We start from the raw sequence: 55,552 nt of genomic DNA, 5'->3' as shown, positions 1-55,552 counted from the left end.
GGCGTGAGCGGGTCCGAGTTGCCTGCCATCAGTTCTCGATCCTCCTTGCGTACGCGCCGCGCCTGACGGCAACGTGGTGGTGGTCAGCCTATCGAGATCCCTACGCAGTCCCGAATCGCCGTACCCTTGCGGCCATGCGAAACGGCTCCATTCCGGGCACCCGAGGGCGTGTCCGGCCCCTCACGCTGTTCGGTGACCCCGTCCTGCACGCGCCGTGCCGGGACGTCACGGATTTCGGCCCGGAACTGGCGACGCTCGTGGAGGACTTGTTCGCGACGATGTACGCGGCCGAGGGAGTGGGCCTGGCGGCCAACCAGGTCGGCGAGTCGCTGCGGGTGTTCGTCTACGACTGTCCGGACGACGAGGACGTGCGGCACGTGGGCCATGTGGTGAACCCACGGCTGGTGGAGGCGGACGGACTGGTCCTGAGGGGCCCGGAGGGCTGCCTGTCGTTGCCGGGCCTGGAGGCGGGAACGGAACGCTACGACCACGCGGTGGTGGAGGGCTTCACGGTGACGGGGGAGCCGGTCACGGTGCACGGCACGGGCTGGTTCGCGAGGTGCTTGCAGCACGAGTGCGACCACTTGGCGGGTCGGGTGTACGCGGACCGCGTCACGGGCTGGCGCCACCGCAGACTGATGCGCCAGGTGACCCGAGCTTCATGGCACCGGGGGAGTGGCCCCACCTGAGGTGCGCGGGGCTGTGTCACTGTGCGGCTCCGCCGCGTGGGCGCGATCAACCCCCACCGGCCGGTGGACGGCGAACGACCGGTTCAGAACCCCGGACCGCCCACTTTGTCCCCGGCCGCAGCCAGCCGTCCCCACAACAGATCCGCCAGACTCCGCACCAACTCGGCGCGGGAGCACGGCCGTTCCCCCAGCCACCAGTCACCGGCGGCGTGCATCATGCCGACGATCCCGTGCCCCCACACCCGGGCCAGCTGCTGGCCGCCGGGTCCCAGGTCCAGGCGGTCCTCGATGACCTGCGCCAACTCCTCGCCCATCCGGCGCAGCAGCGGCACCGAGTGCTTGCCGACGTCGAAGCCGGGGTCGCCGGACGGCGCGCCCTCCGCGGGGTGCATCAGGAACCGGTACACCTGGGGCCGGGCCTCGATCGCCGCGAGGTAGGTGTCGAGGGTGGCCGCCACCCGCTCCCGCCGGTCCGCGGGGGCGTCCAGCGCGGCGCGCAGGGAATCCAGCAATGCGTCTGTGTGACGTTTGGCCAATGCCGCGTAAAGTCCCCCCTTGTCGCCGAAGTGGCGGTAGAGGATCGGCTTGGTGATGCCCGCTTCCGCGGCGATCGCGTTCATGGAGGCCTGTGGTCCGTCACGCAGGACTACTCGGTCCGCGGCCTCCAGCAGCTCGCGGCGTCGGCGGTCGGCGGACCGTTGCTGATCGGTCCGCTGCGTGGTGTCCATGAGCTCTCCCCACCCGTGCTGATTCGTGGCGCCTGCGCAAACTAACACCCACCATGCTCCACGCATCGAACGGGTAGCCGAGCGGTCTTCGGGAGTTGACTTTTCCTACCGACCGGTAACAGACTCGGGTTACCGCTAGTAACATGCACGTGCGCCGCCGCTGGAGGGGACATGGCCGAGTTCACCATGGAGCTCAACGACGAACAGAAGGAGGTCCGGGACTGGCTGCACGGCTTCGCCGCCGATGTGATCCGCCCCGCGGCCGCCGAATGGGACGAGCGTGAGGAGACTCCCTGGCCGGTCATTCAGGAGGCCGCCAAGGTAGGCATCTACTCGCTCGACTTCTACGCCCAGCAGTACTTCGACCCCACCGGCCTCGGCATTCCCATGGCCATGGAGGAGCTGTTCTGGGGCGACGCGGGCATCGCCCTGTCGATCGTCGGCACCGGCCTCGCCGCCGTCGGCGTCCTCGCCAACGGCACCGAGGAGCAGATCGGCACCTGGATCCCGCAGATGTACGGCGACGCCAACGACGTCAAGGTCGCCGCGTTCTGCTCCTCCGAGCCCGACGCCGGCTCCGACGTGGCCTCGATGCGCACCCGCGCCGTCTACGACGAGGCCAAGGACGAGTGGGTGCTCAACGGCACGAAGACCTGGGCGACCAACGGCGGCATCGCCAACGTCCACGTGGTCGTCGCGGTCGTCGACGCCGAGCTCGGCTCCAAGGGCCACGCGTCCTTCATCATCCCGCCGAACACGCCCGGCCTGTCCCAGGGGCAGAAGTTCAAGAAGCACGGCATCCGCGCCTCCCACACCGCCGAGGTCGTGCTGGAGAACGTCCGCGTTCCCGGCTCCTGCCTCCTCGGCGGCAAGGAGAAGCTGGACGAGCGGCTGGCCCGCGCCCGTGAGCGCGCCAAGCAGGGCGGCGAGCGCGTGAAGAACGCGGCGATGGCCACCTTCGAGGCCTCCCGCCCGGCCGTCGGCGCCATGGCGGTGGGCACGGCCCGCGCCGCGTACGAGGTCGCCCTCGACTACGCCAGGACGCGCGAGCAGTTCGGCCGCCCGATCATCGACAACCAGGGCGTCGCCTTCCAGCTCGCCGACATGCGGACGTCGATCGACGCGGCGCGCCTGCTGGTCTGGCGCGCCTCCTGGATGGCGATCAACGGCAAGCCGTTCACCGCCGCCGAGGGCTCGATGTCGAAGCTCTTCGCGAGCGAGACGGCGAAGAAGGTCACCGCCCAGGCCATCCAGATCCTCGGCGGCAACGGATACACGCGGGAGTACCCGGTGGAGCGGATGCACCGGGACGCCGCGATCTACACCATCTTCGAGGGCACGAGCGAGATCCAGCGCCTGGTCATCGCCCGGACGCTGTCGGGGATGTCCATCCGCTAGCCGAGGACCGCGGGCGCGGGAGCCGGCCCCCCGCGCGCCACGGGCCGTTCAGGTCACCGGTGCCTCAACGGTGTGAGCTGCTCGATGTCGTACCGCGACCGCAGCTCCTCGATCGCCGCGTGGTCCGGCGGGCCCCCGCTGCCCAGGATCTCCAGCAGCTCCTCGAAGTACCGCTCGTGATCGGGCGGCGGGGACGCCTGGAAGAACATCTTGGCGGGGGAGTCCGTCGGGTTCGCGAACGCGTGCGGACAGCCCGGCGGTACGACGATGACCGTTCCCGGCGTCGCGCGCACCACCCGGCTGCCCGAACGCGACTCCCAGTCCTGCCAGTTGTCCGGCGTGCGGACCCGCGGCTCGAAGGCGAGCACGTCCAGCTGGCCCTCCAGGACGTAGAACAACTCCTCGCTGCGGGTGTGCACATGGGCGCCCACGTCGAACCCGGGCGGCACGATCACCTCGAAGGTGGAGGCGGTCCGGGAGTGCGAGCCCGTCACCTTGAACGTGACGTGCTGGGCCGCGGTCCGCACGACCCGGCCCTGCCCCGGCGGCACCAGAAGCCCTTCGGCAGCCGTCACCACGCCACCGGGAGAGCCTCGGGACCCCGGATCAACGCCCCCTTCCGGAAGGGCACTTGCTCGGCCGGCACCGCGAGCCGCAGGTCCGGCAGGCGGTCCAGCAAGGCGTCGACCAGAAGCTCGGACTCCATGCGGGCCAGCATGCCGCCGGGACAGTAGTGCGGGCCGAAACCGAAGGACACATGGGGGTTGGGGCTGCGCGAGAAGTCGATCGTGTCCGGGTAGGGGAAGACGTCCGGGTCGCGGTTGGCCGACAGGTACGACACGTAGACCGCGTCGCCCGCCCGGATCCGCATACCCCTGATGCCCACGTCCTCCAGGGCGATCCGGGACAGGCCCACCGCGTTGCGGTGCGGGATGTAGCGCAGCAGCTCGTCGATGGCCCGGGGGCGGATGTCCGGCTCGGCGCGCAGCCGGTCGGCCAGGTCGGGGCGGGTGAGCAGCAGGTAGAACATCTGGCCGCTGTTGTTCGTCACGGCCTCGCCGCCGATCTGGAGCAGCACGGCCAGACCCACCGCCTCCTGGAGCGTCACCTCGCCGCGGCCCACCGCCGCGCCCAGCAGGGACGCCACGTCCTCGCCGGTGCTGCCCTCCCTGAGCCCGACGAGGTCTGAGAAGTAGGCGCCCATCTCGTTCCTGGCCCGCTCGCTGACCGAGGCGCCGTGCGAGGAGGACAGGATCAGCTGCGTCCAGGTGTGCATCTTCTGGCGGTCGGCTGCCGGGACACCCATCAGCTCGCAGATCACGGCGATGGGGAAGGGGGTGAGGACGGTCGCGGTGAGGTCGGCCGGCGGGCCGTCCTGGACCAGCTCGTCGACCAGTTCGTCCAGCAGCCGCCGGGACTTCTCCCGGACGCGCTCCACCCCCCGCGCGGTGAACGCGGCGGCCACCGAACGGCGCAGCCGGGTGTGGTCGGGCGGGTCGAGGAAGCCGACGGCGCCGCGGGCCGGGATGAAGTGCGGGGCGAGCCGGGTGACCTCGGGCTGGTCCATGACGGCCTCGCGGCTGAAGCGCGGGTCGTTGGTCACCATGCGGACGTCCTCGTACCGGGTGACCAGCCATGCCCAGCCCTCGCCGTTCGGGAGCTGGATCCGGGTGAGGGGCCCCTCGCGCATCAGCTCGGTCAGCACCGGGTCGAAGTCCACGCCGTTGAGGTCGAGCGCGGGCCAGTGGCGGATCGGGGGCAGGATCTCGGTGATCGTCTCTTCGGTCATCTCATGCCGTCCCTGCGTTGCGCTGCCAGCGGCCCAGGGCCATTTCCGCGGTGATGCCAGGTCCGAACCCGGCGAGCAGTCCGCGCGCCCGGTCGTGCGCCCCGCCCTCGTCGAACAGCCGGCGCAGCGCGTCCAGAACGACGGCGCTGGCGATGTTCCCGTACTCGGTGAGCGTGGCCCGGCTGAACCGGAAGGCGTGCGGGTCCACCTGGAGGTACTTGCTGAGGTCGTCGAGGATGCGTGGACCGCCCGCGTGGACGATGTAGAAGTCCAGGTCGGCGGCGTCCCAGCCGTGCAGCCCCGCGAGGTCCTGGAGGGCCGGGGCGAGCGGCTCCATGGTGGCCGGCACCCGCTTGTCGAGCTGGAAGTGGAATCCGGTGGCCCGGACGTCGTACATGATCCACTCCTCGGTCTTGGGGATCAGGTACGACCCGTTGCGCTCCAGGACGATGCCCTCCCCGCCCCGCCCGCGCACCACGGCGGCGGCGATGCCGTCGCCGAAGAGCCCGTTGGAGAGCAGGTTGCCGATGCCGAGGTCGGTGGGCTGGTAGCACAGCGAGCAGAACTCGCAGGCCACGATGAGGGCGTTGGCCTCGGGATAGGCGATGCAGAAGTCGTGCGCCCGGTTGATGGCGGCACCGCCGGCCGCGCAGCCCAACTGGGCTATGGGTATCTGCCGGGTGGTGCTCTCGAAGTCCAGCTCGTTGATCAGCCAGGCGGTGAGCGAGGGCATCATGAAGCCCGTGCAGGAGACATAGATGATGACATCGATGTCACCGGTCAGGAGCTCGGCGTCGTCCAGAGCCCGCTGCACCACGGCCGGCACCCGTGCCTTGGCCTCGGCCACGTAGACCCTGTTGCGCTCCTCGAAGCCCGGGTGCTTCAGGGTCTCCTCGATGGGCTGGACGATGTGCCGTGTGCGGACCCCGGTGTTCTCGATCAGCCGGAGCGCCAGGGGCAGTTGGGGATGGTCGGCGTGCCGGGAGCGGGCCAGCTCCAGCGTCTCCTCCATCGTGATCACGTACTCCGGAACGGACACCGAGGGTCTGCACAACGTCGCCATGAACCGTGCCTGCCTTCACCTCAGGAAGTGGTCCAGTCCACGATCCCCTGAGAGGCCGACGACTTCACGCGGGGCTACTCCGTCTCAGGGACAAGGGGTGCTTCACGACGGGCGCCGCGCGGACGCCCTCAGGGGCGCGGGGAATTGCGCGACCAGCCACGACGAACCCCGCGGCCGGCATCGACGACCCGGCAATCCCTACGGCGCGGTCCCGCTGCTGTGCGCGATGCACGCCACGTCAATACGATCCGCCAGCTTCGCGAGCTCGATCGTCAGCGCGGCGACCGTGTCCTCGTCCAGCCCCTCCTCGCCGGCCTCGACCAGGTGCAGCCATCGTCCGCCAACCGTGCGGAGCAGCTTGCTCACATCGGCCGCCGACACCTGCAAGGTGCCCCGGTCGTCGACGATCAGAGGCAAAGTCACTTCGCGGTTCACACCCGGGATGTTAGCCGCGCAAGCGTCACGCTCCGTGCCAAACCGTCGTGATGTTGCAGAACTCGCGGATTCCGTGCCCGGACAGCTCACGGCCGTACCCGGACCGCTTCACGCCGCCGAAGGGGAAGGCCGGGTGGGAGGCGGTCATCCCGTTGAAGAACACGCCACCGGCCTCCAGGTCCCGTGCGAAGCGGTCGACCTCGGCCTCGTCGCGGGTCCACACGTTCGAACTCAGCCCGAACGGCGTGTCGTTGGCGATCAACAGCGCCTCGTCGAGGTCACTCGCGCGGTACAGCGTGGCGACCGGCCCGAAGGCCTCCTCGCGGTGGATCCGCATCTCGCGGGTGATGCCGGCGAGGACGGTCGGCGGGTAGTACCAGCCGTCCCCGTCGGGCCGCTCACCGCCGCACAGCACGCTCGCGCCACTGCGCCTGGCGTCGTCGACCAGCTCCTCCAGATCCGCCCGCCCCTGCTCGCTGGCGAGCGGGCCGACGTCGGTCTCCTCCTCCAGCGGGTCACCGACTTTGAGCGCCTTCATGCCCGCGACGAACCGCTCCGCGAAGGCGTCGTAGACGTCGGTGTGCACGATGAACCGCTTGGCGGCGATGCACGACTGCCCGTTGTTCTGGACCCGCGCGGTCACCGCGACCTGCGCGGCCCGGTCGATGTCGGCGGACGGCATGACCACGTACGGGTCGCTGCCGCCCAGCTCCAGGACCGTCTTCTTCACCATGTCCCCGGCCACCGACGCGACCGCGCGCCCGGCGGGCTCGCTGCCGGTGAGCGTGGCCGCCTTGACGCGTTCGTCGCGCAGGATCTCCTCGACCTCGGCGGAGCCGACGAGCAGGGTCTGGAAGGTGCCCTCCGAGTAGCCGGCCTGGTGGAAGAGGTCCTCCAGGAAGAGGGCGGTCTGGGGCACGTTGGAGGCGTGCTTGAGCAGGCCGACGTTGCCGGCCATCAGCGCGGGCGCGGCGAACCGGATCACCTGCCAGAGCGGGAAGTTCCACGGCATCACGGCGAGCACGGGGCCCAGCGGGCGGTACCGCACGCTGGCCCGGGTGCCGCCGGAGTCCTCCACGTCGGACGCCGAGGGCTCCTCGTCGGCCAGCAGCGACTCGGCGTGCTCGGCGTACCAGCGCATCGCCTTGGCGCACTTGGCGACCTCGGCGCGGGCCTGCTTGACGGGCTTGCCCATCTCGGTGCTCATGACGCGGGCGACGTCGGACTGGACCTCGTCGAGGACACCCGCGGCCCGGGTCAGCAACCGGGCGCGTTCGTCGAACGACGTCGTCCGGTACGTGCGGAACGTCGCCTCCGCGAGCTGGAGCCTGCGCTCGATCTCCTCGGGCCCCATGGCCTCGTACGTCTTGAGCGTCTCGCCGTTCGCCGGGTTCACCGTCGCGATGGGCATGACCGACCTCCAAAGAACCGGACTGTGCTTCGACCTTCGCGCGCCGCGGCCGCCGCCGCAACGTCTCAGGGCGAGTGCTCCGCCAGGCGGTCGAGAAACGTGGCCTGCGCCGTGACGATCACCTCGCGGGCGCGCTCCAGGGGGAACCAGCGCACGCGGTCCAGCTCGGGGAACTCCCGCTCCTCGCCCGACCTCGGCGGCCACTCCATGCGGAAGGTGCCCGGCACCACGGTCGCCGGATCGAGGTCGCCCCGCACCGCCCACGCGGTGACGACCTTGCCGCCTGCCTGCCGCACCTCGCCGAGCGGTACGGCCCTCCCGTCGGGCGGCGCCAGCCCCAGCTCCTCCTGGAACTCCCGGCGGGCGGCGTCCCAGGCCGACTCCTCCTCGGGGACGTACTCCCCTTTCGGGACGGTCCAGGCGCCGGCGTCGCGGCGTGCGAAGAACGGGCCGCCCATATGGCCGAGCAACACCTCGAGGCCGTCGTCGGTGTGCCGGAACAACAGCAGGCCGGCGCTGGTCCTCACGGCGTCACCTCGGGAGGCCGAGGGGGCACCGCGGGGCGTCCGACGGTGGGCTTGCGATGTCTCACGGCTTCTTCACCTCGGGGTGCGCGGCCAGCAGGGTCTCCACCGTGTCGGCCTCCTCCGGACGCTTGTCCTCGCGGTAGCGCACCACGCGGGCGAAGCGGAGGGTGACGCCGGCCGGGTAGCGGGTGGACCGCTGGAGCCCGTCGTAGGCGATCTCGACGACGAGCTCGGGGCGTACGGTCACCACGTGTCCCTCGGCGCCGGTGGCCAGCTGCTGGAGGCGCTCGGTCTGCCAGGTCAGCATCGCGTCGGTCATGCCCTTGAAGGTCTTGCCGAGCATGGCGAAGCCGCCGTCGCCGGTGCGGGCGCCGAGGTGGAGGTTGGAGAGCTTGCCGGTGCGGCGGCCGTGGCCCCATTCGGCGGCCAGGACGACCAGGTCGAGGGTGTGGACGGGCTTCACCTTCAGCCAGGACGCGCCACGGCGGCCCGCGCTGTAGGGGGCGTCGAGGGATTTCACCACCACGCCCTCGTGGCCGCGTGCCAGCGTCTCGGCGAGGAAGGCCTCCGCGGTGCCGGTGTCCTCGGGGCCGGCGACCGGGGTCCGGCGCACCCGCATCGGCTCGGGCACCAGGAGGGCCAGCCGCGCGTGCCGTTCGGCGAAGGGCAGGTCGAGCAGGTCGTGGCCGTCGACGGAGAGGGCGTCGAAGAAGACGGGGGAGACGGGGACCTCGGCGGCGGCCGTGGTGACGTCCACGCGGGAGCCGACGCGCCCCGCCGTCTCCTGGAACGAGCGGGGCCGCCCGTCGGCGTCGAAGGAGAGGACCTCGCCGTCCAGGATGAACCGCTCGCCGTTCAAGTCCCTGGCGGCCGCGGTCAGTTCGGGAAGGCGGTCGGTGATCTCGTCGAGGGTGCGGGTGTAGATCCGTACGTCGTCGCCGTCGCGGTGCACCTGGACCCGGATGCCGTCCAGTTTCTCCTCGACCACGCAGGAGCCGAGCTTCTCGACCGCCTCGGCGACCGAGGAGGCGCTGTGCGCGAGCATCGGCAGGACCGGGCGGCCCACCGTGAGACGGAACCGGCCGAGCGCCTCGGGGCCGTCCGCGAGCAGGGCCTCGGCGACGGTCTGGAGGGAGCCGGCGAGCATCACCGCGCGGCGTACGTCGGCCGAGGGCGCCCCGGTCGCCTGCGCGAGCCCTTCGACGGCGACCGCGTCCAGCGCGCCCTGCCGCACCTCCCCGCTGAGCAGCCCGAGCAGGAACCGCTGCTCGTCCTCGGTGGCGGCGCCCATCAACTCCCCGACCAGCCGCACCCGTTCGGCTTGCGAACCGGTGCCCGAGACCTTCCCCAGGTCGGTGAGGAGGGCGTCCACGGCGCGGACGGTCAGGCTCGGTTCGGTGGCCGGGGCGACCGGGCGGCTGAGCACCTTCCAGCCGACGCCGAGCCGCCCCTGCGGCAACCGTCCCGCCAGGTACGGGATGACGACCGGCACGTCGTCCGGCTCGGCCTCCCGGAACAGTTCGGCGAGGAGCGCGGTCTTCTTGGAGCGTGCGGAGGTCGCCGCGACCTCCTGGGACACCTGGGCCAGCCGGGCAAGAAGCATGCCTCCAGGGTGCGGGACGCTTCGCTGGATTTCACGGCGGGGGACAGGGTGCGTTCTGTCCGCGAGCGCGTTGTGGCTGGTCGCGCCCCGCGGCGGAGCAGCTGATCGACACAGCCCCGACCCCCTTCAGGGGGTTGCCGCGAGGTCGGTCATCAGCAGATCGCCGTTGATCGTCGCCCCGGCCCGGTAGCCGGCTGCCGCCGCGTTGATCACCTGCTCGGCGAAACCGGCCGCGTTGCCCGCCGCCCAGACACCTGGCACGGTCGTCCGCCCGGTCTCGTCGAGCACCGGGTACGCGCCGAACGGGGTCTCGCGCATCTCGGCGCCGAGTTGTTGCAGCAGGCCGTTCTGCGGGACGGCGCGGGGCGCGACGAACAGCACCTCGCGGTCGTACGAGGTCCCGTCCGCGAGCCGGACACCGGTGAGCCGGTCGTCCTCGATCCGCAGCCCCTCCACCTCGCCCTGCACCACCCGGACCCCGGCCGCGGCGAGCCCTCGCCGGTCGTCGTCGTCGGACAGCTCGGTCTCGTCGACCGTGTGCAGGAAGAGCGTCACGTCCTTCGACCACTGCGACACCATCAGCGCCTGGTGCACGCTCAGCGGGGTGGTCGCGAGCACGCCGAAGGCCTGGTCGCGGACCTCCCAGCCGTGGCAGTACGGGCAGTGCAGCACGTCCCGGCCGAAGCGTTCCGCGACGCCCGGCACGGTCGGGAGCTCGTCCTTGAGTCCGGTCGCGATCACCAGTCGGCGGGCCCGGACGGTGCGGCCGCTCGCCAGGGTCACCGTGAGGTCCCCGGTGACGTCGACGGCACGGTCCCGCACCAGCTCGACGCCGTACCGCGCGATCTCCTCCCGGCCGAGCGCCAGGAACTCGGCGGGCGGCATGCCGTCCCGCGTGAGATAGCCCTGCATGTGGGCGGCGGGCGCGTTGCGCGGCTCGCCCGCGTCGACGACCAGGGTGCGGCGCCGGGACCGGCCCAGGACGAGAGCCGCCGAGAGCCCCGCGGCACCGCCGCCGATCACGATCACTTCGTAGGTATCGGTCATACCGACACGGTCGTCCGAGGGTGCGGGATTGACAAACTTCTTTGCCGATTCTGCAATATCAGACATGACTACCGATGACGTTCTGGCCGAGGTCGGCCCGCGGCTGCGGCGGCTGCGCAAGGACCGGGAGGTGACGCTCGCGGCGCTGTCCGAGACCACCGGCATCTCCGTGAGCACCCTGTCCCGGCTGGAGTCCGGGCTGCGCAGGCCCAGCCTGGAGCTGCTGCTGCCGATCGCGCAGGCCCACCAGGTGCCGCTGGACGAACTGGTCGGCACCCCGCAGGTGGGGGACCCGCGGGTGCGGGCCAGGCCCCTGGAGCGGCACGGGCGCACCTACTGGCCGCTGACCCGGCAGCCCGGCGGCCTCCAGGCCTTCAAGGTGCTGGTGCCGCAGCGCCAGGAGGAGCCGGAACCGCGGACCCACGAGGGGTACGAGTGGCTGTACGTGCTGTCCGGGCGGCTGCGGGTGGTGCTGGGCGACCACGACGTGGTGATGGCGGCCGGGGAGGCGGCCGAGTTCGACACCCGGGTGCCGCACTGGTTCGGGTCGACGGGGGAGGGGCCCGCGGAGTTCCTCAGCCTGTTCGGGCCGCAGGGGGAGCGGATCCACGTACGGGCCAAGCCCCGGCGGGCGTGACCCACGTGACGGTTCCCTGAACGGCAAGCGACCGCTTAGTATGCGGTGACCCCGGTCACGACTCCGGTACGACGACGCAGTCCCGTGGAGGCACCGCATGCAGGCATGGCAAGTGCACGAGAACGGCGAGCCGAGCGAGGTGATGCGCCTGGAGGAGGTGGCGGCGCCCACGCCGGGCGACGGCCAGGTCCTGCTGAAGGTGCGTGCCGCGAACATCAACTTCCCGGACGTGCTGATGTGCCGCGGCCACTACCAGGTGCGGCCGCCGCTGCCGTTCACCCCGGGCGTGGAGATCTGCGGCGAGACCGAGGACGGCCGCCGGGTGATCGCCAACCCCGCGCTGCCGTACGGCGGTTTCGCCGAGTACACCGTCGCCGACGCCGCCGCCGTGCTGCCCGCGCCCGAGTCGCTGGACGACGCCGAGGCGGCCGCCCTGCACATCGGGTACCAGACGGGCTGGTTCGCCCTGCACCGGCGGGCCCGCCTGGAGGCCGGTGAGACGCTGCTCGTCCACGCCGCCGCGGGAGGGGTCGGCAGCGCGGCCGTCCAGCTCGGGAAGGCGGCCGGAGCCACCGTGATCGGTGTCGTCGGCGGTGCCGACAAGGCGGCTGTCGCACGGGAGCTGGGCTGCGACGTCGTGATCGACCGGCGGAGCCAGGACGTCGTCGCGGCCGTGAAGGAGGCCACCGGCGGCCGGGGTGCCGACGTGATCTACGACCCGGTCGGCGGCGACGCCTACACGCAGTCCACGAAGGTCGTCGCCTTCGAGGGCCGGATCGTGGTCGTCGGCTTCGCCAGTGGCACCATCCCCAGCCCCGGCCTCAACCACGCGCTGGTGAAGAACTACGCGATCCTCGGCCTGCACTGGGGCCTGTACAACACCAAGAACCCCAAGCTGGTCCAGCACTGCCACGAGCAGCTCACCGAACTGGCCGCCCGCGGCGCCATCAAGCCGCTGGTGAGCGAGCGGGTGCCGCTGAGCGGGGCGGCCGACGCGGTCCAGCGGGTCGGCGACGGGGTCACCACCGGCCGGGTCGCCGTCGTACCGACAGGAGCACAGGCATGATCGACGCCGCCGAACTCAAGCGCCGCACCGCCGAGTTGCTGGCCGCACACCCGCCCGCCACCACGGACCGCCTGGACTTCCTGCGGGCCCGCTTCGACGCCGGCCTCGCGTGGGTGCACTACCCCGAGGGCCTCGGCGGACTCGGTGCCGCGCGCTCGCTCCAGGCCGTCGTGGACGCCGAGCTGGAGGCCGCGGGCGCCCCCGACAACGACCCGAAACGCAACGGCATCGGCCTCGGCATGGCCGCGCCGACCATCCTCAAGTACGGCACCGAGGAGCAGAAGCGGCTGCTGCGGCCCCTGTGGACCGGCGAGGAGGTCTGGTGCCAGCTCTTCAGCGAGCCCGGCGCCGGCTCCGACCTGGCCGCCCTCGGCACCCGCGCCGTACGGGAGGGCGACGGCTGGGTCGTCAACGGGCAGAAGGTGTGGACCTCCAGCGCGCACAACGCCCGCTGGGCCATCCTCATCGCCCGCACCGATCCCGACGTGCCCAAGCACGCGGGCATCACCTACTTCCTGTGCGACATGACCGACCCCGGCGTCGAGGTCCGGCCGCTGCGCCAGATCACCGGTGAGGCCGAGTTCAACGAGGTCTTCCTCACCGACGTCCGCATCCCCGACTCCCGCCGCCTCGGCGAGATCGGCGACGGCTGGCGGGTCGCGCAGACCACGCTCAACAACGAGCGCGTCGCCATCGGCGGCATGCGGCTGCCCCGCGAGGGCGGCATGATCGGCCCGGTCGCCAGGACCTGGCGCGAGCGCCCGGAGCTGCGCACCCACGATCTGCACCAGCGGCTGCTGAAGCTGTGGGTCGAGGCCGAGGTCGCGCGCCTGACCGGCGAACGCCTGCGCCAGCAGCTCGTCGCCGGCCAGCCCGGCCCCGAGGGCGCCGGCATGAAGCTCGCCTTCGCCCGCCTCAACCAGGAGATCAGCGGCCTGGAGGTCGAACTCCGGGGCGAGGAGGGCCTGTTGTACGACGACTGGACCATGCGGCGCCCCGAGATGGTGGACTTCGTCGGCCGCGACGCCGGCTACCGCTACCTGCGCTCCAAGGGCAACAGCATCGAGGGCGGGACCAGCGAGGTCCTGCTGAACATCGTCGCCGAGCGCGTCCTGGGCCTGCCCTCGGAACCGCGCACCGACAAGGACGTCGCCTGGAAGGACCTCGCTCGATGACCGACCTGCTGTACTCGGAGGAGGAAGAGGCCCTGCGGTCCGCCGTCCGGGACCTGCTCGCCGACCACTGCGACGCCCCCGGCGTCATCACCCGCACCGAGTCCGACGCCCCGCACGACCTCGCGGCCTGGAAGGCCCTCGCCGACAGCATGGGCCTCGCCGGTCTGCTGGTCCCCGAGGCACAGGGCGGCCAGGGCGCCACGCACCGCGAAGCCGCCGTCGTCCTGGAGGAGTTGGGGCGCGCGGTCGCCCCGGTGCCCTACCTCACCAGTGCCGTCGTCGCCACCGAGGCGCTGCTGGCCTGCGGCGCCGAGGACCTGCTCGCCGAGCTGGCGTCGGGGCGGCGGATCGGTGCCCTCGCGGTCGCGCTGAACGTCGCCGCGGGCGGCGCCTACAAGGTCGTACGCCATGAGGACGGCACCCTGCACGGGGAGCTGACCGGGATCGCGGACGCGGCGGTCGCCGACGTGCTGCTGGTCCCGGCGGACGACGGCGGGCTGTACGCGGTGGACGCCTCGAGCGCGGTCGTCACGCCGCAGGTGTCCCTCGACCTGACCCGGCCGCTCGCCACGGTCACCCTGGACGGCGCCCCGGGCCGTCTCCTGGGCGACGCCGAACCCGCTGTACGACGGGCGCTGAGGTCCGGTGCCGGACTGCTCGCCTCCGAGCAACTCGGGCTCGCGGACTGGACGTTGACCGAGACCGTGCGGTACCTCAAGGAGCGCAAGCAGTTCAACCGGCCCGTCGGCGGGTTCCAGGCGCTCAAGCACCGGCTCGCCCAGCTGTGGCTGGAGGTCGTCCACCTGCGGGCCGCGGCGCGCAACGCGGCCGACGCGCTGGCCACCGACGCGGACACCGACGTGGCGGTCGCCGTCGCCCAGGCCTACGCGGCGTCCGTCGCCGTGCACGCCGCCGAGGAGGCGCTCCAACTGCACGCCGGCATCGGCATGACCTGGGAGCACCCGATCCATCTGTACCTCAAGCGGGCCAAGGCGGACTCGATCGCCTACGGCACCGCCGGCGTCCACCGCGCGGCACTGGCCGGACTGGTGGACCTGCACGTCCCCTGACGTTCACCCGGGAAAGCCCGCCCCACCTGGGGCGGGCTTTTTCGTGCGCCGGGCGCGGGCGCGGTGAACAGACGGCGGCAGTCCGGCCAACTCGCCGCGCGACCATGCCCTTTGAGGGCGGTGCGACCCCATACTCACCGGTGTCCCGTACCACCCTCCCAGGGAGGCAGGCATGGCCGTCACCACCCGTCGCAGAGCCCTCACCACCCTCGGCGCCGCCCTCGCGGGCGCCGTCGCCCTGCCCGCCACCGACGCGTTCGCGGGTGAACGCACGCACCGGCCGCGGCCGTTGTGGCGCGCCCACGCCCACAACGACTACGAGCACCCCCGCCCCCTCCTCGACGCCCTCGACCACCGCTTCGGCAGCGTCGAGGCCGACATCTTCCTCGTCGGTGACCAGCTCCTCGTCGGACACACCGTGGACGACCTCGACCCGGCCCGCACCCTGGAGTCCCTCTACCTCGGCCCCCTCGCCGCCCGGGTGAGGGCCAACCACGGGTCGGTGTACCGGGGGTACCGCAGGCCGTTGCAGCTGCTCATCGACATCAAGACCGAGGGCTCCTCGACGTACCTCGAACTCGACCGCCATCTCAGGCGTTACAAGCACCTGTTCACCACGTACGCCCACGGCCGGGTGTTCCCGGGCCCGGTCACCGCCGTCGTCTCCGGCGACCGCGCCGCCCGCGCGCCCATGGAGGCGCAGAGCGTACGGCGCGCCTTCTACGACGGCCGGCTGGCCGACCTCGGCAGCCCGGCGCCCGCCTCCCTCATCTCGCTGATCAGCGACAACTGGACGCTCAACTTCACCTGGCAGGGCGTCGGAGCCTTCCCCGACGCCGAGCGGCAGAAGCTGCGCGGGATCGTCCAGGCCGCCCACGCGCGGGGGCAGAAGGTGCGGTTCTGGGCGACGCCGGACGTGGCCGGGCCCGCCCGGGACGCGCTGTGGGGCGAGTTGCTCGCCGCCGACGTCGACTACCTCAACACCGACGACCTCGCGGGCCTCGAAGCCTTCCTGGACGCCCACCGGTCGGCGTAGACACCACACGTTCGGCGGACAGGTCAGCCGCCCGGACGAACCCTCCGCTACGCCACACTTACGGCCGAATGCCGTGAACCGGACGTGACGGCGTGGCGGAGGAGGCCGACGATGGCGATTTCCATCTCTGTGGTGTTGTTGCTGCTGATCCTGGCGGTGATCTTCCTGCGCAGCGGCGGGTTGAAGGTCTCGCATGCCCTGGTCTGTGTCCTGCTCGGCTTCTACCTGGCCAGTACCAGCATCGCCCCGACCATCAGCAGCGGTCTCACGGCGACCGCGGACATCGTCAGCAGCCTCAGGCCCTGACCCTCACCCGGTCGAGAAGACCCCGATGCCGTTCGGTACGGGCCGTTCGGCGCCGCCCGACGGGTGGTTGCGCACGGACACGGCCGTCTCGCCGGGGTCGCGGGCGACCAGGGTCGTCGACCCGCCGCCGTCCAGGCTGAAGCCGTCCACCGCGCCCAACTCTCGCAAGGTGTCCGCGACTTCGGTGAGGGTCAGCCCTGTGCGGTAGGCGGCCGCACCGTCCACCGCGAGCAGCAGCACCCGCCGACCGCCGTCCGCGACCCCGGCCGCGGTGCGCACGGCCGAGGTCCTGCCGTCGAGGCCGGGCAGCGGCTGTCCGTCGTCGAGGACCGGGTAGCCGCCGATGGCGAAGCGGTAGGGGTGCCGGGCCTCGGAGGCGAGCAACCGGTGCTGGATCCGCACCCGTTCGCCGACGGAGAGCTTGCGCAACTGCCGGGCCCCTTCCTCCCGGCCGACGAGCACGGTGGAGCCCGCCTCGACCGGGCCGCCGCCCGGGGTGTCGGCGACGGCCGTGACCCGGCCGTGGCGGACCGTCACCTCGTAGGTGTCCGTGCTGCACGGGGCGGCCCGGTCGGTGTCCGTACCGCAGGTGGCACGGACCCGTGAGGCGCTGCCCCACGTGTCGGTGAACGCGCCGACGGACCCCACGGGAAGCGCGTACTGGTTGAGCCCGCCCAGCGGCAGGCGTGCCGAGTCCGTCCACACGGACCCGGACAGGGTGAGGCTGTCCACGCGGGCCCGCCGGTCGAAGCCCATGCCGAGCACGTCCCTGGTGGAGGTGCCGGGTGGCAGGGCGGGGCCGAAGCGCTGGCCGTCGGGGACCGCCGCCTTGAGCGTGTGCCCGCTCGCGATCGCCGGGCCCACCGCCGCGCCGGTCGCCTCGACCTCCGGGTGCTGGGTCTCGGAGATGTTGAAGAAGTCGCCGTTGACGCCCGCGACCGCCCCCTGGCCGTCCGCCAGCCTGGAGACGGTCGCCCGCGCGGCCACCGCCCCCGGGTGCAGCAGGTCGAGCCGTACGCGCGGATCGCGCAGGTCGACGGCGAGCACATGGACACGGGTGGGGCCCTTGGCCGCCTCGATGTCGTACTGCCGGTACGTGACTCCCGGCGCGATGCGCTCGGTCGCCTGCTCGGCGCCGGCCGGTGCCGCCCCCGTCAGGGTCGCACCGGCCAGCGCACCGCAGGCCGTGAGGAACGTCAGTACCGCTCTGCCTGCTCTGAACCTGTTCTGACGCAGCGTCACAGTCCCCCCTGAGGTCTCGTCAACTGTCCCAGGACTCAGGGGAAGTGCACCAGACGCCGGGGCGTCTAGGCGCCGAGCAGGCGGGAGCGGATCAGGAAACGCACTCCTTCGGGTGCTTCGAGCGAGAAGCCGCTGCCCCGGCCGGCCACGACGTCGACGATCAGCCGGGTGTGGGCCCACAGCTCGTACTGGCTGCGCGACATCCAGAACGTCACCGGTTCCCCGACGCCCTCGACCTCCAGCTCCGCGAGCAGCACGTCCGAGCCGCCGGTGCGGAACTCGCCCGCCGGGTAGCACATCGGGGCACTGCCGTCGCAGCAGCCGCCGGACTGGTGGAACATCAGCGGGCCGTGCGCCTCACGCAGTCGGCGCAGCAGACCGGCGGCCGCGGGGGTGAGCTCGACACGCGGGATCTCCTCGTCCATGCGCCCCAGCGCACCACACCCCACGTTGCGAGAAGGTTGCGGCCCGGCGCAGGGTGGGGCCATGTACACCACCCGGGTCTCCCGCCATGTGAACGCCCCCCGCGCGGTCGTCTACCGCACCCTGCTGGACGCCGAGGCCCTCGCGAAGTGGCGGGTGCCCGAGGGGATGAGCGGCGAGGTCCACGTCCTCGACGCGCGCGAGGGCGGCGCGTTCCGCGTGTCGCTCACGTACGACCTGCCGGCCGGCGCCGGCAAGTCCGGCTCGCACACCGACACCTACCACGGCCGGTTCCTGAAGCTGGTGCCGGACGAGCAGGTGGTCGAGGAGGTGGAGTTCGAGACCGCCGACCCGGCCCTGCACGGCACGATGACGATGACGACCACGCTCACCGAGACGGCGGACGGCACGGAGGTCGTCCTCCTGCACGAGGGGGTTCCCGACGCGGTGCCGGCCGACCAGAACGAGGCTGGCATGCGGATGGCGCTGGCCAACCTGGCACGGCTCGTGGAGGGCTGAGGCTCACCCCACGGGGCACACCACCGGTCACATCGCGCCGACGTTGGCGGTCAGCAGCCGGAGCAACTGCTTGGCCATGGCGTCCTGTTCGGGAGTCAGGCCCATCGCGTCACCGATGGCGAGGGGCACCGCCCGGGCGCGCTCGCGCAGCCGGGCACCCTCGTCGGTGAGGGTGAGGGAGACCGAGCGCTCGTCCTCCGGGCGGCGTTCGCGCCGGAGCAGGCCGTTCGCCTCCAGGCGCTTCAGCAGCGGGGAGAGGGTGCTGGACTCCAGCTGGAGCGCGGCCCCCAGGTCGCGTACCGAGATCGAGTCCTGCTCCCACAGCACCAGCATCACCAGGTACTGCGGATAGGTCAGCCGCAGCTCCTCCAGCAGGGGCCGGTAGCGGGCGGTCACCGCGCGGGAGGCGGCGTACAGGGCGAAGCACAGCTGGTCGTCGAGGAGCAGGGAACCCTCGCGCTGCGGTTCGGCGGTGCTCATGGTGGGCTCCTCGCTCGCGATCCAGCCTGAGGGTTCCCGTCGATTGTATCGAGCCATAGGGAGTCGTGAAGTATGCGATCGAGCCCGATTCGGTTGTGCACGACTAAATCGAGCGCTACAGTCTTGTCTGTGCCGCCGCTCCCGGCGATCAGCGTCGACGGAGCCTGCCCGCGGCCCCGCTCTTTCTCCGAGGAGATCGCCATGTCCGACCAGACCGGCACCCGCCCCGTCCTCGAACCCGCCGCCCAGGCCTTCGTCGAGGCGACCGCGAACCCGCCCTACCTCTTCGACCTCGGCCCGGTCGAGGGCCGCAAGGCGGTCGACGAGGTGCAGTCCGGGGAGATCGCCAAGCCCGCGATCGACGAGGAGTGGATCACCGTCACGGGTGGGCCGACCGGCGAGGTCCGTGCCCGCCTGGTCAAGCCCGCGGGCGCCACCGGCACCCTCCCGGTCATCCTCTACATCCACGGCGCCGGCTGGGTCTTCGGCAACGCCCACACCCACGACCGGCTCGTGCGCGAACTCGCCGTCGGCGCCCGGGCGGCGGTCGTCTTCCCCGAGTACGACCTCTCGCCCGAGGCCCGCTACCCGGTCGCCATCGAGCAGAACTACGCCGTCGCCCGGTGGGTCGTGACGGAAGGCGCCTCGAAGGGGCTGGACGCCTCCCGCATCGCGGTCGCCGGGGACTCCGTCGGCGGGAACATGACCGCCGCGCTGACCCTCATGGCCAAGCAGCGCGGGGACGTCCCCCTGGTCCAGCAGGTGCTGTTCTACCCGGTCACCGACGCGAGCTTCGACACGCCTTCCTACCACCAGTTCGCCGAGGGCTACTTCCTGCGCCGGGACGCCATGCAGTGGTTCTGGGACCAGTACACCGTCGACGAGGCCGAGCGCGCCCAGATCACCGCCTCCCCGCTGCGCGCCACCACCGAGCAGCTCACCGGCCTGCCCCCGGCGCTGGTCGTCACCGGCGAGGCCGACGTCCTGCGCGACGAGGGCGAGGCCTACGCCAACAAGCTCCGCGAGGCCGGCGTCCCCGTCACCGCCGTGCGCTACCAGGGCGTCATCCACGACTTCGTGATGCTCAACGCCCTGCGCGAGACCCACGCCGCCGAGGCCGCCATCAACCAGGCCGTCGCGGTCCTGCGCACCGCGCTCGGCACGGTGTGACCCGGTCCTGAACGCCCGCGGCCCGTCTCAGGCGGGCTGCGGCGTCAGCCGCCTGTGGCCCTTGCGGTCGTAGTACAGGGTCATCGCGAAACCGAGCAGGACGCCGAGCACCGCGCCGAGGGCGGTCATGGTCCAGGCACGGGTGAGGCCGGCGTCGCCGCGGGCGTCGAAATAGAGGATCGCGCGGACGCCGTCGCCGAGCTGACGCATGGGCTCGAAGTGGGACAGGAATCGGTAGAAGGCCGGGACCGCCTGGAGCGGGACGGTGGCACCGGACGACGGCAGCCCCAGGACGATGAACACGAACATCGACACGAGCTGTCCGATGCCGCCGAACGCGGCGTTGATGGCCTGCACGCCGAGCCCGACCGCGAGGGACGCGCAGTAGGAGTAGATCCAGAGCAGGGGCAGATGGGACGCGTCCATGCCGAGGAGGGTGACGCAGGCCAGCATCACCAGGGAGACAGTGAGGAGCGTGATGCCCGCCGTCATCGCCATCTTCAGCAGCAGGGTCTGGGTGCGGGTGATCGGCACGGTGGGCAACCGGGTGTGCCAGGGCCCGATCTCGTTGTCGGCGTAGCCGAGGGCGGTGTCGACGCCGTTGCTGATGATGTTGCCGCCCATGAAGCCGGCCAGGACCAGCAGCAGCGTGTAGTAGAAGGCGGTCAGGCCCAGGCCGCTGTGGGCACCGACGGGGTGGCCCACCTCGGTGGCGACGGTCACGGGGTCCGCGAGCAGCAGTTTCTGGGCGGCGCCCGCCCGTGGGGCCGACCGGGTGAGTTCCTTGCCGATGCTCTGCGAGGCCTGCTGTGCCGCCCGCGTGGAGATCTGGCTCGCGAGGGAGGAGCCGAGGCTGCCCTTGCCGGGGTTGGTCAGCACCGTGAGCGTCGGCCGCTCGGTGGCGGCGCCGGTGGTGAGCGCGCCGACGGAGGCGGTGAAGCCGGAGGGGATGACGAGGGCGCCGTAGACCTTGCCCGCGTCCAGCTCGTCCTGGGCCCGCGCCCGGGTGAGCGGTCGCCAGTCGGCCTTGTCGTCCGAGGTGTCCGACATGATCGCGCCCGCGATTCGCGTCCCCAGGTTCTGCCGCTGCCCGGGCAGCGGCTCGCCGGTGTCGGAGTTCACCAGAGCGATCGGCAGGTCCTTGAGGTCGCCCTGTGGGTTGACGATGCCGCCCATGTAGAGCAGGGACAGCAGCAGGGCGAGCAGCCCGCTCAGGGCTGCCGGCACGACCCACAGCCGGGGGCGGCGCACCAGGGCGGAGGCACGGGCCTGGGGAGCGGGGTCGTTCATGGCCCTCCGGTCGTTCATGGCTCTCCGTGGGGTGGGCGGTGACGCGTGCCTTCCCGTGGCGGCGCGTTCTCCTCCAGTCGTAAGCGATCACGACGTGTCCCGCACGCAGAGCGGCCCGGACGCCAGGCGCGTCGGCGTCTCCCCGAAGGGTGGCTCCCTCCACGCAGAGGGGTCCGAACGCCAGGCGTGTCGGCGTCTCCCCGGAGGGTGGTTCCCGCCGCGCAGAGGGGTCCGAACGCCAGGCGCGTCGGCGTCTCCCCGAAGGGTGGTTCCCCCCTTGCCGCTTCTGCCCGACCGGCGTCCACGCGCTGTGCGGTCCGGGCTGACGGCCTCATGCCGGGCCCGGGCCGGGCAGCCGACGCACCAGCCGGACGCCCCGGTGAACACCGCGCGGGGTCGACGTCGGGTCAGTCGAGGCCCGGCCCGTCGGCCAGCGGCAGTTCGAACCAGACCACCTTGCCCGTGCTCACCCTGGTCGCCCCCCAGCGCTGCGCGAGCTGGTCGACCAGGAACAGCCCCCGGCCGCCCTCGTCGCTCAGACGGGCGTGCCGCATCCTCGGCACCACCGTCGAGTCGTCCTCCACCTCGCACCGGAGCACGTCCGTGCGCAACAACCGCAGCGTGATCGGCCGGCCCGCGAAGCGCACCGCGTTGCCCACCACCTCGCTGACCAGCAGCTCGGTGGACTCCAGCAGGGCCTCCAGACCCCACTGGCGCAGCGTCCTGCGGGTCAGCCGCCGGGCCTGGGCCGCGGTCTGCGGACGCGGTGCCAGGTACCAGTAGGCGACGGTGTCCGGCAGGACGCCCTCGAAGCGGGCGGCCAGCAGCGCGATGTCGTCGTCCCGGTCACCCTCGCCCAGCGTGCCGAGCGCCTGGTCGCACAGCTCCTCCAGCCCCGGCTCCGGCGCGCCCGGGGCGCCCGCCCGCAGCCGTGCGCGCAGCCGGTCCACGCCGGTCAGCACATCCGCGTCACGGGACTCGACCAGACCGTCGGTGTACAGCAGCAGGGTCGCGCCGGCCGGAGCGTGCAGCTCGACGGACTCGAAGCCACCGTTGCCGACACCGATCGGCGCCCCGGGCGGCACCTGGACGACCTCGGTGCCACCGTCGGGGCGCAGCAGCACCGGCGGCAGATGGCCGGCGTTGGAGATCAGCAGCCGCTGCAGCACGGGGTCGTACATGGCGTACAGGCAGGTGGCGGTGTGCTCGCTGCCCAGGCGTTCGGCCTGCTCGTCGAGGTGGTGCAGGATCTCGTCGGGCGAGAGGTCGAGACCGGCCAGGGTCTGCACGATGGTGCGCAGCTGGCCCATGATCGCCGCGGACGTCATGGAGTGGCCCATCACATCCCCGATGACCAGCGCGACCCGGTTCCCGGGCAGCGGGATCGCGTCGTACCAGTCGCCACCGACCTGCGCGGTCCGTGAGGCCGGCAGATAACGGCTGGCCAGCACCACTCCGGTCGGCTCGGGCAGGGACGGTGGGAGCATCGCGCGCTGCAGCGCGTCCGCGACGGCCGCCTCGCGCGCGTACAGCACCGCCTTGTGGATGCCGAGCGCGGTGTGGGTGGCGAGCTGGGAGGCGACCAGGAGGTCGTCGTAGCTGAAGTCGGGCCGCCCGGGGGAGCGGATGAGGACGACGCTGCCCATGACATGGCTACGGCCGTGCAGCGGCGCGATGATCAGCCGGCGCCCCGGCGGCACCGCGCCCGGCGCGTTCGCCACCCCCAGCAGCTCGGCCACCACGCCCCGCAGACCCGGGGTGGAGCCGAACACCGGCCGCCCTGCCTGGAGCAGCTTGACCAGCACACCGTCCGCGGCCGGCCGGACCACCTCGGCCGCCTGGACGGTGGCGGCGGACGGGGCCGGGGCGGTGGTGTGCAGCCGCAGGACACCGGGCTCGGCGGTGCTCTCGTCACCCACCGGGAGCGGCGCGTACAGATGAACGAACGCACTGTCGGCGAAGGCCGGAACGGCTGCCCGACACAGCTCACCGAGGGTCTCGTCGAGGTTCATCCCGCGGGCGATCTGCCGGGTCGCCGCGTCGAGATAGCGCAGCCGGTCGGTTTGCGGTTCGGGGGCGATTGGTTGGGGGGCGGGGTCCTGTGGGGGTTCCGGTGGGGGTTCCTGCGGGGGTGGCGGGCGTAGGGCGGGGTCGCCGGGCTCTGGGGGGATCGGCTGTGGGGCGGGCGTCTGGTGGGGTGGTGGGCGGCGGGCGGAGTCGCCGGGCGGTGCGTTTTCGGCTGTGGGGCGCAGCCGGTCGGTCTGGGGCTCGGAGGCGATCGGCCGTGCGGCGGGCTCGCGTCGGGGCGGCGGGCGTAGGTCTGAGTCGCCCGGCTTCGAGGCCACCGGTTGTCCGCTGGGCGTCTGTCGGGACGGCAGGCGCCGGGCGGACTCGCCGTGCGGAGCGTCCTCGGCCGCGTGTGGCGCGTCGGAGCGGGGCGCCGGGGCCGGATGCCCCGGCGGGGAGGGGGTCTCCGGCGTGGCCGGGGCGGGAGGCTGTGGCGGGGCTGGGGCGGCAGCGGGCCCGGGTGCGCGGGGCGGTCGGCCACCGGCACCGCCGTCGGCTCCGAGCTGCTTCGTCACGCCAGTCCTTCCGGCCGTGCGGGCCCGCGCGGAGGCGGGCTGAGGGGCTGAGGGGGTTGAGGGGGCTGAGGAGGGGGACGGTCAGCCACGCCGTCGGCAGCGCAGGAAGATCTGCACCTCGGGCGGGACGTCCACGGAGGAGGGGGCGTACGAGTACGAGGACTCCTCCAGGACCTCCAGGCCCGCCGCCTCCACCACCTCGCGCAGGTCGTCCCGTAGGAAGCCGGACACCCGGATGGTGCTGCCGATGAACGGGATCGAGAAGTCGTCCACGTCGGCCTCGACCATCGACAGCGCGAACAGGCCGCCCGGCACGAGCAGGTGCCGGACGGTCCGCAGGGCGAGGGGGATCTCGGCCCGCGGCAGCATGAGCAAGGAGAAGAAGGCCGCCACCGCGTCGAAGCGACCGAGGTCCCGGGGGCCGCCGGGCCGCAGATCGGCGATGTCCGCCTGATGGAACGTCCCGCTCGGCACGTACTCCCGGGCGAGCGCGACCATCCGGTCCGACAGGTCGACGCCCACGACGTCCAGGCCCGCCTCCGCCAGCTGGCGCGCGGTCGGGATCCCGGTGCCGCACCCGAGGTCCAGCACCCGGGCCCCGGCGGGCAGCGACCGGATGAGCCACTCGGCGGACCCGACCTGGCCTTCCTTGTGCGGGAAGGCCTCGTCGTAACGGTCGCCGATGGCGTCGAAGGCCTCGGCCTGGCCGGTGCGGTCCAGCCGCAGGCCCCCATAGTCGAGTCCGTCGGCAGGGCTGCTCACGAGGAACCTCCTTTGACGGTATATGGGTAATTTTTTCACAGTTATGCCCACTGGGGCGCCCGATCCGTCCGCCGGGTCTCCAGGGCGTCGTGGGGCGCGGTGGGGCGGCGCACGACCCCCACCGGGGTCGGGGAGCGCGCCAGGTCGGTCGGCCGTACGCCGGCTGCGTGGCCTCCAGGGACCGGCCGAGCCCGGCGATCGTCTCCGGCGGGAGGCCGGTGGCCAGGCGGACCGTCAGCTGTCGCCCGCGGAAACATGGGGGTGGTGAGCCGGTCACTGGGTGGCCGCCCAGTTGGTGGTCAGGGCAGTGCGGATCGCGTTCACGGCCGCGGCGCGCACGGCGTGGCTATCCGCCTGGGCCGCGAAGTCGGTGTCGCGGACGCCCCGCCTGGTGAGCGCCTCGGCGGTCCCGCTGAGCTCCGCGACCGCCAACTGCCGGGTGCGGCGGCGTCGAGTCGGACCCGCCGGTGCGGCACTCGTCCGCCACCACGGCGAGGGGGCAAGCGGCGGCCCCCGCCCGGTCGTCGCGGCGTCGCGCCAAGCGGTGGCGAGCGGCCCGCCGCCCGTCACCTCGGCCGGTGGCCCAGGGCTCGGCGGCGACGAGACGGCACAGCTGTGCCGAGCGGACGACAAGACGGCGAGGGTGTGTCCGTCCGGCACTCGGAACAGGTCGCAGGCCTCGGCGACCGACGCCCGAGCTGAGGCAGAGCGGCCCCGGAAGCGCAAGTGTCGATCAGTGCGGCAGGTGTCCGCCGGGAGGGGCCCAGATGTCGGCAGCGCAGAGCGGCGGCATCCGCACTTCCTCCTCAAGATCGCGAAAAACCGGACGAGTGCGTGATGGGGCGAGCGCCGCGTCACCGGTGTTCAGAGACGCTGGGCGCACACGTCCGCCTCTCCTCGCCGCTGTGCTGTGTCGTTCCTGGCGAACACTTTGGCTAGCAGGTCGGGAGACCCACCCGGCGCCCCAGCGGCTGGTCCGGGTCTGGCGCTGCAGGATGCTCCGGCTGTGCGCCGCCGCGCGCCCCGGCGTGCGTCCGGCGCGCTGGCGGAGGGGGCGAAAAGGCCCGCTGCCGGGGAGGCCGAATGCTGTGCTGTGCAGATGACACAGGGCTCGAATTCCTACAGCCGAGCGACCTTCCTCAACACGCTGTCGCCCGAAGCGCGCGCGGCCTTCATTCAGCTTGGTACGCGACGCCGCTACGCCGCGGGAGAGGTACTCATCCATGAAGGCGACCGCGATCAGGAACTGGTGGTCCTCCACAAGGGCTTGGTGAAGGTAACTGCTCGCTTGGACCGCGACCGGGTGTCGCTCATGGACATCTGGATCGCCGGGGACGTCGTGGGTGAGAGGGCGGCTATGGGGGTCGGACCACGCTCGGCCACGGTTACTGCCTGCGGCGATGTGATCGCTACTGTCATCCCGAGACATGAGCTGACGGACTTCCTCCTCGCTCACCCGGAGATGTCGCTCTCGCTCATCCAGATGGTTTGTGATCGGTTGAGCCGATCCGACCGCCTTCGGCTCGAGTTGGGTGAATACCCGCTCCCGGTCCGGCTGGCGCGCGTCCTCGTCGAACTCGCGGAGTCGTACGGGCGGCCCGCGGAGACGTTCAGGGGGCCCAACTGGAACAAGATGTGCATTGACGTGGACCTGTCCCAGGCGGAGATCGCCGCCCTCGCCGCGTCCACCACGAACACCGTCCAGAAGGCTCTCGCTCACCTACGCAATCGCAAGATCATCACCACCGGCTCTCGGAAAACCTCTGTCGAGGACATGGCGCGCCTGCGCAAGGCAGCCCGTCTGGGTGCTCCGTCGCCTGGGACCAGGGCAAGTAACCCGCACTAATGCGGCTTCCTCGGCCACTCTGCTCCTTCCGGCCACAGTTGGTGTGCACCGCACCCAACGCCTTCTGGAAGGTGACGAGTTGTAGTGAAAGAGTTTTCTCATTCCCGCCCGTCGGGCGACCTGACACAGCGTCGGCTGTGCTTGGCCGCGGACGTGGAGCAATACAGCCGTCTTGACACTCGGACGCAGTCGGTCGTCCAGTCGGAGCTGGTCCGGATGCTGGACGAGGCGGCCGCGCTGGCCGGGTTGGACCGGGCGACCTGGAGGCGCCAGCCGCAAGGTGACCTGGAGTTCGCCGTCCTGCCCGAGCGCACGCCGGAGGACGCCGTTCTCGGCTCCTTCGTCCACCATCTCGCGGTTCGCCTCGAGGACCGCAATTCCCGACCGGCCACTCAGCGGATCAGGCTGCGGCTGGCTGTGGACACCGGTGTGGTATCGGACGCCGCTCTGGGCCACGCGGGCCCGGCCCCGGTCGCTGTGGCGCGCTACCTCGACGCGCCCCAACTCCGAGCCGTACTCGCCACCCTCACCTCCGCGCATCTCGCCGTCATCGTGTCGGACCGGTTGTACCAGGATGTCGTACGGTCCGGGCGACGGGAACTTGACCCGGCGCAGTACATGCGGGTCCATGTGCAGGTCAAAGAGTTCGGCGGCTATGGCTGGATCCGAGTCCCGGGTCACGCGCCGGACGCGATGCAGTCAGCCGCGGCGGAGGCGCCGGGGCCGGAGCCCTCGGTACAGGCCGACACGCCGAGCCGGACGACCCTCTCCCAGCACGTCCACCAAGGGGCCGCCGTTGGCGGGGACGTCATCGGGGGGCTCACGGTCGGCTTTCCCGTATCCCCTCCACCGTCCGACCCCTGGCCTGCGCGGTGAAGGCCCCTTCTCAGGCCCCGCGCTGGCGTGAGCGGGGCGACAGTCAGTGGGCGGACTACGGCGTGAACGTCGGCCACGCCGTGTACGGCGGCGTTCACTTCCACGCGCCCGCCAAGCCCGCCGGTCGGCCCAGGCACCAGAACGCGACGTCCCGCTCGGCTGGCAAGACGTGGCATACGGCTGCGAGGACGGCCCTGACCGACCTCGCACATGCCTGCGGCCGCACCGCTGCCGCCCTGACGTACCTCCGGTCACACAAGACCGGAAAGGAGGAAGCATGACCTGGACGGGACGCGGGAGCGTCTTCTCTCAGATCGATCGTGACGTCCTCGGACCGCCTGACGTCATACGGCCGTCTCTCACGGTGCACGTCGGCTCCCAAGTGCTCGCGCTTTCCCTGGAAGAGAGCAGGGGCGCGCTATACGGCCCGCGACGGGACGCGGTGCTGGGCTCGGCGATCTGGCGGCAGGCCGTCACCGATGCCCGGCGGGAACCCCGGGACGGCGACGGCTCCGGACGGCTGCTCGTTGTCTGGCTGGTTCTCCCGGGGCTGTACCGGAACCTGCACCGGATTCTGCACCGCTGGCGGCGTCTCGACCAGGCCGACCTTGAGGCTGAGGCCGTTCTGGCCGTGCTGGCTGCCCTCGACGCGATGGACCCGGATGACCCGGACGCGGGCCGCCGGCTGACCAAGGAGACGGTGAACCAGATGTGGGCCTATGCAAGGCGCGTCACACGGGAGGTCCCTGTCGTTGACATTCTCGCCCTCGCCGAAGCCCGCAACGTCCCCGTTCCGCCGGAGGAACACCCCAACACGCCCGAAGGGTGGCAAGTGCACATCACGCCACCGCCCAGTCGTGAGGGCCTGTACGCCACGATTCGCTTCGCCGAGCCGAGCCCTCGGCAAGGCAGCCGCCGGATCGGCACGCGCCTGCCCGATCTGGTGTTCCGGGCCCGCCGACACGAGGAGGCCAACCTCATCGGCACGCTGGTCCTGCTCCCCGCTGGAGGCCACCGGTGAGCGCACGGTCCGGCTCGCCGCTCGGCTTCGCGGAGGCTTTCGATCTGCCACTGATCGTCGACTTGCGCACAGCCGCCCGTGCCTTCGGGATCTGCCCAGCAACGGCCTACAAGCTGATCCGCCTCGGTGCCTTTCCCTGCCCCGTGCTCCGGGTCGGCGGACGCTACCGCATCCCCACCGCCTATCTGCTGCGAACCCTCGGCATTGAGGAACGCCCCGTGTACGCCGTTCCCCTCGAGGACGACGCGGTGCCCGCAGCCCAATCCTACGGCGTCCACGCCGCCGCATCGGAGGTTCCCGCATGATCACGTCGCAGACGCTCCGACAGGAATCCGACCAGCCGCTGAGGTGCTTCGTCGTCGGTCCGATCGGCGACGCACACGCTGCGCACGGCAGCCCCGAGCGCGAGGCGTACGAGCACCACCTCGGCGTGTTCGAGCAGGTGATCGCCCCCGCCTGCGCGAAGTACGGCATCAACGCCCTGCGTGCGGACGGCATCGCGCATGCCGGTGACATCAACGAACAGATCTGCCGGTACGTTGTCGAGTCCGACCTCGTGGTCGCGGACGTCAGCGGCGGCAACCCCAATGTGATGTACGAACTGGGGCTGCGGCACATCACGGGCAAGCCGACGATTCATATCGGCGAGGTCGGCCAACTGCCCTTCGACATAGCGTCGATCAGGACGATCCACTACGAGCGGACGCGCAGCCATCTGGCCGGAGCGCGTAAGGAGATCGAAAGCGCACTGGAGGCAGGACTTCGGGACGGCTTCGAACTCCTCACGCCGGCACGCGTGCTGAACGGACTCCAGAGCAGGCATGGATCGGAGTCCGCCTCGGAGGTCGGCGACAACGCGGAGACGGAGGAGGATTCGCCTGGTCTGCTCGACGACTTCGCCGTCATTGAGGACGGGCTGGACGAGATGACCTCCGACATGGAGGCGATCACGAAGACGATCGAGACGATCGGAGCGCTGACCGAGCAGTCCAGCACCGAGATGCTCGATCTGACTCAGGCGAATGCGCCCGCGAGCGCACGGCTCGCAGCTGTCGCCCGGTATGCGGAGACGATCAGTGGTCCGAGCGCCGAACTGAACTCCACCGCCACCGCATTCGCCGAGCGGATGGCGACCCTGGACAGTGGGATCCGGGCCGCTCTGGGGCTCATCGAGATGACGCTGCCTGACGAGCGTGGTGAGGAAACGGAGGAGTTCCTGGAGCAGCTGATGTCCCTTGAGGAGACCGCGCAGGACGGTCTGGCGCAGATCGGCTCCTTCGGTACCTCGGCGGTCGGCATGCTCCGGGTGAGCAAGCACCTCCGCAAGCCGGTGAAGGAGATCTCCGCCGCGGTGAAACAACTGACGTCCGCCCTCACGAGGATGGGGGAGTGGGCGGCCAAGGCCCGCGCACTAGCGCACGGCACCACCACATGACAGTGCTGTGCTGGGACCCGGACCTCGTCAGAGGCCCGGGTCCTGTGTCGTTCGTCATGCCTAGGCTGTGTCGGCGAGCGTGCGTGGTCCCTCGTGGCTCACCACGCGTGGTCAGGGGGATTGCTGTACGGCGCGTTGGTGGTGAGGGGGCCTACGGGCAAACGCCGAGCTGGGCACCCCACTTCAGGCGCCCTAGAAAAAGCCCAGCTTCTTCGGTGAGTAGCTGACCAGCAGGTTCTTGGTCTGCTGGTAGTGCTCCAGCATCATCTTGTGCGTCTCGCGGCCGATGCCGGACTGCTTGTAGCCGCCGAACGCCGCGTGTGCCGGGTAGGCGTGGTAGCAGTTCGTCCAGACGCGGCCCGCCTGGATCGCGCGGCCCGCGCGGTAGGCGGTGTTGATGTCCCGTGTCCACACGCCCGCGCCGAGGCCGTACAGGGTGTCGTTCGCGATCTTGATGGCGTCGTCGAAGTCGCCGAAGGGGGCCACGGAGACGACAGGACCGAAGATCTCCTCCTGGAAGATCCGCATGCGGTTGTCGCCCTCGAAGATGGTCGGGCGGACGTAGTAACCGCCCTTCAACTCGCCGTCGTACTCGACGCGTTCACCGCCCGTGAGGATCTTCGCGCCCTCCTGCCGCCCGATGTCGAGGTAGGAGAGGATCTTCTCCAGCTGGTCGTTGGAGGCCTGGGCGCCGATCATCGTGTCGGTGTCCAAGGGGTGGCCCGGCTTGATGAGTTCGGTGCGGGCGACGGCCGCCTCCAGGAACTCCGTGTAAACGCCGCGCTGGATTAGCGCCCGGGACGGGCAGGTGCACACCTCGCCCTGGTTGAGCGCGAACATGGTGAAGCCTTCGAGGGCCTTGTCGCGGAAGTCGTCGTCCCGCGCCCACACGTCGTCGAAGAAGATGTTGGGCGACTTGCCGCCGAGCTCCAGCGTGACCGGCTTGATGTTCTCCGAGGCGTACTGCATGATCAGCCGCCCCGTCGTGGTCTCTCCGGTGAACGCCACCTTCGCCACCCGGGGGCTCGACGCGAGCGGCTTGCCGGCCTCCACGCCGAAGCCGTTGACGATGTTCACCACCCCCGGCGGCAGCAGGTCGGCGATCAGGCTCATCCAGTAGTGGATGGAGGCGGGGGTCTGTTCGGCCGGCTTGATGACGACCGCGTTGCCCGCGGCGAGGGCGGGCGCGAGCTTCCACACCGCCATCAGGATCGGGAAGTTCCACGGGATGATCTGGGCGACGACGCCCAGCGGCTCGTGGAAGTGGTACGCCACCGTGTCGTCGTCGATCTCGCCGAGCGAGCCCTCCTGCGCGCGGATCGCGCCCGCGAAGTAGCGGAAGTGGTCGATGGCGAGGGGGATGTCGGCCGCCAGCGTCTCGCGCACCGGCTTGCCGTTCTCCCAGCTCTCGGCGACCGCCAGCTTCTCCAGGTTCGCCTCCATGCGGTCGGCGATCCGCAGCAGGACGTCGGACCGCGCGGTCACCGAGGTGCGGCCCCAGGCCGGGGCGGCCGCGTGCGCCGCGTCGAGCGCCCGCTCCACGTCCTCCGCCGTGCCGCGCGCGACCTCGGTGAACGGCTGCCCGTTCACCGGCGACGGGTTCTCGAAGTACTGGCCGCGGGCCGGCGGCACGTACTCGCCGCCGATGAAGTGGTCGTAGCGCGCCTGGTAGGAGACGATCGCGCCCTCGGTGCCGGGCGCCGCGTAACGGGTCATGCTGGCCTGCCTCCCTGGAGCAGCGCTGCCCGCCGTTGGGCAGCTCTCGGCGCGAGGCTAGGGAGGGGGAGGTTGCAACCACGTTGCCGTCAGCGGGCGGGGTGGGTGGCAGGCAGGGGCGGGGCGGCAGCGCGGTGGGGTCTCGGTCGGTCAGGGGTGGTCACGGGGACCTGGGCCCCAGCGGTGCCCCTCCGGTGCGGTCAGTTCCGAGTCCAGGGCCGCGAGGCGGGAGCGGACCGCCGCTGTCGGACGGGCCGCGGCCAGGGCCCGCCAGACGTCGAAGTCGTCCTCGCCCCAGGGCGCGTGCGCCCAGTCCGCCAGCAGGTCCGGGTCCCGGCGGGCGATCAGGGCCGTCCGCAGACCGTCGGCGAGGCGGTTCCTGAGCCGTACGACCGCCGGTGCCTGGGAGGCGGGCAGCAGCGGACCGGCGTACAGCGCCGCCGCCGCGGTCACCGCACCGGCCTCCAGGCGCCGCTCCACGACGGCGACGTCCGACGCGACCGGCACGGTGAGCCGGTACGGGCGCGACTCCAGCAGCCCGGGGCCGAGAACCCTGCGCAGCCGGGCGAGTTCCGCCCGCAAGGTCACCGGGGTCACCGACTCGTCCTCGTACAGCGCGCACAGCAGCTCGTCGCCGGTCAGTCCCTCCGGATGACGGGACAGCAGCACCACGATCTCACTGTGCCGACGGCTCAGTCTGATCCTGCGGCCGCCGGCGCGCAGCTGTGCCTCGTCACGGCCCAGCGCGGTCAGCTCGGGCAGGTCCGCGGCGGGCTGTTCGGGGGCGAGCAGCGCCAGATGGGACTCCGCGGCCCGTGCGACCGCCTGCACGAACCCCAGGCTGTGCGGATGCGCGAGCCCGTCCCCGCCCGTGATGTCCACGGCGCCCAGCACCCGCCCGGTCCGCGGGTCGTGCACCGGGGCCGCCGCGCAGGTCCACGGCTGCACCCGCCGGATGAAGTGCTCCGCGGCGAACACCTGCACCGGCCGGTCCAGGGCGACCGCAGTGCCCGGCGCGTTCGTCCCGACCGCCGTCTCCGCCCACCGGGCACCCGGCACGAAGTTCATCCGGCCCGCCTGCCGCCGGGTCGACGCGTGCCCCTCGACCCACAGCAGTCTGCCGTGCGCGTCGCACACCGCCAGCAGATGCTCCCCGTCGGCCGCGAACGTGCCCAGCAGCTCCCGGAACAGCGGCATCACCCGGGCCAGCGGATGCTCGGACCGATACGCGCCGAGGTCGCCGTCCAGCAACTCGACGCTCGCCGTCCCGTCGGGTCCGACCCCGGCCCGCGCGGAACGCCGCCACGAGTCCGCCACCACCGGTCGCACCGGTCGCGGCACGGTACCGGCCTCGGTGAACGTCTCGTGCGCGCGCCGCAGCATCCGTGCGCGCTCGGCAGGGTCGGCCCCCGGCTCCAGGGCCACCCACGGATCGGTCAACTCGGCCTCCCGAAAGGCGATGTGACTGGGGACATCGTCACTCCCGGTACGCGCGCGGACAACCTCTTCGACCGGGGTCACCCGGACGACGTCACCGCCCGGCGCGCTCGACCAGCCGCATGTACCGTTCCCGGTCCCACGACGTCACCCCGACGATGTCCGCCCGGCGCGCTCCACCAGCCGCATGTACCGCTCCCAGTCCCAGTGCGGTCCGGGGTCCGTGTGGTCGGTGCCCGGCACCTCGTGGTGCGCGATGATGTGTGCGCGGTCCGTGGGTATCGCGTAGGTGGCGCAGATGTCGGCCGTCAGCCGCGCCGACTGCTGGTACATGACGTCGGTGAAGAACTCGGGCCGCTCGACTCGCCCTTCGTGCTCGATGCCGATGCTGCGGGTGTTCCAGTCCCAGTTCCCCGCGTGCCAGGCGATGTCGGCCTCACGGACGCACTGGGCGATGTTGCCGTCCCGGGACCGGACCACGTAATGGGCGGAGACCTTCTTATCGGGACTCCGGAAGACACCCAGGGCCTTGCGGTAACTGGTCTGCGTCACATGGATGATCACGAGGTCGACGGGATGGCTCGTCGGGCGGTTCGCCGGCGTGCGGTTGGCGGGTGTCGCGGGCTGCCACTCGGCGAGCGGGTGGTCGACGGGGTGAGTCTCCGCACCGGCGCGCGCGTCGGGGAGCAGGGCGTACGGGACGGCGGTCAGGGCGGCACCCTTCAGGAGCCGCCGTCTGCTCGGCAGCGGTCTTGCCCTTTCCATGGACGTTCGCCTTTCGACGGTGCGGTGTTGACCGAGACGCGGGTCAGTCGCGGACGGTTGCCGCGATCTCTCTCAGCCGCGCGTGCACGCCCCGGTGGGTCTCCCGCTCGGGCAGCCACTCCTTGCGGATCTTCGCCACGCACGTGTAGTTGGTGTCGCACACATTGGCCAGGGGCGACTCGACGACCTGGGTCGCGAACTGGTACGCGTCCAGCTCGCTGAACCCGTAGTCGCGCACCAGCCACCGCACCAGGTCGAGTTGGGATATCCGGAACGCGTCCTCCAACGGGCGCGCGGACCCTGTGGAGATGATGTGCGTGTTCGACTCGATGCGCGGCCAGGGCGTGGCGAGCCCCTTCAACAGCTCCACGATCACCACCGTGTTCATCGCGCACTCGACGGCCACCCCGCACGTCTCGCCCTCGCCCTGCCGCGCGTGCCCGTCGCCGAGACTCAGCAGCGCGCCTTCGACGTTCACCCCGAGATAGCAGGTGACACCGGCTCGCATCTCCGGTGTGTCCATGTTCCCGCCGTGCGCGTCGGGTACCAGGGCGGAGCGGACCTCCAGGTTGGCGGGGGCCACGCCCACCGTGCCGTGCATCGGATCCATCGGCAGCTCGATCTCGATGTCGCTGTCGTGCGCTCGGAACAGGGCCGTGCGGCGGGCCCGGTCCAGCTGCCAGATCCAGACCGTCTCCGGCAGCGGTGGCTGGAGGGTGGCAGTGGTGTGCGTCGAGGTGAGGGCGCCGAAGAGCGGGACGGTCGTCGACGCGGCCCAGTCCCTGGCCGGTTCGATCGAGACGAAGTGCACGGCGACCGTGTCGCCCGGTTCGGCGCCCTCGATGTGGAAGGGGCCGGTCTGCGGGTTCAGGAAGGGGAAGGCGCACACCTCGGACACCAGGTCCTTCTCGGACCGGACCCGGCCGGCGAAACAGTCCTCGGTGTACAGGTCGAGAACGGTGCCGGGCGCGATGCGTGCCACGGGCGGGGCGCCCCGAACGTCCAGGCGTACTCGCCCGGTTCGGGCCGCACGGTGAGGATGCGGGGGTCGCTCATGGGGCACTGCTCCGATCTGGGGGCGTGGGCACGGGGGCAGGGTCGGGGGACCCGTAGGAATGGGGCCCGTGGGGTGGGGGTGGGGCCCGAGGAAGCGTGGGCCCGGCGTTCCGGGGGCGGCGAGACCGTACCGACGCGTCGGCCGTCCTCATGGCAGTCGTGCCTCGCGTGGATCACGGTACGGCGCCGGTGAGGTGCGCAGAAGGCCACGCGGTGTTTCGGTGGACAGCCCCGGGCCTGTGGACAAGTCGCTCACCCGTGGGAGTGACGAGACCCTGGGGGTGGGAGGGAAGGGGCTTGGGTGGGGGAGTGACGAGGCCCTGGGCGCGGGAGGGAAGAGGATTGGGCGGCGTGGGAGTGAAGAGACCTGGGCGTGGGGGTGAAGTCGCCCCGCGATCAAGCCCGTTCGGCCACCGCCGCCGGGTCGTCCAGGACCGCCCTGACCACGGAGTGCGCCGCTCCGAGCAACGGCCCCTCGGGACCCAGACGCGACACCGACACCGGACACGGCGGTCCCGCCGTACGCCCGGCCAGCTCGGTCTCCAGCGAGGGCAGCAGCCAGGGTGCGAGGCCGGACAGCTCACCGCCCAGCACCACGCTCTCGGGGTCCAGCAGATTGACCGCTCCGGTCAGCGCGACACCGAGCGCCCGCCCCGCGTCCCGCAGGGCGCGACGTACGTCCTCGTCGCCCTCGGCGGCACGGGTCGCGAGCAGCCCGACCCGGTCGTCCCCGGGCTCCAGTCCTGCCGCGCGCAGTACCGCCTCCTCACCGGCGTACTGCTCCAGGCAGCCGCGCCCGCCACACGCACAGCGCGGCCCCTCCGGCTCCACCGGCACGTGTCCCAGCTCGCCGGCGAACCCGCGGGTCCCGCGCAACAGCCTGCCGGCCACGACGACCGCGGCGCCGATACCGATCTCCGCCGACACGTGCAGGAAGTCGGGCGGTGTGCCGTCGCCGAGCCAGAGTTCGGCGAGGGCGCCGAAGTTGGCCTCGTTGTCCACGGTCAAGGGGTACGTCGCGGGCAGCAGGGCGCCGAGGTCGGTGTCGTGCCAGTCGAGGTTCGGGGCGCGGACGACCGTACTGCCGTCGCGGGCGACCAGGCCCGGCACGGCCACCGCGAGCCCGGCCGGCCACAGGCCCTCGGCCGCCGCCTCGGCGACGACACGGTCGATCAGTTCGGTGAGTTCCCCGATGACCGGCGCGGGGGCACGGCCGCGGTTCACACCGTGGCATACGGCCCGGGCGCGCACCTCGCCGCGCAGGTCGACCGCGCAGACCGCGAGGTGGTCGACGCCGACCTCGGCGCCGATACCGGCGGGACCGTGGGCGCTGACGGCGAGCGCCGAGCCGGGCCGTCCGACGCGCCCCGGGCGCTCGGGGCCCAGCTCCTGGAGCAGGCCCGAGCGTATGAGCTCGTCGACGAGGGTCGACACGGCCGCGCGCGTGAGCCCGATCCGGGAGGCGACGGCGGCACGGGACAGGGGGCCGCCCGCGCTGACGGTGTGCATCACCCGGGCCAGGTTGCGGCGGCGCATGCCCTGCTGGGTGTCGGGCAGCGCGCGTCCGGGTCCGGCCGGGTGGGCGCCGTGCAGCGGTGCGGTCATGCCTCTGTCAGTCCTCCGGTGATCGATCCAACTGTCTCTCCGCGATCCATCCGTCTCTCCGCGATCCAGGTGGACGGCGGGGAACCCTCGGCGGCGCCGTCTCCCTGCCGCGGTGGCCCTGAAGGGCCGTCGCCGACCCTCCTCGCTTCACCGGACCCCCCAGTGATCTCCGCCCACCTCTGCGGCGGCCGACCGATCAGCCGCTTCCCGCCGTCCTGTCCAGCAGGGGAGCCGCGTCGGAGAGTACCCCGGAGATCCTCGCCATGGTCGTCTCGTCCCGCTGCACGGCATCCAGGACCGGTCCGGCGGCCGTGTTCCAGCGCCGGGCGACCGCGGCCGGGTCCTCGCCGGTCAGCAGGCCCGCCGCCTGTGCCGCCGCGCCGAGCGCGACCAGTTCCCTGGCCTCGGGGACCTGTACGGGACGGCCCGAGAGGCGGCGTACGGTCTCCTGCCAGGCCCTGCCCCGGGCGCCGCCGCCGATCAGCAGAAGCGGTGTGGATCGGTCGGCGTCCTCGTCGAGGACCAGGTCGAGCGCGCCGAGGAGCGCGTGGACGGCTCCGTCGTAGGCGGCCTGGAGAAGCTGGCCGCCGGTGGTGTCGTGCCGCAGGCCGTACAGCAGCCCGGAGGCGCCCGGCAGCGCGGGGGTGCGCTCGCCGTCGAGGTAGGGCAGCAGCGTGACGCCGGAGTCGGGATCCACCGGGTCCACGGCCTCGCGGTCCAGGCCCAGCAGGGCGGCGACGCGGTCGACGGCGAGTGTGCAGTTCAGGGTGCAGGCGAGCGGCAGCCAGTCGCCGTGCGCGTCGGCGAAGCCGGCCACGGTGCCGGTGGGGTCGGCCGGACGCCGCCGGGAGACCGCGTACACCGTGCCCGACGTGCCCAGGCTCAGCACGGGCGTGCCCGGACGCAGCCCGAGGCCCAGCGCCGCGGCCGCGTTGTCACCGGTGCCGGGGGCGACCAGGGTGCCCTTGGAGAACGGCAGGTCATGGCCGTCGCGCACGGTGCCCGCCACCTCGCCGGGCCGGACCACGCGGGGGAGCAGCGCGGGGTCGAGCCCCACATGCGCGAGGGTCTCCTCGTCGTAGGCCTCGGTCGCCGACGCCCACCAGCCGGTGCCGGAGGCGTCGCCGCGGTCGGTCGTGCCCTGGCCGGTGAGGCGCTCGGTGAGGTAGTCGTGCGGGAGGCGGACGGCCTTGGTCGCGCGGATCGCCTCGGGCTCGTTCTCGGCCAGCCAGGCCCACTTCGTGACCGTGAAGGACGGGCCCGGCACGCTGCCGGTGCGCTCCGCCCAGGCCTTCGGGCCGCCCAGTTCCTCGATGAGCCGGGCCGCCTGCGGCGCGGAGCGCACGTCGTTCCACAGCAGGACGGGACGTACCGGCTCGCCCTGTGCGTCCAGGGTGACGAGCCCGTGCTGCTGGCCGCCGATCGACACGGCGGCGGCCTCATGGGCGGCGTCCCCGCACTGGTGCAGGGCCTCGCACAGCGCGTCCCACCACTGACGCGGATCGCTCTCGCGGCCTGCTCCGGAGGAGACGGTGTGCGGCGCCTGGCCGCTGGCCACCACCCTTCCGGTGGACGCGTCGACCACCAGGGCCTTGGTGGACTGCGTGGACGTGTCCACGCCGACGACGAGCGGACCCTCGGCAGCTGACATCGGACTCTCCCTCGTACGCGCTCAAGCGGCTCGTGTCTCCGTCCGGCGAAGGCCGAAGACTCCTGTCCCCGTCCGGCGAAGGCCGAAGACTCCACAGACATCCGAAGATCCCGCGGACGTCCGCGGACGTCCGAAGACGTCCGGGACACGGTCGGAGACATCTTGTCTCTTCCCAGAGCTGCGATCGCATACTAATTTGTAAACCGCCATGACGAAATAGTCGTGCGAAGCAGTCGTCAGCGAACAAGGAGCCCGTCATGAACTACCAGCCCACCCCCGATGACAGGTTCACCTTCGGCCTGTGGACCGTCGGCTGGCAGGGGAGGGACCCGTTCGGCGATGCCACGCGGGGCGCCCTGGACCCCGTGGAGACCGTGCGGCGCCTGGCCGAGCTGGGCGCCCACGGTGTGACCTTCCACGACGACGACCTGATCCCCTTCGGGTCCTCGGACGGCGAGCGCGAGGGGCACATCAAGCGCTTCCGGGAGGCCCTCGACGCCACCGGCATGAAGGTGCCGATGGCCACCACCAACCTCTTCACGCACCCCGTCTTCAAGGACGGCGCGTTCACCGCGAACGACCGCGACGTGCGCCGCTACGCCCTGCGCAAGACGATCCGCAACATCGATCTGGCGGTCGAGCTCGGCGCCGAGACCTACGTCGCCTGGGGCGGCCGTGAGGGTGCCGAGTCCGGCGCCGCCAAGGACGTACGCGTCGCCCTGGACCGCATGAAGGAGGCCTTCGACCTCCTCGGGGAGTACGTGACCGAGCAGGGGTACGACCTGAAGTTCGCCATCGAGCCCAAGCCGAACGAGCCGCGCGGCGACATCCTGCTGCCCACCGTCGGCCACGCCCTGGCGTTCATCGAGCGCCTGGAGCGCCCGGAGCTCTACGGCGTCAACCCCGAGGTCGGCCACGAGCAGATGGCCGGGCTGAACTTCCCGCACGGCATCGCGCAGGCCCTGTGGGCGGGCAAGCTCTTCCACATCGACCTCAACGGCCAGTCCGGCATCAAGTACGACCAGGACCTCCGCTTCGGCGCCGGCGACCTGCGCTCGGCGTTCTGGCTGGTCGACCTGCTGGAGAGCGCCGGTTACGCGGGCCCGAAGCACTTCGACTTCAAGCCCCCGCGCACCGAGGACCTCGATGGTGTCTGGGCGTCGGCGGCGGGCTGCATGCGCAACTACCTCATCCTGAAGGAGCGTTCCGCCGCCTTCCGCGCCGACCCGCAGGTCCAGGAGGCGCTGCGCGCCGCGCGTCTGGACGAGCTGGTGCAGCCCACGGCCGCGGACGGCCTGAAGTCGCTGCTCGCGGACCGTGCGGCCTTCGAGGAGTTCGACGTGGAGGCGGCCGCCGCGCGCGGCATGGCCTTCGAGCAGCTCGACCAGCTGGCGATGGACCACCTGCTGGGGGCACGCGGCTGACCTGCCGCGCCATGAGCGCACGCGCGCGTGGACCCTCGTGGTCTTGTCAGGCACGCGCGCGTGCAGGGCATGACCGACCCTCGCGCGGGATGCTCCGGAATGATGCCGTCCATGGCATGAGTCCGTATCAACTTCCCGATGGGGGTCGCGTCCTGCCCGGCACCGGGCGACTCTGGACGGTATGGCCATGCCGCCCGTACCGCCTCAGCCGCCCGGGCCGCCGGACGACACGCCGCCCTACGGTGGCGGCTTCGGACCCCCTCCCGACGGCTTCGGCCGAGGAGAGCGCTCCGGCCCTCCGGGCGGGTACGGCCCGCCCTCTGGAGGGTCCGGTGGATACGGCACGCCTCCCGGAGGTCCCGATGGCTACGGCGGTGCGTACGGTCCGCCGCCCGGAGACAACGGCCCGCCCTCGTACGGGGGCTGGGACCCACCGCCTCCGCCCGAGCCCTCGCGCGGCCCGGGCAGGGGCCGCAACCCGCTGTTCATCCTGCTCGCCCTGCTCGTGGCCGGTGCCGCCGTCGCCGCGATCGTCCTGATGGCCTCGGGCAGGGGCGACTCGCCGGACGACGAGCCCAGCGCGAGCAGCTCGCCCCGCCCCACGCTGAGCCTGCCGACCGAACTGCCCAGCAAGCTCCCGACCGAGCTGCCGACCCGACTGCCCTCGCAGTTCCCGACCGAGTTCCCGAGCGGCCTGGAATCCCTCATCCCGTCCCTGGCGGCCGACGAGGTGCCGTACTACATGCTGCGGACCGGCGACTGCTTCGACACCGACGACAGCCGACCGGGGCAGGCCGCCAGGCGCCCCTGCGACACGCCGCACGACGCCGAGGTCGTGCAGGTGACGGAACTCGAGGGCGACCACCCGTCCGAGGCCGCCCTGCGGAAGGCCGCGTCGGCCCTCTGCGAGCGGACCTTGGACAACAGGGCGGTGGATCAGCCGGACGGGACCGTGCGCGGCATCCTGGTGCAGTACCCCGACCCCGCCGGCTACCGGCTCGGGATCGACAAGGTGGCGTGCAGCCTCGCGGCCGACACCGACGGCACCCGGAAGCTCACCGCCCCGCTGACATGAGCCGCTGTCGACCAACCGGCTGTGCGTCGGCCGCGCCCGCGCCGTCGGTCGTCCCAGGGCCGACTCACGGCCTGGCGGGCACCCGCGCGGTCCGCGTGGGCGACAGGAAGACGACCACGTCCGTCTCCTGTCCCGGCAGTGGTGCGGGCTCGGTCCAGCCCATGCGCCGGTAGAACGCGAGGGTGTCGTGCGCCTGGCCCCAGGTCAGCAGCCACGCCCGGCTCTCGGGCACGGCGGCGGTCAGGGCCGTCAGCAGCCGACGGCCGAGACCTGTGCCGCGCGCGTGGGGCCGTACGCCCAACTCGTCCACCTCGAAGGCGCCGATCAGCAGCTCGTCGACCCGTTCGGCGCCGAGCCGCCGCGTGACCTTGCCGTACGCGCGGTCGTCGCGGAAGGGGGACGGCGTCGTCCAGCCGGTGGCGAAACCGTCCACGGCGCCGCTGTCCGACAGGGCCAGCACGGCGCGGAAACCGGGCCGACGCGCGTCCTCCTCCAGCCGCTCCCGGAACGCCGAGCGGGTCTCCTCGGTGTTCTCCCGGTCCCAGGGCGGGGCGGTGAAGACCTCGACGTACGCCTCGGTGAGCTGGTCCGCGAAGGTGAGGATGTCCTGGCCGAAGTGCCTCATGGCACGTCAACCTATCTCCGCGACCTCCTGTGCCGCAGCCAGCGCCGTCGCGGGGTCATGGGCGGCGCCACCGGCGGGCGCCCAGCGGCCCCGCTCCTTGCGGTACGGCCACCACAGGCCGTCCCGCCCGAGGCGCAGCTGGCTCGAAGAGCCCACCGCCGTCCAGCGGTTGCCCCGCGTGCTCCAGGTCGGCTGTTCGTCCTCGTCCCACGCGGTGTCGAGCGCGGCACGCGCGCGTGCGAGCGTCTCGCCCTCCACGCTCCACTCCTCCTCGAGCACGTCCAGCGCGGCCACACCGCCGTCCCGCCAGGCGCGTACGGCCAGTGCCAGCTCCTCCTCGGTGCGCCCCGATCCCTGTGCCAGCCGCTCCCGTACGGCCCCGCGTGGGTCGCCCGCGGCAAGGCGGACCGCGTCCTGGGCGACGGTCAGCCCGTCCTCCCAGGGGTCCTGGCCGGACAGCAGCCGATGCGCCTGAGCCGCGGTGCGGGCGGCCAGGAACTCCAGGGCGGCCGGTTCGACGCCGGGCGGGGGCGCTGTCTCGGTGTCCAGGGACGGAGGGACGCCGGGGTCCTCGGGCAGCTCCGGGAGCGCCGGCAGCGGCGGCAGGATGTCGCCGGCCGCGAACGCCTCGGCGGCGTCCACGCCCTCGGCCGGGCCGGCGGGCGCCTTGTCGGGCACTGCGGTGCGGTCCTGGAGGTCGTCCAGCAGGGCCCGTTCGCCGCGTCCTCGCATCAGCAGCAGGACGAAGGGGTCCTCGTCCAGCAGCCTGGCCACCTGGTAGCAGAGCGCCGCCGTGTGCGCGCAGTGGTCCCAGGAGCCGCAGTCGCACTCCGGCTCCAGCTCGCCCATGCCGGGCAGGAGTTCGACGCCCGCGGCGGCGGCGTCCTCGACCAGGTGCGGAGGCATGTCGCGGTCCAGGAGCGCCGCGACATGACTGGCGCGCTCGACGGCCATGTCCAGGAACCGGTCCCACTGCTCGGCGGAGAGTTCGGCCAGCAGGACGTCGGCCCGGTGCGCGGTGCGGTCGGGGTCCTGGACGACGGCCGTGATGCGACCCGGTCGTACCGACACCGCCCCCACGGCACCGGCACGCGCGAACCGGCGGCCGACCTTGACCTGCCCCGAGTCGAGTGCGGCGTCCTCCAGCGCCTTCAGCCACGCCTGGCCCCACCAGGTCCGCGCGAAGCCCCGCCCGTGCGCCGGCGGAAACGCGGCGAACGTACGCTCTGTCCCGTCACTCATCGTGTGCCCCCTCGCAGTTCGACCAGATCCGCCAGCTCCGCGTCCGTCAGCTCGGTGAGCGCCGCCTCCCCGGCGCCGAGCACCGCGTCCGCCAACTCCCGCTTGCGGCTCAGCATCTCCGCGATGCGGTCCTCGATGGTGCCCTCGGCGATCAGCCGGTGCACCTGGACCGGCCGGTGCTGCCCGATGCGGTACGCGCGGTCGGTGGCCTGCGCCTCGACGGCCGGGTTCCACCAGCGGTCGTAGTGCACGACGTGCTCGGCGCGGGTGAGGTTCAGCCCGGTGCCCGCGGCCTTCAACGACAGCAGGAACACCGGCACCTCACCGTCCTGGAAGCGCCGCACCATGTCCTCGCGGCGCGCCACGGGCGTCCCGCCGTGCAGGAACTGCGAGGCCACCCCGCGGTCGGCCAGGTGCCGCTCGATGAGGCGCGCCATCTGCACGTACTGGGTGAACACCAGCACGCTCGCCCCCTCGGCGAGGATGGTGTCGAGCAACTCGTCCAACAGCTCCAGTTTCCCGGACCGCCCCACGATCCTCGGCCGATCCTCCTTGAGGTACTGCGCGGGGTGGTTGCAGATCTGCTTCAGCCCGGTCAGCAGCTTCACGATCAGCCCGCGCCGCGCCATGCTGTCGGCGCCGGAGATCTCCGCGAGCGTCTCGCGCACGACGGCCTCGTACAGAGCGGTCTGTTCCGTGGTGAGCGACACCGCGCGGTCGGTCTCCGTCTTCGGCGGCAGCTCCGGGGCGATGCCCGGGTCCGACTTGCGGCGGCGCAGCAGGAACGGGGCGACCAACCGGGAGAGCCGCTCGGCGGCCCGTGGGTCCCGTCCGCCCTCGACGGCCTGCGCGTACCGCGTACGGAACGTGCCGAGCCGACCCAGCAGACCGGGGGTCGTCCAGTCGAGGATCGCCCACAGCTCCGAGAGGTTGTTCTCCACCGGGGTGCCGGTGAGCGCCACGCGTGCGCGTGCGCCGATGGAACGCAGCTGCCGTGCGGTCGCCGAGTACGGGTTCTTCACATGCTGTGCCTCGTCCGCGACCACCATGCCCCACGACACCTCGGCCAGCCGGCCGGCGTCCAGCCGCATCGTGCCGTACGTGGTGAGCACGAACTCCCCGTCGACCAGGGCGTCCAGGTCGCGCCGCGGACCGTGGAAACGGCGCACGCGCGTGCCGGGGGCGAACTTCTCGATCTCGCGCTGCCAGTTGCCCATGAGGGAGGTGGGGCACACCACGAGCGTGGATCCGGTGGTCGCCGGGTCCTGCTGCCGGTGCAGGTGCAGGGCGATGAGGGTGATCGTCTTGCCGAGGCCCATGTCGTCGGCGAGACAGCAGCCCAGCCCCAGGGAGGTCATCCGCGCCAGCCAGTTCAGGCCCCGCCGCTGGTAGTCCCGCAGCGTGGCCGCGAGCGCCGCGGGCTGCTCGACCGGCTCCTGCGCCTCGGGGTTCGCGAGCCGTTCCTTGAGGGCCGCGAGCCATCCTGTGGGGTGGACGTCGACCTTCTGACCGTCGATCTCCGTGGAACCCGTCAGGGCGGCTCCGAGCGCGTTGACGGGGGTGAGCTTGCGGTCCTGCTGGGCGCGGGCCCGACGCACCTCCTGCGGGTCGATGAGGACCCACTGGTCGCGCAGCCGCACGACCGGGCGGCTGGACTCGGCGAGCCGGTCGAGTTCCTCCCGGGTGAGCTGCCGGTCGCCCAGGGCGAACCGCCAGTTGAAGGCGAGCAGGGCTTCGGCGGACAGGAACGACGGCGTGTCCGAGGGGAGTCTGCCCGGCCGCCCCTCGTCGTCGGGTGGGCCGACCACCGCGCGGGCCGTCAGCTTGCGGGCGAGTTCCTTGGGCCAGTGCACGTCGACACCGGCGAGGGAGAGGGCCCGGGCGCCGGCCGAGAGGAGATCGGTCACCTCCTCGTCGGCGAGTTCGACGGCGTCCGGCACACCGGCCGAGAGCAGGGGCGTGAGCGGCGGCCAGGCGCGGACCGCGCGGCGCAGCGCCAGCAGGGTGTCCATCCGCGCGCGCGGGCCGAAGACCCCGTCGGACCCGGCCCACACCTCGGCGGCGTCCGCGACCGACGCCGGGTCGTTCACACCGTGCACCTGAAGGACGGCACGGAACGTCAGGGCGGTGTCGCCCGGCCCCGTGGTCGCCTCGGCGGTGTCGTCCGGTGCCGTGGACGTCAGAGCGGTGTCGTCCGGTCCCATGGTCGTCACGGTGGTGACGTTCGGCCCCTTGGGCACGGGCACGGCGGTGTCGTCCGGAACCGTGGGCACCGGCACGGCGGTGCGGTCCGGAACCGTGGTCGTCAGACCGGGCAGTTCGATGCGCAGTGAGAGCCGTACACCCGCGTCGTGCCCCGCGGCGACGTCGGCCGCCCAGGCCCGGTGACCGGGCACGTGCTGCGGTTCCCGGGCCGCGTAGGCGGCGCCGCCGGTCACGAGTGGGGCCGCGGGGGAGCGGGGGAGGGTGTCGGCGACCGCGTCCAGGAAGGCGCGCAGCAGCCGCTCGGGGTCGGGCAGCCGCAGCGGTTCGGCGTCGTCCAGCGGAACGGCATGCGCCTCGGGGGGCATCGCCGCGGCCAGTGCCCGGAGGCGTTCGACGTCCTCGGGGCGCAGCGGACCGGCGCGCCAGGCGTCGTGGTCGCCCTCGGACAGGCCGGGCAGCAGCAGCCCGCGGGCGGCGAGTTGGAGGGCGTGCACGGCGGCCGTACCCCAGAACACGGTCGCCCGGTGTCCGTGCGCGACGGCACGCGCGCGCGTGAGGACGGGCAGCGCGTCGCGCACCGGCATCAGCACCGCCGGCACGGTCACCGCCTCGACGGGCACGACCACGGTCAGATCCTCGACGGACCCCGACGCGACGGTCGGCGGCACCTCGTCCTCGGGGTTCCAGAAGGCGACGGTGCCGGTGCGGGCAGGGTCGCCGGGGACGAACACGGCACAGCAGCGGGCCAGTTGCGAGATCTCGGACGGGGTTGCCGCGGGAATCCTGAGCGCAGGAATGGAACGCTCCTCAAATTTGACTACCTGGGCGGAGTGGTCGAGGGTACAGCACGCGGGCGCTGTGCTGGAATCATCGCTCAGTGATCCGGGTCACGCCGTGACAAGACTGGGTATGCCCGTCTCAGGGGCGCGTAGGGGTCGGGCCTCAGGGACGTCTCAGGGTCGCGGGTCGGAACCGCGGGGAGCGCGGGGCCGTTCTCAGGACAGAGAGCGGCAGTGGCCGCGAAGGAGGCGACAGATGTCGAACACAGCGAAGATCGCCGCGGGAGGTGTGGCGGTCGGCATCCTTCTGTTGATCTGGCTGCCGTGGTGGGCCGCGCTCCTGATCGTCCTGGGAGTACCGACCGCCGCATACCTCACGCTGGACCCCTCGCAACGGCGCAGACTGCGCCGCGTCTCACGCAAGGAGCTCGGTCGCTGAGACCCCCGGCTACCGGACCGCGCCGGTCCGGTCGGCCAGGGCGCAGGAGTCGACCACATCGCCGCTCACGGGCCTGCTCACGACCTGGTCCGCGGGCGGCGCCGTGCCCCGCTCCACCCAGGAGACCAGCGCGTCGAACGCCGAGCGGTAGCAGGGCAGGATCGGACGCAGCCGGTCGGGATACGTGTCGTACAGCCCGTCGACGTGCGTACCACCCTCGACCGTGTAGTAGCGGTGCAGACGTCCCCGTCCGCTCGCGTCGATCATGCGCGCGTACACGTCCGAGTCGGCGGCCTTGGGCAGCAGCGCGTCCAGATCGCCGTGCAACGTGATCAGCGGTCGGCCGATGCGCCCCGTCAGCGCCACCCGGGCGACGGCGCGATGGACGGACTCGGGGCGCGAGGCATAGTCGTAGACGGCGTCGTCGGCACAGGGCGCCAGGATCTGCTCGGGGGTGGTCCCGGCGCTCGGGCCGGGACAGCCGGGGGCGTAGGACGGGTCGAACTCGGCACGGTAGATCTTCTGCGTGATTCCCCAGTAGGCCTTCTCGTGGTAGGGCCACAGGAACTCCGAGCCGCGCGCGAAGCCCACCGCGTACAGGTCCTCGTCCCGGGCCGAGCCGGTCATGCGGGCCACGGCCACGGGCAGGGAGGTGAGCAGGTTCGGGCCTTCCTCGGTCCACAGCGCGCCTTCCCAGTCCACCCCGCCGTCGTACAGCTCGGGGTGGTTCTCCAGCTGCCAGCGCGTCAGATAGCCGCCGTTGGAGATGCCCGTCACGTACGTGCGCCGCGGCGCCTTCCCGTAGCGCTGGGCGACCACGCGCCGGGCCGCGCGGGTCAGTTGGGTGGTGCGCGTGTTCCACTCGGCCACCGCGTCACCGGGGCGGGTGCCGTCGCGGTAGAAGTCGGCGCCGTTGTTGCCCTTGTCGGTCGCGGCGTAGGCGTAACCGCGCGCGAGTACCTGATCCGAGATCGCGGTGTCCGTGGCGTACTGCCGTCGCGTGCCCGGCGCGCCCGTCACGACGAGTCCGCCGTTCCAGTCGTCGGGCAACCGGATCACGAACTGGGCGTCGTGCCGCCAGCCGTGGGTGGCGTTGAAGCCGGAGGAGTCGGGGAAGTAGCCGTCGATCTGCACCCCGGGAACCCCGGAGGGGGTGCGGGTCGCCCTGGCCGTCAGCCCCGCCTGGTCGGCCATGTCGGTGTACGGAGTACCGGCCAACCCCGTCGTCGTCAGATCCGCGAGGCAGGCGCTTTGCTGGAAGGCGGCACCCGGCACCTGGACGCGCCCCTGGCGCGCGCAGTGCTCATCGGGCGCGCCTGCGGCGGGAGTCGGCCAGGTCAGGGCCGTCGCCACCAACGTGGCGGCGAGAAGCGGGACACCGCGGGACACATGCACGGGTACCTCCGAAGGGCGGCGGGAAGTCGAGGGCTGCCTCATGGTGCGAGGGGCGCGCCCTGCCATCCATGGGGCGGGGCCACATGGAATGAGGTCGCCGTATGTGTCGGCGTAGGTGACCTCCCGTGCGCGGAAGTGCAGACCGCGACCGTGCGTAATGCGATTGCGCGAATGATCAGCGTCCCTGCACCATGAGCCTCATGACTTTTGGAAAGGGGGCCCAGCGACTCCACGGTGAGCGCTGATGGCCGCACACGAGGCGTCCCCGACGCCGTCCCGACAGCCCCAGAACCCGCCGGCGCCCCTGACGCCCGCCTGGTTGAGGGCCCACTTCGACACCCTGCCCTTCCCGGCCCGCGCGAGCGCCCTGGCGCGTTACGGCCGCGCGCTGACACCGAGCGCCTACGAGACGCTCCACCACGCCCTCGACCACGGCGACGACGCCGACCGGCACACCGCGTTGTTCCTGGCGGTCGTCCGCCGCGACCTGGAACGGGTGGCCGCGGTCCTCGCGGACCCGCTGCTCGGACGCCGGGCCCGCGCGGCGGCCATCCGGCTGCCCCTCCCCGAACAGGCCCTGGAACGCCTGGCCCTGAGCGACGTCAGGGCCGTCCGCCACGACACCTACCGACTGCTCAGACTGAGCCGCCGTACGGCACTGGCGACCAGACTGCTGCCGAGCATCCACGAACGCCACGGCGGCCGGGAAGCCGCCGCCCTCCTGACCGCCTGCCCTCCCGAAACCGTGGCCGCCTGGCTGCCCCGCGTCGAACCGGCGCCTGGAGTCCTCAACTCCCTCGCCCGCACCGCCCCTTACGCCGTCGCCGCCCACCTGACGACCCAGTGCGCCCACTGGCCGCAGCACAGCACCCGCCGCTATCGCGACGTCGCCTCACTGGCCGCCCGGCGCGACCCCCGCGCGGCGCTGCTGCTCCTGGAACACACCCCGCTGCTGCTCACCCCGACAGCGGTTCTCTCCGCCCTCTCACGCCCGGCGGAAGCGCTGGCCGTGCTGCGCACACCGCACCCCGGACCCGGCGAGCGCGGCGGGCCACGGCGCGTCCCCGTGGGGCCCGTGCCGCCCTCGTTGCGCCGCACCCTCCTCACCCTGCCCCTGGCCGACCTGGTGGAACTGGCCGAACACTGCTCGAGCGCCGGACGCCGCGCACCGGCCCACGGGCGCGTCGACCTCACCCCGGACAGCCTCCTCGCGCTCCTGCCGCCCGCCGAACGGCGCCGCATCGTCGAGAAGCGCGTCAGTGGGCCGCCACGGCCCCTTCCGGTGCCGGTGAGCGCGATCGCCGCCCTCGAACCCGCCGACCGGGCGGATCTCGTCCGCCCCTTGGCGGTGGGTAGCGAACGCCGCCCGTGGAGCCTGGTCCGAGCGGCCCGGGTGCTGCCGCTCGCCGAGGGCGAACCCTTGCTGAAGGCGCTCGCGGACAACCACCGCGTACAGCACCGGGCCTTCGCCTGGCCTGCCCTGCTGCTGTGCGCCGAACTCGAAGGCGACCCGGAACAGTTCGCCCGGGTGGCCGCCGACTGCGAACGGGCCTGGCACGACCAGGACGCCGTGCGCGGACCCGCGCTGGAGCAACTCGCGGCCACCGCGGCCCCCTTGCTGGCCGCCGTACCCGAACGCGTCCTGCGGGACGCCGTCCTGACCACCGTGCAGTCCCGCGACTCGACGGCCGGCACTCTCACCGCAGCGCGGCGGCTGCTTCAGCGGGTCGTCGAGCGCGCGGCGGCAACCGGTCGGACGCACCGCGCGGTCGCGGCAGCCGAACTCCTCGGCCACCTGGTCGCGGAGCCTGGGCAGGCCGAGGCGCTGCCCCCGCTGCGCGTCGACGAGCCGACGGCCCGCGCCATCTGGACGGCGATCGCACCGACGGCCCGGCGCCGACCCGATGTGGGCGTCGTCGTCGCCGAGCTCCTCGCGCGGCACCTGACCGCACTGCCCGAACTGGACGCGGAGACCCGGCGGCTCGCCGTCGAGTGCGACGACCCGCTTCCCGCGGCACGTGCGGCGGCGGTCTGGGTCGGGCCACCGCGCCTGCGGGAGCAGCGCTGCGCCGAACTGATCACCCTGGACCCGACCTTCGCCACGGTCCCGGTCGTCCTGCGGACCGTCGCCACCCGCCGCACCGATCTGCTCGACCGCGTCCTGGCCGCGGCGCGCGAAGGGTTCACCGGCCGGCTGCGGACCCGCCGCACGCCGTGGGCGCCGCGCCTCGCCCCCGGCGTCACCGGACGGTGGCTCCCCGCCCAGCGCGACGCCTGGGAGAGACACCGCGCGCGCGTGGCCCTCGACGAATCGGCCCCGTTGCGCACACGGGCCGATGCCGCCGAGGCGCTGCGGGACCCCGCACGGCTGACCACGCTCGCGCAGAACGCGCCCCAGCCGGTCTCGGCGGCGGCCCTCACGGCCCTCGGCAATGCCAGGGACCGTCAGCCGGTGCCCCTCCTGCTGCGGCACGCGGGAACCGGCGGCGTGCGGGGCCGCGCCGCGATGGCCGCGCTGCGCCAACTGCTCGCCCGGCTGCCCGACGAGGCCGCGGTCCCCCTGCTCGCACCCGTGGCCCGTGACGTCGGCAGCCCCGTGGGCGTCCGCAAGGAAGCCGTACGCGCCCTGGCCGACCTCGAACGGCCGGACGCCTTCCACGCCCTGCTCGCGGCCTGGGACGAGCCGCGGCAGCACCGGGACGTGCGCGCCGCCCTCGCCCTGGCCCTGCTGCCCGCGCTCGACCGCCCAGGCGTGGCCGACCGGCTGGCGGAGGCTGCCCAGGAGCCCGCCGTGCGCGACAGGATCATCCACGCGCGCGTGCGCCTCGGGGCCACGATTCCGAGAGAGCCGTATGCCGACCTGCTCGTACGACTGGTCGAGACCGGCGACGACGACAGCGCGGCCGCCGCCTGCGAGGTGCTCCCGACCTGGCTGGCGCCCGGCGAGGCCCGCGGGGCCCACGTCCTGGCGGACGCCTTCCTCGCCCCGGCACGCCCGCGCAAGGTGTGGGAGGCCGCGGCGCGCCGGCTGTTGTCCCTGCCGCCCGGGCCCGTGACCGGGTCGGTGCTGCGAGGAGCCTTCGACGCCCTGGCCGAGCGGACCCGCGAGCCACACGCGCGTGCCGAGGCGCTGCGGCGGCTGCACGCGTGCGCGGAGTACTCGGACTCCGTGGACCAGGGAGGCGGCGCAGAGTCCTCGGCCGTCCTGGACGCCCTGGCCGACACACTGGAGACGGTAGGTCTGCGCGCCGACGCCGCACGCGTGAGCTGGGACACGGCCATGGCGGCCGTGCGCAAGGGCGTGCACGACGCACATCGGTGGGAGAGGCTCGCCCGGAGTTGCGAGGCGGGGGCGGGACGGCTGCCGACGCGGCACACCGTGCCGATCGATCTGCACCGACCGGGCGTGTCCGCCGCGCTGCTCGCCGCCGCGCGGACGCTCCGCACCCGTGGCACCGCGGTGACCGGCCGGCTCGCGCTGGACCTGGTCCGCGCGGGCGGCCGGGCGACATCCTGGGAGGAACCCTGGCGGCTCGAACTGGACGCGCTCCGGGCCCACCAGGACGCGGACACGGCCGTGGACGCCCTGCTGGTGAACCCGGACGCCCACGACCGGAGATGAGTTGGCCCGGATGAACGGGGGCGGATGACGGGTGAGGCGTGGTCCGGAAGCCCCGGTCCAGCCTGGGGGAGCACCGGTCGGACACCCCGGTTCCGCTTGGGGGGAGCACCGGTCAGACGCCCCGGTTCGAGCCGGCAGGGTTGGAGCTCCGATCGGACGTGCAGCTCAGTCCGGCAGGGTTGGAGGACCCGTCCCCACGCCCCGGTTCAGCCCGGTGGGGGCGGAGCACTGGTCGGTCGCCCCGGACCAGTCCGGCAGGCCGGGGCATCCGTCCGCACGCCCCGGCTCAGCTGGGGCGCACGGCCATCTTGTCGAGCGCCTCCAGCAGTCCGGGCAGCTCCGGGCCCCGCCCGACCGGGAGCACCTCACCGGGCTTGTCGTCGAGCAGCACGAAGGCGATGTCGTCGGTCCTGGCCACCAGGGACCAGCCGGGCCCGTCGGCGCGCAGGGTGCGGGCGTCACCCGGGGCGAAGGACGAGCGGACCCGGCCCAGGGGCGGGGGCGTGTCCACGTAGCCCCGCGCCTCCGCGAGGACGCGCCGGATGCCGTTGTCGCCCCGAGGAGCGTCCTCGGAGCCCTCCACGGCGTCTCCCCGCGCGTCCGGCGCCGGGAAGTCGGCGTCGTCGATCTGCTCGCGCCACACGGCCCACTGGAGGGCGATCTCGTCGGCGCCCAGCCGCCGCTGAGCCGGTCCCCAGACGCTGGTGTCCGGCGGCGCCAGCGGCGGGCCGTCGGCGTCCTGGGGGTCGGGGTCGTGCGGGGCGGGCACGTTCGGAGCCGCGACGGCGACCGCGAGCGGCCAGCCCGGCAGGGCGGCGACGACCGAGCGTTCGTCGGGCGACAGGTCGTACTCCATGCCGCAGTCCCACGACGCGATGGCGACGGCGACCAGCGACACGTCGTCCACGACGACCGTCCAGCGGGAACCGTCGCCGTCCTGGCCGAGCACCAGGCCGTACCCGTCGGCGAGCGGCGCGAGACCGAGCGCCGCGCAGGCCTCCGGATAGTCGTCGCCCAGCACGCTCGGGAACTTCGCCGGCGTCAGCAGCACCGCCGTGAGCACATAGAGCGCGTCGTCCACGGCGGCGACGGTGTCCTCGTCCGTCCCGGCCATCCCAGCCTCCCCATCGGTATGTCCAACCGCGCGCACCCTAGTGTGCGCGGAAGGTGCTTGTCACGACTCCCCTGCACACCCGGAGCAGCGGTTTTCCGGCCGGACGGGGCGAATCGACCGCGGATGAGGGGGTTCGGTCAGGCGGCCGGGAGCCCCAGCAGGGAACGGGCCACCGTCTGCGGCGACTCGTCGCGCTCGCGGGCGAGCGCGATGACCGCCCGGCACGCCAGCTCGCTCACCCCGAACGACAGGGCCTCCGGCGACACCCAGCCCGCCGCCTCGTCGATCTGGTCCTGGTCGTCCTCCGCACAGGCCGAGACGTAGACCGCGGCGGCCTCGAACAGATTGTGCGTGCGCGTGTCCCGGCCACCGGCCTCGTCGACGTGCGCGGCGCTGAAGAGTCTGGCGACGGACGTACGGATCCTGTCCCACATGCTGACCGCCTTGTCCCTGCGTGGTTGGCTGACTGTGATCGTTCATCTCCCCCTGTTCACCGTAGAGTTGGAGATCCGGCGGCAGAAGGGGGAGAGCGCGGTGAAGCGCTTCGAGCGGCTCGCACAGATTCGGCGGATGGACCCCTACGAGAACGCCTCGGAGATCTACCGGCTCTCCGCGGCCTACGAGTTCCCCTGGGACTTCACCCGAGCCCTCGAACTGGCGCTCTATCGGACGTACGCCGTGCCCAGCATCGGGAGTCTGCTGGCCGAGACCGCCGAGCTCACGGATCGTGCGCAGAAACGCTACGACGACACCTCGCTGCTCCTCGACGCCGTCGTCGAGCACGGTTTCGGCAGCGAGCAGGGGCGCACGGCGATCCGCCGGATCAACCAGATGCACGGCAGTTATGACATCAGCAACGACGACATGCGCTACGTCCTGTGCACGTTCGTCGTGATGCCGAAGCGGTGGACGGACGCCTACGCGTGGCGCAGGATGTCGCGCCACGAGATCGTGGCCGCCGCCGTCCACTACCGCACGCTGGGCCGGCACATGGGCATCCGGGACCTTCCCCAGACCTACGAGGAGTTCGAGGACTGCCTCGACACCTACGAGGAGGCGCACTTCGCCTGGGACGAGGGCGCGCGGCGCGTCTCGGACGCCACGCTCGACCTGATGGCGTCCTGGTATCCGCGTCCACTGGCCCCCTTGCTGCGCGCCGCGACCCTGGCCCTGCTCGACGACCCGCTGCTGCGTGCCTTCCGCTACCCGTCGCCGCACCCCGCCACGCGCGCGTGGGTGCGTCGTGCCGTACGCGCGCGGGGCCGGGTCGTGCGCCTGCTGCCGCCGCGTCGAGCCCCGCACTTCGCCCGGCAGAACTGGGAGATCAAGGGATACCCGAACGGCTACCGGCTCGCCGACCTGGGCACCCGGCCGGTTCCCGGCGTCGCCGGCTGCCCGGTGCGGCACCGGCAGGGTTCAGCCGCCGAGTGAGGTGAGGGTCTCCCGCAGCCAGTCGAGTTCGGCGCGGGACGTGGCGCGGGCGATCGTCAGGATCCCGCGCCGGAACGGATCGTCCAACTCCTCGGCGCGCAACGGCCGGTCGCCCTCGTAGAAGAAGCTCGCCGGCTCCTCCAGGAACGCCAGCCTGCGCCGCAGCACGGCCGCCTGCGCGGGGGCGTCCTCCAAATGCCGGAGGAAGGCCAGGAGCGTGAACCAGCGGTTCTCGTCGCTGATGTCGCGCTGGACCGGTTCGGCGAGCCGTCGGCGCAGCTCGCGGCGCCCGTCCTCGGTCAGCGTCAGGACGTGCCGCGGCGCGGCGACGGCCCCGGGCTCGGTCGCGCGCTCCAGCAGGCCTGCCTTCTCCAGGCGCTTGATCGCCGGATAGAGCGTGCTCTCGGCGACGGGCTTCACGTGCCCGGTGAGCGCCGTGATGCGTTTGCGCAGCTCATAGCCGTGCAGAGGGGCGTCGTACAGAAAGCCGAGGATGGCGAGCTCCAGCATGCCCGCATTCTGCCGTACGTACGGTGTACATCGTTCGATGAGTACATCGCTTTCTCTATACCTCGTAAGCGATGTATTCTCTCTCCGGCGACGACGAACCGGTGACGACGACCGGTGACGGCGATCCGGCGACGGCAATCCGGCAACGAATCCGGCGACGAGTCCGGCGACGACAAGATGACGGCGTTCGAGGGGAGCACGGGATGAGGCAGGCCGAGTTCGACGGCAAGGGAAGCCGCGTCCGCTGGACCGAGGTGCCCGGCGAGGAGCCCGCGCGCGTGTACGTGCATGGCCTGGGGGCGGCCTCGTCCGTGTACCACGCCCATATCGCGGCCCGCCCCGAACTCGCGGGTCGGCGGAGTCTGTTCGTGGATCTGCCCGGGCACGGCATCAGCGACCGGCCCGAGCACTTCGGCTACACGCTCGAGGACCACGCGGGAGCCCTGGCGGCGGCCCTGGACACGGCCGGGGTCAGCGGTGCCGAGCTGATCGGGCACAGCATGGGCGGTGCCGTGGCACTGGTCCTCGCCCACCGGCGGCCCGAGCTGGTCTCCCGTCTCGTCCTGACGGAGGCCAACCTGGACGCGTTCCCGCCGCCCACCGCGGGCAGCAGCGGCATCGCCGCCCATGACGAGGACGCCTTCGTCGACGGCGGCCACGCGCGCGTGCTGGAACAGGTCGGGCCCCTGTGGGCCGCGACGATGCGACTGGCCGACCCGCGCGCCCTGCACCGCTCGGCCGTGGGGCTGCGGCGCGGGTCCGAGCCGGTCATGCGCACGATCCTGGAGGGCCTCGCCGTGGAGCGCGTCTGTCTGCAGGGCGAGGCGAGCGGTGAACTCGAGGGCAGGGACGCGCTCGAGGCCGCGGGGGTGCGTGTGGTGACCGTGCCCGGCGCCGGTCACAACGTCATGTTCGACAACCCCGACGCCTTCGTGGCGGCGGTCGCCGGACGGCTCTGAGAGGTCAGCCGTCCCGTACGGCCAGGGCCAGGAACCGGGTGGCCTCGTCGACGTACGACGTCATGCGCCATCCGGAACCGGCCAGCAGGGGGCGGAGGCGTGGCTCCGCGCGCAGGTCGTCCGGGGTGATCTGGCGGCCCTGCCGGGCCGCGAGCGCGGCCCGACCGATCGGGTGGAACAGCGCCAGGGTGCCGCCCGGGCGCACCACGCGCGCCAACTCCCGCAGGTTCTCGGCCGGGTCGGGCAGATGGGAGATCAACCCCGCCCCGAACACGGCGTCCAGCGACCGCGAGCGCAGCGGCAGGGCCGACACGTCGGCCAGCAGCAACTGCCCTTCCCCGTCCCGCCCGGCTTGTACGGCGACCTGGAGCATGGCGGGGGTCAGATCGGCACCCAGGACCACTCCCGAGGGCCCCACGGCGGCACGCAGGGGCGGCAGCGCCCGTCCGGTGCCGCAGCCGGCGTCCAGCACCCGGTCGCCCTCGCGCAGACCCAGGTCCGCGATCGCGGCGGCGTAGGCGGGACCGTCGTCGGGGAAACGGGCGTCCCAGTCGGCGGCCCGGGCGCCGAAGAACTCCTGGACATCTGTGTGGTCGTCGCTCATGCATCGCATGATCTCTCACCGACAAGGATGATGCTGCTGCGCACACGTTCGAGCGCGGCCCGATCGTTCAGGTGCATCTCTTCGCCATATTCCAACACCTTTCGAAATGCGCCCCCTTTGTGCGCCCATGCCCCGGCTAGCGTCCCGGAGCCATGGGACACCTGGACCACGCCGCCCTCGGCTGGCTGACCCCCGCGCTGTCGTACGTGATGGCCTGTATAGGCGCCGCCCTCGGGCTGCGCTGCACGGTCCGCGCGCTCGGCGCCACGGGG

52 protein-coding genes and 1 pseudogene (2 of these 53 cut by a window edge) are annotated in these 55,552 nt (G+C 72.4%); 22 read left to right on the top strand and 31 right to left on the bottom strand.

Annotated features, from left to right (window positions below):
* Nucleotides 1–29, bottom strand: the beginning of a protein-coding gene (locus ACH41F_RS30800) for a MurT ligase domain-containing protein (protein WP_391236706.1). The gene continues 1,210 nt to the left of window position 1, outside the view; the window shows 29 of its 1,239 coding nt (coding positions 1–29); it begins with the start codon at nt 27–29; its stop codon lies beyond the left edge, outside the window.
* A gap of 105 nt (nt 30–134) precedes the next feature.
* Between ACH41F_RS30800 and def the strand changes: the two genes are divergently transcribed.
* A complete protein-coding gene (def, locus tag ACH41F_RS30795; protein WP_398838397.1) occupies nt 135–689 on the top strand; it encodes a peptide deformylase in 555 nt (184 codons plus the stop codon).
* 83 nt (nt 690–772) lie between these two features.
* Here def and ACH41F_RS30790 read toward each other — a convergent pair whose 3' ends face one another.
* Nucleotides 773–1,417: a TetR family transcriptional regulator gene (locus ACH41F_RS30790; RefSeq protein ID WP_391236700.1), complete on the bottom strand. Its 645-nt coding sequence runs from the start codon at nt 1,415–1,417 to the stop codon at nt 773–775.
* A gap of 171 nt (nt 1,418–1,588) precedes the next feature.
* Between ACH41F_RS30790 and ACH41F_RS30785 the strand changes: the two genes are divergently transcribed.
* A complete protein-coding gene (locus ACH41F_RS30785) occupies nt 1,589–2,815 on the top strand; it encodes an acyl-CoA dehydrogenase family protein (RefSeq protein WP_398838393.1) in 1,227 nt (408 codons plus the stop codon).
* 53 nt (nt 2,816–2,868) lie between these two features.
* Here ACH41F_RS30785 and ACH41F_RS30780 read toward each other — a convergent pair whose 3' ends face one another.
* The 8 genes from ACH41F_RS30780 to ACH41F_RS30745 form a co-directional block, all read right to left on the bottom strand.
* On the bottom strand, nt 2,869–3,390 hold the full coding sequence (locus tag ACH41F_RS30780) for a cupin domain-containing protein (protein WP_391236696.1): 522 nt from the start codon (nt 3,388–3,390) through the stop codon (nt 2,869–2,871).
* Nucleotides 3,387–4,604 carry a cytochrome P450 gene (locus ACH41F_RS30775; RefSeq protein ID WP_398838391.1) on the bottom strand — a complete coding sequence of 406 codons (1,218 nt, stop codon included), beginning with the start codon at nt 4,602–4,604 and terminating at the stop codon, nt 3,387–3,389. The genes ACH41F_RS30780 and ACH41F_RS30775 overlap by 4 nt, the downstream gene beginning before the upstream one ends.
* A gap of 1 nt (nt 4,605) precedes the next feature.
* Nucleotides 4,606–5,667: a type III polyketide synthase gene (locus ACH41F_RS30770; RefSeq protein WP_398838389.1), complete on the bottom strand. Its 1,062-nt coding sequence runs from the start codon at nt 5,665–5,667 to the stop codon at nt 4,606–4,608.
* A 198-nt stretch (nt 5,668–5,865) separates the two neighbouring features.
* On the bottom strand, nt 5,866–6,102 hold the full coding sequence (locus ACH41F_RS30765; RefSeq protein ID WP_046257283.1) for a DUF6213 family protein: 237 nt from the start codon (nt 6,100–6,102) through the stop codon (nt 5,866–5,868).
* Between the two features lie 25 nt (nt 6,103–6,127).
* Nucleotides 6,128–7,513 carry an NADP-dependent succinic semialdehyde dehydrogenase gene (locus ACH41F_RS30760; protein ID WP_391236687.1) on the bottom strand — a complete coding sequence of 462 codons (1,386 nt, stop codon included), beginning with the start codon at nt 7,511–7,513 and terminating at the stop codon, nt 6,128–6,130.
* A 65-nt stretch (nt 7,514–7,578) separates the two neighbouring features.
* Complete coding sequence (locus tag ACH41F_RS30755) at nt 7,579–8,040, bottom strand: NUDIX domain-containing protein (RefSeq protein WP_391236684.1); 462 nt, start codon at nt 8,038–8,040, stop codon at nt 7,579–7,581.
* A 61-nt stretch (nt 8,041–8,101) separates the two neighbouring features.
* Nucleotides 8,102–9,643: an ATP-dependent DNA ligase gene (locus tag ACH41F_RS30750; RefSeq protein WP_391236681.1), complete on the bottom strand. Its 1,542-nt coding sequence runs from the start codon at nt 9,641–9,643 to the stop codon at nt 8,102–8,104.
* A gap of 126 nt (nt 9,644–9,769) precedes the next feature.
* A complete protein-coding gene (locus ACH41F_RS30745; protein WP_398838386.1) occupies nt 9,770–10,690 on the bottom strand; it encodes an NAD(P)/FAD-dependent oxidoreductase in 921 nt (306 codons plus the stop codon).
* 64 nt (nt 10,691–10,754) lie between these two features.
* On the opposite strand from ACH41F_RS30745, the gene ACH41F_RS30740 reads away from it, so the two are divergent.
* The 6 genes from ACH41F_RS30740 (at nt 10,755) to ACH41F_RS30715 (ending at nt 15,980) form a co-directional block, all read left to right on the top strand.
* On the top strand, nt 10,755–11,327 hold the full coding sequence (locus tag ACH41F_RS30740; RefSeq protein ID WP_391236675.1) for a cupin domain-containing protein: 573 nt from the start codon (nt 10,755–10,757) through the stop codon (nt 11,325–11,327).
* A gap of 97 nt (nt 11,328–11,424) precedes the next feature.
* Entirely contained in the window at nt 11,425–12,393 is a 969-nt protein-coding gene (locus tag ACH41F_RS30735; protein WP_391236672.1) for a zinc-binding dehydrogenase, read from the top strand.
* Nucleotides 12,390–13,568: an acyl-CoA dehydrogenase family protein gene (locus ACH41F_RS30730; protein WP_391236670.1), complete on the top strand. Its 1,179-nt coding sequence runs from the start codon at nt 12,390–12,392 to the stop codon at nt 13,566–13,568. The genes ACH41F_RS30735 and ACH41F_RS30730 overlap by 4 nt, the downstream gene beginning before the upstream one ends.
* A complete protein-coding gene (locus ACH41F_RS30725; protein WP_391236667.1) occupies nt 13,565–14,638 on the top strand; it encodes an acyl-CoA dehydrogenase family protein in 1,074 nt (357 codons plus the stop codon). Before ACH41F_RS30730 ends, ACH41F_RS30725 begins: the two co-directional genes overlap by 4 nt.
* A gap of 172 nt (nt 14,639–14,810) precedes the next feature.
* The gene (locus tag ACH41F_RS30720) at nt 14,811–15,674 is read left to right on the top strand and encodes a phosphatidylinositol-specific phospholipase C/glycerophosphodiester phosphodiesterase family protein (protein ID WP_391236665.1); all 864 of its coding nucleotides are present in this window, start codon (nt 14,811–14,813) and stop codon (nt 15,672–15,674) included.
* A gap of 111 nt (nt 15,675–15,785) precedes the next feature.
* A complete protein-coding gene (locus ACH41F_RS30715; RefSeq protein WP_391236662.1) occupies nt 15,786–15,980 on the top strand; it encodes a hypothetical protein in 195 nt (64 codons plus the stop codon).
* Between the two features lie 3 nt (nt 15,981–15,983).
* Here the strand turns inward: ACH41F_RS30715 and ACH41F_RS30710 are convergent, their stop codons facing one another.
* Both ACH41F_RS30710 and ACH41F_RS30705 read right to left on the bottom strand, forming a co-directional pair.
* On the bottom strand, nt 15,984–17,222 hold the full coding sequence (locus ACH41F_RS30710) for a phosphodiester glycosidase family protein (protein ID WP_391236659.1): 1,239 nt from the start codon (nt 17,220–17,222) through the stop codon (nt 15,984–15,986).
* Nucleotides 17,223–17,287: 65 nt separating this feature from the next.
* Nucleotides 17,288–17,647: a DUF779 domain-containing protein gene (locus tag ACH41F_RS30705; RefSeq protein ID WP_398838381.1), complete on the bottom strand. Its 360-nt coding sequence runs from the start codon at nt 17,645–17,647 to the stop codon at nt 17,288–17,290.
* Between the two features lie 61 nt (nt 17,648–17,708).
* On the opposite strand from ACH41F_RS30705, the gene ACH41F_RS30700 reads away from it, so the two are divergent.
* Complete coding sequence (locus ACH41F_RS30700; protein WP_391236653.1) at nt 17,709–18,164, top strand: SRPBCC domain-containing protein; 456 nt, start codon at nt 17,709–17,711, stop codon at nt 18,162–18,164.
* A gap of 27 nt (nt 18,165–18,191) precedes the next feature.
* Here the strand turns inward: ACH41F_RS30700 and ACH41F_RS30695 are convergent, their stop codons facing one another.
* Nucleotides 18,192–18,644 (bottom strand): MarR family transcriptional regulator, encoded by a 453-nt coding sequence (locus ACH41F_RS30695; RefSeq protein ID WP_391236650.1) that lies wholly within the window; start codon nt 18,642–18,644, stop codon nt 18,192–18,194.
* 201 nt (nt 18,645–18,845) lie between these two features.
* On the opposite strand from ACH41F_RS30695, the gene ACH41F_RS30690 reads away from it, so the two are divergent.
* Complete coding sequence (locus ACH41F_RS30690; protein ID WP_391236647.1) at nt 18,846–19,814, top strand: alpha/beta hydrolase fold domain-containing protein; 969 nt, start codon at nt 18,846–18,848, stop codon at nt 19,812–19,814.
* Nucleotides 19,815–19,841: 27 nt separating this feature from the next.
* Here the strand turns inward: ACH41F_RS30690 and ACH41F_RS30685 are convergent, their stop codons facing one another.
* The 4 genes from ACH41F_RS30685 to ACH41F_RS30670 form a co-directional block, all read right to left on the bottom strand.
* Nucleotides 19,842–21,122: a YhgE/Pip domain-containing protein gene (locus ACH41F_RS30685; protein WP_398838379.1), complete on the bottom strand. Its 1,281-nt coding sequence runs from the start codon at nt 21,120–21,122 to the stop codon at nt 19,842–19,844.
* 389 nt (nt 21,123–21,511) lie between these two features.
* Nucleotides 21,512–23,116 carry a SpoIIE family protein phosphatase gene (locus ACH41F_RS30680; RefSeq protein ID WP_391236641.1) on the bottom strand — a complete coding sequence of 535 codons (1,605 nt, stop codon included), beginning with the start codon at nt 23,114–23,116 and terminating at the stop codon, nt 21,512–21,514.
* Nucleotides 23,117–23,767: 651 nt separating this feature from the next.
* A complete protein-coding gene (locus ACH41F_RS30675; protein WP_391236639.1) occupies nt 23,768–24,448 on the bottom strand; it encodes a methyltransferase domain-containing protein in 681 nt (226 codons plus the stop codon).
* Nucleotides 24,449–24,721: 273 nt separating this feature from the next.
* Nucleotides 24,722–25,081, bottom strand: coding sequence for a hypothetical protein (locus ACH41F_RS30670; protein ID WP_391236636.1), 360 nt, complete (start codon nt 25,079–25,081; stop codon nt 24,722–24,724).
* A gap of 373 nt (nt 25,082–25,454) precedes the next feature.
* On the opposite strand from ACH41F_RS30670, the gene ACH41F_RS30665 reads away from it, so the two are divergent.
* The 5 genes from ACH41F_RS30665 to ACH41F_RS30645 all read left to right on the top strand — a co-directional run bounded on the left by ACH41F_RS30665 (nt 25,455) and on the right by ACH41F_RS30645 (nt 29,626).
* Nucleotides 25,455–26,294, top strand: a complete 840-nt coding sequence (locus ACH41F_RS30665) for a Crp/Fnr family transcriptional regulator (RefSeq protein ID WP_398838378.1) — start codon at nt 25,455–25,457, stop codon at nt 26,292–26,294.
* Between the two features lie 141 nt (nt 26,295–26,435).
* Nucleotides 26,436–27,170 carry a hypothetical protein gene (locus ACH41F_RS30660; RefSeq protein WP_391236630.1) on the top strand — a complete coding sequence of 245 codons (735 nt, stop codon included), beginning with the start codon at nt 26,436–26,438 and terminating at the stop codon, nt 27,168–27,170.
* Nucleotides 27,171–27,447: 277 nt separating this feature from the next.
* Nucleotides 27,448–28,191, top strand: coding sequence for a hypothetical protein (locus ACH41F_RS30655; protein ID WP_391236627.1), 744 nt, complete (start codon nt 27,448–27,450; stop codon nt 28,189–28,191).
* Nucleotides 28,188–28,496 carry a helix-turn-helix domain-containing protein gene (locus ACH41F_RS30650; protein WP_391236624.1) on the top strand — a complete coding sequence of 103 codons (309 nt, stop codon included), beginning with the start codon at nt 28,188–28,190 and terminating at the stop codon, nt 28,494–28,496. Before ACH41F_RS30655 ends, ACH41F_RS30650 begins: the two co-directional genes overlap by 4 nt.
* Nucleotides 28,493–29,626: a hypothetical protein gene (locus ACH41F_RS30645; protein ID WP_391236621.1), complete on the top strand. Its 1,134-nt coding sequence runs from the start codon at nt 28,493–28,495 to the stop codon at nt 29,624–29,626. The genes ACH41F_RS30650 and ACH41F_RS30645 overlap by 4 nt, the downstream gene beginning before the upstream one ends.
* A 192-nt stretch (nt 29,627–29,818) precedes the next feature.
* Here the strand turns inward: ACH41F_RS30645 and ACH41F_RS30640 are convergent, their stop codons facing one another.
* The 6 genes and pseudogenes from ACH41F_RS30640 to xylB all read right to left on the bottom strand — a co-directional run bounded on the left by ACH41F_RS30640 (nt 29,819) and on the right by xylB (nt 37,856).
* The gene (locus tag ACH41F_RS30640; RefSeq protein ID WP_391236619.1) at nt 29,819–31,342 is read right to left on the bottom strand and encodes an aldehyde dehydrogenase family protein; all 1,524 of its coding nucleotides are present in this window, start codon (nt 31,340–31,342) and stop codon (nt 29,819–29,821) included.
* Nucleotides 31,343–31,492: 150 nt separating this feature from the next.
* Complete coding sequence (locus tag ACH41F_RS30635) at nt 31,493–32,782, bottom strand: GAF domain-containing protein (protein ID WP_398838375.1); 1,290 nt, start codon at nt 32,780–32,782, stop codon at nt 31,493–31,495.
* A 144-nt stretch (nt 32,783–32,926) separates the two neighbouring features.
* Entirely contained in the window at nt 32,927–33,544 is a 618-nt protein-coding gene (locus tag ACH41F_RS30630) for an N-acetylmuramoyl-L-alanine amidase (protein WP_391236612.1), read from the bottom strand.
* A 43-nt stretch (nt 33,545–33,587) separates the two neighbouring features.
* Nucleotides 33,588–34,600, bottom strand: a pseudogene (locus tag ACH41F_RS30625) (acetamidase/formamidase family protein).
* Nucleotides 34,601–34,996: 396 nt separating this feature from the next.
* The gene (locus ACH41F_RS30620) at nt 34,997–36,205 is read right to left on the bottom strand and encodes an ROK family protein (protein ID WP_391236609.1); all 1,209 of its coding nucleotides are present in this window, start codon (nt 36,203–36,205) and stop codon (nt 34,997–34,999) included.
* A gap of 196 nt (nt 36,206–36,401) precedes the next feature.
* The gene (xylB, locus tag ACH41F_RS30615) at nt 36,402–37,856 is read right to left on the bottom strand and encodes a xylulokinase (RefSeq protein WP_398838373.1); all 1,455 of its coding nucleotides are present in this window, start codon (nt 37,854–37,856) and stop codon (nt 36,402–36,404) included.
* Between the two features lie 257 nt (nt 37,857–38,113).
* Here xylB and xylA point away from each other — a divergent pair, with 257 nt between their 5' ends.
* Nucleotides 38,114–39,280, top strand: a complete 1,167-nt coding sequence (gene xylA / locus ACH41F_RS30610) for a xylose isomerase (RefSeq protein WP_391236604.1) — start codon at nt 38,114–38,116, stop codon at nt 39,278–39,280.
* Between the two features lie 181 nt (nt 39,281–39,461).
* Nucleotides 39,462–40,355, top strand: coding sequence for a hypothetical protein (locus ACH41F_RS30605; RefSeq protein WP_398838371.1), 894 nt, complete (start codon nt 39,462–39,464; stop codon nt 40,353–40,355).
* Between the two features lie 64 nt (nt 40,356–40,419).
* Here the strand turns inward: ACH41F_RS30605 and ACH41F_RS30600 are convergent, their stop codons facing one another.
* Genes ACH41F_RS30600 through ACH41F_RS30590 form a run of 3 tightly spaced genes read right to left on the bottom strand, consistent with a single transcriptional unit; the run spans nt 40,420 to nt 45,158 of the window.
* Nucleotides 40,420–40,980 (bottom strand): GNAT family N-acetyltransferase, encoded by a 561-nt coding sequence (locus ACH41F_RS30600; protein WP_398838369.1) that lies wholly within the window; start codon nt 40,978–40,980, stop codon nt 40,420–40,422.
* Between the two features lie 6 nt (nt 40,981–40,986).
* On the bottom strand, nt 40,987–42,222 hold the full coding sequence (locus tag ACH41F_RS30595; RefSeq protein WP_398838367.1) for an SWF or SNF family helicase: 1,236 nt from the start codon (nt 42,220–42,222) through the stop codon (nt 40,987–40,989).
* Nucleotides 42,219–45,158 (bottom strand): DEAD/DEAH box helicase, encoded by a 2,940-nt coding sequence (locus ACH41F_RS30590; RefSeq protein ID WP_398838365.1) that lies wholly within the window; start codon nt 45,156–45,158, stop codon nt 42,219–42,221. Before ACH41F_RS30590 ends, ACH41F_RS30595 begins: the two co-directional genes overlap by 4 nt.
* 304 nt (nt 45,159–45,462) lie before the next feature.
* Between ACH41F_RS30590 and ACH41F_RS30585 the strand changes: the two genes are divergently transcribed.
* Nucleotides 45,463–45,645: a hypothetical protein gene (locus ACH41F_RS30585; RefSeq protein ID WP_391236589.1), complete on the top strand. Its 183-nt coding sequence runs from the start codon at nt 45,463–45,465 to the stop codon at nt 45,643–45,645.
* Nucleotides 45,646–45,654: 9 nt separating this feature from the next.
* Here the strand turns inward: ACH41F_RS30585 and ACH41F_RS30580 are convergent, their stop codons facing one another.
* Nucleotides 45,655–47,040 carry a tannase/feruloyl esterase family alpha/beta hydrolase gene (locus tag ACH41F_RS30580; protein ID WP_391236586.1) on the bottom strand — a complete coding sequence of 462 codons (1,386 nt, stop codon included), beginning with the start codon at nt 47,038–47,040 and terminating at the stop codon, nt 45,655–45,657.
* A 244-nt stretch (nt 47,041–47,284) separates the two neighbouring features.
* Between ACH41F_RS30580 and ACH41F_RS30575 the strand changes: the two genes are divergently transcribed.
* A complete protein-coding gene (locus tag ACH41F_RS30575) occupies nt 47,285–50,662 on the top strand; it encodes a hypothetical protein (RefSeq protein WP_398838361.1) in 3,378 nt (1,125 codons plus the stop codon).
* Between the two features lie 286 nt (nt 50,663–50,948).
* Here ACH41F_RS30575 and ACH41F_RS30570 read toward each other — a convergent pair whose 3' ends face one another.
* Nucleotides 50,949–51,776: a hypothetical protein gene (locus ACH41F_RS30570; RefSeq protein ID WP_391236580.1), complete on the bottom strand. Its 828-nt coding sequence runs from the start codon at nt 51,774–51,776 to the stop codon at nt 50,949–50,951.
* Between the two features lie 137 nt (nt 51,777–51,913).
* Nucleotides 51,914–52,210: a hypothetical protein gene (locus ACH41F_RS30565; RefSeq protein WP_391236577.1), complete on the bottom strand. Its 297-nt coding sequence runs from the start codon at nt 52,208–52,210 to the stop codon at nt 51,914–51,916.
* A gap of 100 nt (nt 52,211–52,310) precedes the next feature.
* Here ACH41F_RS30565 and ACH41F_RS30560 point away from each other — a divergent pair, with 100 nt between their 5' ends.
* Entirely contained in the window at nt 52,311–53,207 is an 897-nt protein-coding gene (locus ACH41F_RS30560; protein ID WP_398838555.1) for an oxygenase MpaB family protein, read from the top strand.
* On the opposite strand, the gene ACH41F_RS30555 is transcribed toward ACH41F_RS30560, so the two are convergent.
* On the bottom strand, nt 53,193–53,717 hold the full coding sequence (locus ACH41F_RS30555) for a helix-turn-helix transcriptional regulator (RefSeq protein ID WP_391236574.1): 525 nt from the start codon (nt 53,715–53,717) through the stop codon (nt 53,193–53,195). The two genes, ACH41F_RS30560 and ACH41F_RS30555, sit on opposite strands and share 15 nt — an antisense overlap.
* Before the next feature lie 203 nt (nt 53,718–53,920).
* On the opposite strand from ACH41F_RS30555, the gene ACH41F_RS30550 reads away from it, so the two are divergent.
* Nucleotides 53,921–54,676, top strand: a complete 756-nt coding sequence (locus tag ACH41F_RS30550) for an alpha/beta fold hydrolase (protein ID WP_398838357.1) — start codon at nt 53,921–53,923, stop codon at nt 54,674–54,676.
* Between the two features lie 4 nt (nt 54,677–54,680).
* Here ACH41F_RS30550 and ACH41F_RS30545 read toward each other — a convergent pair whose 3' ends face one another.
* Nucleotides 54,681–55,280: a methyltransferase domain-containing protein gene (locus ACH41F_RS30545; protein ID WP_391236568.1), complete on the bottom strand. Its 600-nt coding sequence runs from the start codon at nt 55,278–55,280 to the stop codon at nt 54,681–54,683.
* A 152-nt stretch (nt 55,281–55,432) separates the two neighbouring features.
* Between ACH41F_RS30545 and ACH41F_RS30540 the strand changes: the two genes are divergently transcribed.
* Nucleotides 55,433–55,552, top strand: partial view of an MHYT domain-containing protein gene (locus ACH41F_RS30540; RefSeq protein ID WP_398838356.1) — the beginning only. Its footprint extends 654 nt past the window's final position; 120 of the gene's 774 nt are visible here — the first part of the coding sequence; it begins with the start codon at nt 55,433–55,435; its stop codon lies beyond the right edge, outside the window.

It is taken from the genome of Streptomyces sp. NPDC020489 (assembly GCF_044386545.1).
In the GTDB taxonomy this organism is placed as follows: domain Bacteria; phylum Actinomycetota; class Actinomycetes; order Streptomycetales; family Streptomycetaceae; genus Streptomyces.
Note: the sequence above shows the minus strand (reverse complement) of the source record. Positions and strands in the feature narration are given on the sequence as shown.

Excerpts from the sequence above, each read along its gene's own strand:
- def (WP_398838397.1), top strand. The coding sequence starts at position 135 with ATGCGAAACGGCTCCATTCCGGGCACCCGAGGGCGTGTCCGGCCCCTC.
- ACH41F_RS30790 (WP_391236700.1), bottom strand. The coding sequence starts at position 1,417 with ATGGACACCACGCAGCGGACCGATCAGCAACGGTCCGCCGACCGCCGA.
- ACH41F_RS30785 (WP_398838393.1), top strand. The coding sequence starts at position 1,589 with ATGGCCGAGTTCACCATGGAGCTCAACGACGAACAGAAGGAGGTCCGG.
- ACH41F_RS30775 (WP_398838391.1), bottom strand. The coding sequence starts at position 4,604 with ATGACCGAAGAGACGATCACCGAGATCCTGCCCCCGATCCGCCACTGG.
- ACH41F_RS30770 (WP_398838389.1), bottom strand. The coding sequence starts at position 5,667 with ATGGCGACGTTGTGCAGACCCTCGGTGTCCGTTCCGGAGTACGTGATC.
- ACH41F_RS30760 (WP_391236687.1), bottom strand. The coding sequence starts at position 7,513 with ATGCCCATCGCGACGGTGAACCCGGCGAACGGCGAGACGCTCAAGACG.
- ACH41F_RS30750 (WP_391236681.1), bottom strand. The coding sequence starts at position 9,643 with ATGCTTCTTGCCCGGCTGGCCCAGGTGTCCCAGGAGGTCGCGGCGACC.
- ACH41F_RS30745 (WP_398838386.1), bottom strand. The coding sequence starts at position 10,690 with ATGACCGATACCTACGAAGTGATCGTGATCGGCGGCGGTGCCGCGGGG.
- ACH41F_RS30740 (WP_391236675.1), top strand. The coding sequence starts at position 10,755 with ATGACTACCGATGACGTTCTGGCCGAGGTCGGCCCGCGGCTGCGGCGG.
- ACH41F_RS30735 (WP_391236672.1), top strand. The coding sequence starts at position 11,425 with ATGCAGGCATGGCAAGTGCACGAGAACGGCGAGCCGAGCGAGGTGATG.
- ACH41F_RS30730 (WP_391236670.1), top strand. The coding sequence starts at position 12,390 with ATGATCGACGCCGCCGAACTCAAGCGCCGCACCGCCGAGTTGCTGGCC.
- ACH41F_RS30725 (WP_391236667.1), top strand. The coding sequence starts at position 13,565 with ATGACCGACCTGCTGTACTCGGAGGAGGAAGAGGCCCTGCGGTCCGCC.
- ACH41F_RS30720 (WP_391236665.1), top strand. The coding sequence starts at position 14,811 with ATGGCCGTCACCACCCGTCGCAGAGCCCTCACCACCCTCGGCGCCGCC.
- ACH41F_RS30715 (WP_391236662.1), top strand. The coding sequence starts at position 15,786 with ATGGCGATTTCCATCTCTGTGGTGTTGTTGCTGCTGATCCTGGCGGTG.
- ACH41F_RS30705 (WP_398838381.1), bottom strand. The coding sequence starts at position 17,647 with ATGGACGAGGAGATCCCGCGTGTCGAGCTCACCCCCGCGGCCGCCGGT.
- ACH41F_RS30700 (WP_391236653.1), top strand. The coding sequence starts at position 17,709 with ATGTACACCACCCGGGTCTCCCGCCATGTGAACGCCCCCCGCGCGGTC.
- ACH41F_RS30695 (WP_391236650.1), bottom strand. The coding sequence starts at position 18,644 with ATGAGCACCGCCGAACCGCAGCGCGAGGGTTCCCTGCTCCTCGACGAC.
- ACH41F_RS30690 (WP_391236647.1), top strand. The coding sequence starts at position 18,846 with ATGTCCGACCAGACCGGCACCCGCCCCGTCCTCGAACCCGCCGCCCAG.
- ACH41F_RS30685 (WP_398838379.1), bottom strand. The coding sequence starts at position 21,122 with ATGAACGACCGGAGGGCCATGAACGACCCCGCTCCCCAGGCCCGTGCC.
- ACH41F_RS30680 (WP_391236641.1), bottom strand. The coding sequence starts at position 23,116 with ATGAACCTCGACGAGACCCTCGGTGAGCTGTGTCGGGCAGCCGTTCCG.
- ACH41F_RS30655 (WP_391236627.1), top strand. The coding sequence starts at position 27,448 with ATGACCTGGACGGGACGCGGGAGCGTCTTCTCTCAGATCGATCGTGAC.
- ACH41F_RS30645 (WP_391236621.1), top strand. The coding sequence starts at position 28,493 with ATGATCACGTCGCAGACGCTCCGACAGGAATCCGACCAGCCGCTGAGG.
- ACH41F_RS30640 (WP_391236619.1), bottom strand. The coding sequence starts at position 31,342 with ATGACCCGTTACGCGGCGCCCGGCACCGAGGGCGCGATCGTCTCCTAC.
- ACH41F_RS30630 (WP_391236612.1), bottom strand. The coding sequence starts at position 33,544 with ATGGAAAGGGCAAGACCGCTGCCGAGCAGACGGCGGCTCCTGAAGGGT.
- ACH41F_RS30620 (WP_391236609.1), bottom strand. The coding sequence starts at position 36,205 with ATGACCGCACCGCTGCACGGCGCCCACCCGGCCGGACCCGGACGCGCG.
- xylB (WP_398838373.1), bottom strand. The coding sequence starts at position 37,856 with ATGTCAGCTGCCGAGGGTCCGCTCGTCGTCGGCGTGGACACGTCCACG.
- xylA (WP_391236604.1), top strand. The coding sequence starts at position 38,114 with ATGAACTACCAGCCCACCCCCGATGACAGGTTCACCTTCGGCCTGTGG.
- ACH41F_RS30605 (WP_398838371.1), top strand. The coding sequence starts at position 39,462 with ATGGCCATGCCGCCCGTACCGCCTCAGCCGCCCGGGCCGCCGGACGAC.
- ACH41F_RS30600 (WP_398838369.1), bottom strand. The coding sequence starts at position 40,980 with ATGAGGCACTTCGGCCAGGACATCCTCACCTTCGCGGACCAGCTCACC.
- ACH41F_RS30595 (WP_398838367.1), bottom strand. The coding sequence starts at position 42,222 with ATGAGTGACGGGACAGAGCGTACGTTCGCCGCGTTTCCGCCGGCGCAC.
- ACH41F_RS30585 (WP_391236589.1), top strand. The coding sequence starts at position 45,463 with ATGTCGAACACAGCGAAGATCGCCGCGGGAGGTGTGGCGGTCGGCATC.
- ACH41F_RS30575 (WP_398838361.1), top strand. The coding sequence starts at position 47,285 with ATGGCCGCACACGAGGCGTCCCCGACGCCGTCCCGACAGCCCCAGAAC.
- ACH41F_RS30570 (WP_391236580.1), bottom strand. The coding sequence starts at position 51,776 with ATGGCCGGGACGGACGAGGACACCGTCGCCGCCGTGGACGACGCGCTC.
- ACH41F_RS30565 (WP_391236577.1), bottom strand. The coding sequence starts at position 52,210 with ATGTGGGACAGGATCCGTACGTCCGTCGCCAGACTCTTCAGCGCCGCG.
- ACH41F_RS30555 (WP_391236574.1), bottom strand. The coding sequence starts at position 53,717 with ATGCTGGAGCTCGCCATCCTCGGCTTTCTGTACGACGCCCCTCTGCAC.
- ACH41F_RS30550 (WP_398838357.1), top strand. The coding sequence starts at position 53,921 with ATGAGGCAGGCCGAGTTCGACGGCAAGGGAAGCCGCGTCCGCTGGACC.
- ACH41F_RS30545 (WP_391236568.1), bottom strand. The coding sequence starts at position 55,280 with ATGAGCGACGACCACACAGATGTCCAGGAGTTCTTCGGCGCCCGGGCC.